Source organism: Streptacidiphilus sp. MAP12-20 (assembly GCF_041262525.1).
Taxonomy (GTDB): domain Bacteria; phylum Actinomycetota; class Actinomycetes; order Streptomycetales; family Streptomycetaceae; genus Streptacidiphilus.
Window position 1 is genome coordinate 1 of the sequence record NZ_JBGCCK010000013.1, and the last position, 55,924, is coordinate 55,924.

At 71.8% G+C, this 55,924-nt stretch carries 53 protein-coding genes and 1 riboswitch (1 of these 54 cut by a window edge); of the genes, 28 read left to right on the forward strand and 25 right to left on the reverse strand.

What is annotated here, in order from left to right; all coding sequences use genetic code 11:
• Positions 1-377: 377 nt before the first annotated feature.
• Together ABIA32_RS18830 and ABIA32_RS18835 are read right to left on the reverse strand one after the other, a co-directional pair.
• Entirely contained in the window at positions 378-2,216 is a 1,839-nt protein-coding gene (locus tag ABIA32_RS18830; RefSeq protein ID WP_370096605.1) for a SpoIIE family protein phosphatase, read from the reverse strand.
• A 220-nt stretch (positions 2,217-2,436) separates the two neighbouring features.
• Positions 2,437-3,768 carry an NAD(P)/FAD-dependent oxidoreductase gene (locus ABIA32_RS18835; RefSeq protein ID WP_370096607.1) on the reverse strand — a complete coding sequence of 444 codons (1,332 nt, stop codon included), beginning with the start codon at positions 3,766-3,768 and terminating at the stop codon, positions 2,437-2,439.
• Positions 3,769-4,054: 286 nt separating this feature from the next.
• On the opposite strand from ABIA32_RS18835, the gene ABIA32_RS18840 reads away from it, so the two are divergent.
• Together ABIA32_RS18840 and ABIA32_RS18845 are read left to right on the forward strand one after the other, a co-directional pair.
• Positions 4,055-4,783, forward strand: coding sequence for a helix-turn-helix domain-containing protein (locus ABIA32_RS18840; RefSeq protein WP_370096609.1), 729 nt, complete (start codon positions 4,055-4,057; stop codon positions 4,781-4,783).
• A gap of 253 nt (positions 4,784-5,036) precedes the next feature.
• Positions 5,037-6,884: a sigma-70 family RNA polymerase sigma factor gene (locus ABIA32_RS18845; protein ID WP_370096611.1), complete on the forward strand. Its 1,848-nt coding sequence runs from the start codon at positions 5,037-5,039 to the stop codon at positions 6,882-6,884.
• A gap of 3 nt (positions 6,885-6,887) precedes the next feature.
• Here the strand turns inward: ABIA32_RS18845 and ABIA32_RS18850 are convergent, their stop codons facing one another.
• The 3 genes from ABIA32_RS18850 to ABIA32_RS18860 form a co-directional block, all read right to left on the reverse strand.
• The gene (locus ABIA32_RS18850) at positions 6,888-7,526 is read right to left on the reverse strand and encodes a DsbA family oxidoreductase (RefSeq protein WP_370096613.1); all 639 of its coding nucleotides are present in this window, start codon (positions 7,524-7,526) and stop codon (positions 6,888-6,890) included.
• Positions 7,527-7,733: 207 nt separating this feature from the next.
• On the reverse strand, positions 7,734-8,228 hold the full coding sequence (locus tag ABIA32_RS18855; RefSeq protein WP_370096615.1) for a universal stress protein: 495 nt from the start codon (positions 8,226-8,228) through the stop codon (positions 7,734-7,736).
• A 37-nt stretch (positions 8,229-8,265) separates the two neighbouring features.
• Positions 8,266-11,148, reverse strand: coding sequence for an asparagine synthase-related protein (locus ABIA32_RS18860; protein WP_370096617.1), 2,883 nt, complete (start codon positions 11,146-11,148; stop codon positions 8,266-8,268).
• A 672-nt stretch (positions 11,149-11,820) separates the two neighbouring features.
• On the opposite strand from ABIA32_RS18860, the gene ABIA32_RS18865 reads away from it, so the two are divergent.
• From ABIA32_RS18865 to ABIA32_RS18890, 6 genes are all read left to right on the forward strand, one after another.
• Positions 11,821-13,335: an MFS transporter gene (locus ABIA32_RS18865; protein ID WP_370096619.1), complete on the forward strand. Its 1,515-nt coding sequence runs from the start codon at positions 11,821-11,823 to the stop codon at positions 13,333-13,335.
• A gap of 93 nt (positions 13,336-13,428) precedes the next feature.
• Positions 13,429-14,664, forward strand: a complete 1,236-nt coding sequence (gene lhgO, locus ABIA32_RS18870; RefSeq protein WP_370096621.1) for an L-2-hydroxyglutarate oxidase — start codon at positions 13,429-13,431, stop codon at positions 14,662-14,664.
• A gap of 301 nt (positions 14,665-14,965) precedes the next feature.
• Positions 14,966-15,727: a tRNA (guanosine(46)-N7)-methyltransferase TrmB gene (gene trmB / locus ABIA32_RS18875; protein WP_370096980.1), complete on the forward strand. Its 762-nt coding sequence runs from the start codon at positions 14,966-14,968 to the stop codon at positions 15,725-15,727.
• 100 nt (positions 15,728-15,827) lie between these two features.
• Positions 15,828-17,522, forward strand: a complete 1,695-nt coding sequence (locus ABIA32_RS18880; protein WP_370096622.1) for a PrsW family intramembrane metalloprotease — start codon at positions 15,828-15,830, stop codon at positions 17,520-17,522.
• A gap of 101 nt (positions 17,523-17,623) precedes the next feature.
• Entirely contained in the window at positions 17,624-19,213 is a 1,590-nt protein-coding gene (locus tag ABIA32_RS18885; protein ID WP_370096624.1) for a hypothetical protein, read from the forward strand.
• A 40-nt stretch (positions 19,214-19,253) separates the two neighbouring features.
• Complete coding sequence (locus ABIA32_RS18890) at positions 19,254-19,532, forward strand: hypothetical protein (RefSeq protein ID WP_370096982.1); 279 nt, start codon at positions 19,254-19,256, stop codon at positions 19,530-19,532.
• A gap of 138 nt (positions 19,533-19,670) precedes the next feature.
• On the opposite strand, the gene ABIA32_RS18895 is transcribed toward ABIA32_RS18890, so the two are convergent.
• From ABIA32_RS18895 to ABIA32_RS18915, 5 genes are all read right to left on the reverse strand, one after another.
• Positions 19,671-20,450, reverse strand: coding sequence for a M23 family metallopeptidase (locus ABIA32_RS18895; RefSeq protein ID WP_370096626.1), 780 nt, complete (start codon positions 20,448-20,450; stop codon positions 19,671-19,673).
• Positions 20,451-20,462: 12 nt separating this feature from the next.
• Positions 20,463-20,589, reverse strand: a riboswitch (cyclic di-AMP (ydaO/yuaA leader).
• 55 nt (positions 20,590-20,644) lie between these two features.
• Positions 20,645-21,742, reverse strand: coding sequence for a bile acid:sodium symporter family protein (locus tag ABIA32_RS18900; RefSeq protein ID WP_370096628.1), 1,098 nt, complete (start codon positions 21,740-21,742; stop codon positions 20,645-20,647).
• Positions 21,743-21,848: 106 nt separating this feature from the next.
• Positions 21,849-22,403 (reverse strand): thioredoxin family protein, encoded by a 555-nt coding sequence (locus tag ABIA32_RS18905; protein WP_370096630.1) that lies wholly within the window; start codon positions 22,401-22,403, stop codon positions 21,849-21,851.
• 195 nt (positions 22,404-22,598) lie between these two features.
• Entirely contained in the window at positions 22,599-23,525 is a 927-nt protein-coding gene (locus tag ABIA32_RS18910; protein WP_370096631.1) for an undecaprenyl-diphosphate phosphatase, read from the reverse strand.
• 190 nt (positions 23,526-23,715) lie between these two features.
• On the reverse strand, positions 23,716-25,029 hold the full coding sequence (locus tag ABIA32_RS18915) for an MFS transporter (RefSeq protein WP_370096984.1): 1,314 nt from the start codon (positions 25,027-25,029) through the stop codon (positions 23,716-23,718).
• Positions 25,030-25,165: 136 nt separating this feature from the next.
• On the opposite strand from ABIA32_RS18915, the gene ABIA32_RS18920 reads away from it, so the two are divergent.
• Positions 25,166-25,723 carry a MarR family winged helix-turn-helix transcriptional regulator gene (locus ABIA32_RS18920; protein ID WP_370096632.1) on the forward strand — a complete coding sequence of 186 codons (558 nt, stop codon included), beginning with the start codon at positions 25,166-25,168 and terminating at the stop codon, positions 25,721-25,723.
• Positions 25,724-25,792: 69 nt separating this feature from the next.
• Here the strand turns inward: ABIA32_RS18920 and ABIA32_RS18925 are convergent, their stop codons facing one another.
• Positions 25,793-26,680, reverse strand: coding sequence for an ABC transporter substrate-binding protein (locus ABIA32_RS18925; RefSeq protein WP_370096634.1), 888 nt, complete (start codon positions 26,678-26,680; stop codon positions 25,793-25,795).
• Between the two features lie 405 nt (positions 26,681-27,085).
• Here ABIA32_RS18925 and ABIA32_RS18930 point away from each other — a divergent pair, with 405 nt between their 5' ends.
• From ABIA32_RS18930 to ABIA32_RS18945, 4 genes are read left to right on the forward strand one after another with little or no spacing between them, the layout of a single operon-like run.
• Positions 27,086-29,680, forward strand: coding sequence for an ATP-binding protein (locus ABIA32_RS18930; protein WP_370096636.1), 2,595 nt, complete (start codon positions 27,086-27,088; stop codon positions 29,678-29,680).
• Entirely contained in the window at positions 29,677-30,117 is a 441-nt protein-coding gene (locus tag ABIA32_RS18935; RefSeq protein WP_042453731.1) for a roadblock/LC7 domain-containing protein, read from the forward strand. The genes ABIA32_RS18930 and ABIA32_RS18935 overlap by 4 nt, the downstream gene beginning before the upstream one ends.
• A 50-nt stretch (positions 30,118-30,167) precedes the next feature.
• The gene (locus ABIA32_RS18940; RefSeq protein WP_370096986.1) at positions 30,168-30,614 is read left to right on the forward strand and encodes a DUF742 domain-containing protein; all 447 of its coding nucleotides are present in this window, start codon (positions 30,168-30,170) and stop codon (positions 30,612-30,614) included.
• A gap of 43 nt (positions 30,615-30,657) precedes the next feature.
• On the forward strand, positions 30,658-31,185 hold the full coding sequence (locus ABIA32_RS18945; RefSeq protein WP_370096988.1) for an ATP/GTP-binding protein: 528 nt from the start codon (positions 30,658-30,660) through the stop codon (positions 31,183-31,185).
• Positions 31,186-31,369: 184 nt separating this feature from the next.
• Here the strand turns inward: ABIA32_RS18945 and ABIA32_RS18950 are convergent, their stop codons facing one another.
• The 3 genes from ABIA32_RS18950 to ABIA32_RS18960 are packed head-to-tail and all read right to left on the reverse strand — an operon-like array spanning position 31,370 to position 33,860.
• The gene (locus tag ABIA32_RS18950) at positions 31,370-32,038 is read right to left on the reverse strand and encodes an ABC transporter permease (RefSeq protein ID WP_370096638.1); all 669 of its coding nucleotides are present in this window, start codon (positions 32,036-32,038) and stop codon (positions 31,370-31,372) included.
• Positions 32,035-32,694: an ABC transporter permease gene (locus ABIA32_RS18955; protein WP_370096640.1), complete on the reverse strand. Its 660-nt coding sequence runs from the start codon at positions 32,692-32,694 to the stop codon at positions 32,035-32,037. Before ABIA32_RS18955 ends, ABIA32_RS18950 begins: the two co-directional genes overlap by 4 nt.
• Positions 32,691-33,860, reverse strand: coding sequence for an ABC transporter ATP-binding protein (locus tag ABIA32_RS18960; protein WP_370096642.1), 1,170 nt, complete (start codon positions 33,858-33,860; stop codon positions 32,691-32,693). The genes ABIA32_RS18955 and ABIA32_RS18960 overlap by 4 nt, the downstream gene beginning before the upstream one ends.
• Before the next feature lie 276 nt (positions 33,861-34,136).
• On the opposite strand from ABIA32_RS18960, the gene ABIA32_RS18965 reads away from it, so the two are divergent.
• Genes ABIA32_RS18965 through crcB form a run of 4 tightly spaced genes read left to right on the forward strand, consistent with a single transcriptional unit; the run spans position 34,137 to position 36,922 of the window.
• Positions 34,137-35,774 (forward strand): LCP family protein, encoded by a 1,638-nt coding sequence (locus tag ABIA32_RS18965; protein ID WP_370096644.1) that lies wholly within the window; start codon positions 34,137-34,139, stop codon positions 35,772-35,774.
• 28 nt (positions 35,775-35,802) lie between these two features.
• Positions 35,803-36,237, forward strand: a complete 435-nt coding sequence (locus ABIA32_RS18970) for a CrcB family protein (protein WP_370096646.1) — start codon at positions 35,803-35,805, stop codon at positions 36,235-36,237.
• A complete protein-coding gene (locus tag ABIA32_RS18975; protein ID WP_370096648.1) occupies positions 36,234-36,554 on the forward strand; it encodes a DUF190 domain-containing protein in 321 nt (106 codons plus the stop codon). Before ABIA32_RS18970 ends, ABIA32_RS18975 begins: the two co-directional genes overlap by 4 nt.
• A complete protein-coding gene (crcB, locus tag ABIA32_RS18980) occupies positions 36,554-36,922 on the forward strand; it encodes a fluoride efflux transporter CrcB (RefSeq protein ID WP_370096650.1) in 369 nt (122 codons plus the stop codon). Before ABIA32_RS18975 ends, crcB begins: the two co-directional genes overlap by 1 nt.
• A gap of 117 nt (positions 36,923-37,039) precedes the next feature.
• On the opposite strand, the gene ABIA32_RS18985 is transcribed toward crcB, so the two are convergent.
• The gene (locus tag ABIA32_RS18985; protein WP_370096990.1) at positions 37,040-37,636 is read right to left on the reverse strand and encodes a DedA family protein; all 597 of its coding nucleotides are present in this window, start codon (positions 37,634-37,636) and stop codon (positions 37,040-37,042) included.
• Positions 37,637-37,863: 227 nt separating this feature from the next.
• Positions 37,864-42,939, reverse strand: a complete 5,076-nt coding sequence (locus ABIA32_RS18990; RefSeq protein ID WP_370096652.1) for a DUF5979 domain-containing protein — start codon at positions 42,937-42,939, stop codon at positions 37,864-37,866.
• 228 nt (positions 42,940-43,167) lie between these two features.
• On the opposite strand from ABIA32_RS18990, the gene ABIA32_RS18995 reads away from it, so the two are divergent.
• Entirely contained in the window at positions 43,168-43,491 is a 324-nt protein-coding gene (locus tag ABIA32_RS18995) for a cupin (RefSeq protein WP_370096654.1), read from the forward strand.
• 33 nt (positions 43,492-43,524) lie between these two features.
• Here the strand turns inward: ABIA32_RS18995 and ABIA32_RS19000 are convergent, their stop codons facing one another.
• From ABIA32_RS19000 to ABIA32_RS19010, 3 genes are all read right to left on the reverse strand, one after another.
• Positions 43,525-45,534 carry a prolyl oligopeptidase family serine peptidase gene (locus tag ABIA32_RS19000; RefSeq protein WP_370096656.1) on the reverse strand — a complete coding sequence of 670 codons (2,010 nt, stop codon included), beginning with the start codon at positions 45,532-45,534 and terminating at the stop codon, positions 43,525-43,527.
• A 63-nt stretch (positions 45,535-45,597) separates the two neighbouring features.
• Positions 45,598-45,849, reverse strand: a complete 252-nt coding sequence (locus tag ABIA32_RS19005; RefSeq protein ID WP_370096658.1) for a hypothetical protein — start codon at positions 45,847-45,849, stop codon at positions 45,598-45,600.
• A gap of 2 nt (positions 45,850-45,851) precedes the next feature.
• The gene (locus tag ABIA32_RS19010) at positions 45,852-46,271 is read right to left on the reverse strand and encodes a hypothetical protein (RefSeq protein WP_370096659.1); all 420 of its coding nucleotides are present in this window, start codon (positions 46,269-46,271) and stop codon (positions 45,852-45,854) included.
• Positions 46,272-46,418: 147 nt separating this feature from the next.
• On the opposite strand from ABIA32_RS19010, the gene ABIA32_RS19015 reads away from it, so the two are divergent.
• Together ABIA32_RS19015 and ABIA32_RS19020 are read left to right on the forward strand one after the other, a co-directional pair.
• On the forward strand, positions 46,419-46,859 hold the full coding sequence (locus ABIA32_RS19015) for a MarR family winged helix-turn-helix transcriptional regulator (RefSeq protein ID WP_370096661.1): 441 nt from the start codon (positions 46,419-46,421) through the stop codon (positions 46,857-46,859).
• Positions 46,856-47,242, forward strand: a complete 387-nt coding sequence (locus tag ABIA32_RS19020) for a hypothetical protein (RefSeq protein WP_370096663.1) — start codon at positions 46,856-46,858, stop codon at positions 47,240-47,242. The genes ABIA32_RS19015 and ABIA32_RS19020 overlap by 4 nt, the downstream gene beginning before the upstream one ends.
• Before the next feature lie 16 nt (positions 47,243-47,258).
• Here ABIA32_RS19020 and ABIA32_RS19025 read toward each other — a convergent pair whose 3' ends face one another.
• Positions 47,259-47,747 carry a pyridoxamine 5'-phosphate oxidase family protein gene (locus ABIA32_RS19025; RefSeq protein ID WP_370096665.1) on the reverse strand — a complete coding sequence of 163 codons (489 nt, stop codon included), beginning with the start codon at positions 47,745-47,747 and terminating at the stop codon, positions 47,259-47,261.
• 65 nt (positions 47,748-47,812) lie between these two features.
• Positions 47,813-48,412 carry a TetR/AcrR family transcriptional regulator gene (locus ABIA32_RS19030; protein ID WP_370096667.1) on the reverse strand — a complete coding sequence of 200 codons (600 nt, stop codon included), beginning with the start codon at positions 48,410-48,412 and terminating at the stop codon, positions 47,813-47,815.
• Positions 48,413-48,555: 143 nt separating this feature from the next.
• Between ABIA32_RS19030 and ABIA32_RS19035 the strand changes: the two genes are divergently transcribed.
• From ABIA32_RS19035 to ABIA32_RS19050, 4 genes are all read left to right on the forward strand, one after another.
• Complete coding sequence (locus ABIA32_RS19035) at positions 48,556-49,878, forward strand: D-arabinono-1,4-lactone oxidase (RefSeq protein ID WP_370096669.1); 1,323 nt, start codon at positions 48,556-48,558, stop codon at positions 49,876-49,878.
• 219 nt (positions 49,879-50,097) lie between these two features.
• Positions 50,098-51,546, forward strand: coding sequence for an acyl-CoA synthetase (locus ABIA32_RS19040; RefSeq protein ID WP_370096671.1), 1,449 nt, complete (start codon positions 50,098-50,100; stop codon positions 51,544-51,546).
• A gap of 98 nt (positions 51,547-51,644) precedes the next feature.
• Positions 51,645-51,884: a hypothetical protein gene (locus tag ABIA32_RS19045; RefSeq protein ID WP_370096673.1), complete on the forward strand. Its 240-nt coding sequence runs from the start codon at positions 51,645-51,647 to the stop codon at positions 51,882-51,884.
• Positions 51,885-52,087: 203 nt separating this feature from the next.
• On the forward strand, positions 52,088-52,477 hold the full coding sequence (locus ABIA32_RS19050; protein ID WP_370096675.1) for a hypothetical protein: 390 nt from the start codon (positions 52,088-52,090) through the stop codon (positions 52,475-52,477).
• 94 nt (positions 52,478-52,571) lie between these two features.
• Here ABIA32_RS19050 and ABIA32_RS19055 read toward each other — a convergent pair whose 3' ends face one another.
• The 3 genes from ABIA32_RS19055 to ABIA32_RS19065 form a co-directional block, all read right to left on the reverse strand.
• Entirely contained in the window at positions 52,572-52,766 is a 195-nt protein-coding gene (locus tag ABIA32_RS19055) for a hypothetical protein (RefSeq protein ID WP_370096677.1), read from the reverse strand.
• 3 nt (positions 52,767-52,769) lie between these two features.
• On the reverse strand, positions 52,770-53,165 hold the full coding sequence (locus ABIA32_RS19060) for a carboxymuconolactone decarboxylase family protein (protein ID WP_370096679.1): 396 nt from the start codon (positions 53,163-53,165) through the stop codon (positions 52,770-52,772).
• A gap of 214 nt (positions 53,166-53,379) precedes the next feature.
• On the reverse strand, positions 53,380-53,598 hold the full coding sequence (locus tag ABIA32_RS19065; RefSeq protein WP_370096681.1) for a hypothetical protein: 219 nt from the start codon (positions 53,596-53,598) through the stop codon (positions 53,380-53,382).
• Positions 53,599-53,890: 292 nt separating this feature from the next.
• Here ABIA32_RS19065 and ABIA32_RS19070 point away from each other — a divergent pair, with 292 nt between their 5' ends.
• The 3 genes from ABIA32_RS19070 to ABIA32_RS19080 all read left to right on the forward strand — a co-directional run bounded on the left by ABIA32_RS19070 (position 53,891) and on the right by ABIA32_RS19080 (position 54,964).
• On the forward strand, positions 53,891-54,058 hold the full coding sequence (locus ABIA32_RS19070) for a hypothetical protein (RefSeq protein WP_370096683.1): 168 nt from the start codon (positions 53,891-53,893) through the stop codon (positions 54,056-54,058).
• 271 nt (positions 54,059-54,329) lie between these two features.
• Positions 54,330-54,533, forward strand: a complete 204-nt coding sequence (locus ABIA32_RS19075; RefSeq protein ID WP_370096685.1) for a cold-shock protein — start codon at positions 54,330-54,332, stop codon at positions 54,531-54,533.
• A 161-nt stretch (positions 54,534-54,694) separates the two neighbouring features.
• On the forward strand, positions 54,695-54,964 hold the full coding sequence (locus ABIA32_RS19080) for a hypothetical protein (protein ID WP_370096687.1): 270 nt from the start codon (positions 54,695-54,697) through the stop codon (positions 54,962-54,964).
• A 252-nt stretch (positions 54,965-55,216) separates the two neighbouring features.
• On the opposite strand, the gene ABIA32_RS19085 is transcribed toward ABIA32_RS19080, so the two are convergent.
• On the reverse strand, positions 55,217-55,603 hold the full coding sequence (locus ABIA32_RS19085) for a DUF4267 domain-containing protein (RefSeq protein WP_370096689.1): 387 nt from the start codon (positions 55,601-55,603) through the stop codon (positions 55,217-55,219).
• Between the two features lie 113 nt (positions 55,604-55,716).
• Here ABIA32_RS19085 and ABIA32_RS19090 point away from each other — a divergent pair, with 113 nt between their 5' ends.
• Positions 55,717-55,924 carry the 5' portion of a hypothetical protein gene (locus ABIA32_RS19090; protein ID WP_370096691.1) on the forward strand. It continues 53 nt past the right edge of the window, so the window shows 208 of its 261 coding nt (coding positions 1-208); the start codon lies at positions 55,717-55,719; the stop codon falls past the right edge of the window.

Sequence of the window (55,924 nt, forward strand, 5' to 3'; positions counted from 1 at the left end):
ATAGGCAGACCTGCGCACAGCGTCCTCGCTGATAAATCTGTTCTCAAAAGTAACTGGCGTTGACTTTTGGCACGCTGTTGAGTTCTCAAGGAACGGACGCTTCCTTTGCTTCCCTTTCGGGCCGCTCCGGGCGCTTCCTTCGTTTTCTACTCTATCAGAACTTCCGGCCTTCGCTTTTCGCTCCGGCCCGTTCCGACGAGTGAAACTCTAGCTGATTTCCTCGGCGACAACCAAATCCATCAACCAGTCCCACAATCCCAGAAAATGGCAGCACGAAACACTCATTCGTACGATCAGATTCAGGGGGTTTTGCCGCCTCCACCTCGCAACCGCGAGCGGGGCAACTCGGAGAACACTACGCATCCCCGAGGGGCGTGTCAACCCTCCCGGAGCGGGAACTCGCACCAGACGGCCTTGCCGCCGTCAGGGGTCCTGCGGGTGCCCCAGTTCGAGGCGATCGTCGCGACGATCGCCAGGCCGCGGCCGGACTCGTCGGCCGGCAGGGCGCGCCTGCGGCGCGGGAGGTGGTCGTCGGCGTCGGTCACCTCGACCGTGAGGCGGCGGTCGGTGCGGCGGAGACGGAGGCGCATCGGGGGGTGGCCGTGGGTGAGCGAATTGGAGACGAGTTCGCTCACCGCCAGGACGCCGTTGTCCTTCATGTCCTCGCCCAAGCGCCAGCTGCTCAGCACGCCGCTGGTGAATGCGCGGGCGCTCGACGCCGCCTCCGCGCCGCCCAGCAGGTCGAGCGACGCGGTGCGGAACAGCTCCGCCGCCTCGTTCTCGCGCTGGGGCAGTTGGAAGACGAGGGCCGCCACGTCGTCGTCGTGCTCGGGGGTGACGCCCATGGCGCGCAGCAGGCGCGAGCAGATGACGTCCGGCGTCCCCGTGGCGCCGGCCAGGGTCCTGGCCAGGGCGTCGAGGCCGAGGTCGATGTCCTGGTCGCGGCGTTCCACGAGGCCGTCCGTGTAGAGGACCCCGGTGGCGCCCGCTCCGAAGGGGAGGTTGGCGGAGGTGTGCATCCAGCCGCCGGTGCCCAGCGGCGGGCCGCCGGGTTCATCCGGACGGGTGATAGTGCCGTCCGGATGGCGGACCATGAGCGGCAGGTGGCCGGCCGACGCGTAGCTGAGGCACTGCTCGCTCGGGTCGAAGACGGCGTAGACGCAGGTCGCGATCTGGGTCGCGTCGATCTCGGAGGCCAGGCCGTCGAGGAGCTGGAGGACCTCGTGCGGCGGGAGGTCGAGGCGGGCGTAGGCGCGGACCGCCGTGCGCAGCTGGCCCATGACCGCCGCCGCGCGCATGCCGCGGCCCATGACGTCGCCGATGACGAGCGCGGTGCGGCCACCCCCGAGGGTGATCACGTCGTACCAGTCGCCGCCGACGGCGGTGTCCGCGCCGCCGGGCTGGTAGGTGGCGGCGACCCGCAGGTCGTCCGGCTGCTCAAGCTTCTGCGGCAGCAGGCTGCGCTGCAGGGTGACGGCGGCCTCGCGCTGGCGGCGCTCGCTCTCGCGGAGCCGCTCGGTGACGCGGACCTGGTCGGTCACCTCGGCGCCGAAGACGAGCACGCCGCAGACGTCGGACGCGCCGGTGCTGCGTCGCAGCGAGGCGAAGCTGCCGAGGCCGAGTGAAGAGAGTCCGAGGGCTCCCCGGGGAGTGGGAGAAGAGGAGCCGGGCGCGGCCCCGACGACGGCGGGGGTGGGTTCCGAGCTGCCGACCAGGCCGGCGGTCAGCTGGGCCAGCTGCTGGCCGAGGTCCTCCTGCTCCCGGACCGGCGCGCACACGAAGGTGTAATAGCGCGGCATCTCGTTGACGCCGCCGCCGAGCGTCGAGTGCTGGACCTTGCGGGCCTTGATCGTGCGCGGGCGGCCGGTCCGGTAGACCTGGTCCATCAGTGGCAACAGGCCGAGCTCCTCCAGCTCCGGCATCACCTGGTGCGCGGGGACGCCGGTCGGGCGGGGGCCGAAGACCTCCGTGTAGGCGCGGCTGAGGTAGCCGAGCCGGTGGCCCGGGCCGTAGCCGATGGCGACCAGCGCGGGCAGGTGGCCGAGGACGTCCTGGACGGGGAGGTGCTGGTGGCCCGCGTGCTCGTGGGCGATCCGCGCCTCGGGGAGCTCGCGGCCGACCGGGACGCTGGGCGCCGCGCATGAGTCGCTCGCCGGCGTCGCGGAGGCGCGCCGCTGTCCGCCGGGGAGCCGGGCGCTCCAGCGAGTGAGGTTCAACGGAGTCCTTCGGGCTGCGGGCAGGCTTCAAGGCTTTGCCGTCGTGGGGTCGGTCCAGTGTGGGACCGGTCCAGTGTGGCTGAAACCGCGCTCACGGGGAATCAGGTGCCGTGGGGTGTCTTGAAGATCGGCAAATCCGGCCGATACGGACACATCACCTTCACAAAGCCACCGGTCGATAACGGGGCAGACCCGCATAGCCCGTGACACATCGCCGGGATCATGGCGACTCGTCGAGAAGCTGCTCGAATCCGGCGCGCGGCTCCTCGAGCTCCCCCAGCGAGACCATCTCCCTTCCGGTCAGGCCGGCCAGTAGCCAGTCGGAGAGCACGCGTGCCTTGCGTTCCCAGGTGGGCACCCGGCGCAGGTGCACCGCGCGGTGCAGCAGCCAGGCAGGCCGTCCGTGCAGGGAGCGTCCGCGCAACTGGGCGACGCCCATGTGCAGGCCGAGGGAGGTGAGTGAGCCCCTGAGTTCGTGCCGGTACTCGGCGGTGGGCTGGTCGCGCAGGGTGGCCAGCAGGTTGTCGGCCAAAACCGTGGCCTGGTGGACCGCGTGCTGGGCATTGGGGCGGCAGGTCTCGCCGGGGCGGGCGAGGTCGGGGACGGCGGCGCAGTCGCCGGCTGCGAAGACCCGATCCGTGCCCAGGACCCTCAGATGGGTGTCGCAGCGCAGTCGGCCCTGGGCGTCGACGGCCAGGCCGGTCTGCTTGAGCACCGGGTTGGCGCGCACGCCCGCCGTCCAGACGAGGGTGCGCGCGGCGAAGCGGCTGCCGTCGGTGAGCTCGACGACGCCCTCGTCGGTCACGGCGGCGAGCCGGGTGCCGAGGCGGACGTCGATGGCGCGTTCGCGCAGGTCGGCGGTGGTGCGTTCGGCCACCTGCGGCTCGGTCTCGCGCAGGATCCGCTTCTCGGCCTCGACCAGCACCCAGCGCAGATCCTCGGGGCGGATGTTGTGGTAGTGCCCGACGGCGTGCCTGGCCATGTCCTCCAGCTCGGCCAGCGCGCCCACGCCGGCGTAGCCGCCGCCGACGAAGACGAAGGTCAGCGCGGCCTGCCGCACCTCGGGGTCGCGGGTCGAGGAGGCCGCGTCGAGCTGGGTGAGGACGTGGTTGCGGAGCTTGACGGCCTCGGCGACGCTACGGAACCCGATGCCGTGGCGCGCCAGCCCCGGCACCGGCAGGATGCGCGAGACCGAGCCGGGCGCGAGAACCAGCAGGTCGTAAGGGAGCGTCAGCTCCGTCGTGGGCGCGCCCTGGTGGATCGGGGACGGCAGCACGAGGTGCGCTCTCCGTCCGGACTGGTCGAGCGAGGCCAGTCGCCCCTGCACCACCCGCACCCCTGGCAGCGCGCGACGCAGCGGCACGACGACGTGCCGTGGGTCGATCGCGCCGGCGGCGGCCTCGGCGAGGAACGGCTGGTACGTCATGTAGGAGGTGGGGTCGACGAGCGTGACCTCGGCCTCTCCTGGCCGAAGCCGCGACCGCAGTCGCAGGGCAGCGTTGACGCCGACCTGGCCGCCGCCGATGAGCAGGATGCGCGCGGGTGGGAGCACGGCACTATTCCGCACCCGGCAGTGGCCGCTCGTCCATACTCCGTACCTGAATGAGTGGACGCGGCCGCTCATGAGTTTCAGCCGGCAACGGTCGTGGCACGAGGGACGCGAGCGTCAGGTGGGGAGCGCGACTCCACTGATCTGCGCAGATGCCCTACGCTGCGCTGCGACCGTCGTGTGCGCACGGTCGGTGCGGACGGGGCGAATCATTCCGGACTCCCCTGTTCCCGCCGACGCACTGTCAACTATGGTCGTTGGATCTGTCAAACGGGGGAGGACGAACCTCATGGTTCAGCAGGAACAGGTATTGCCGCGCGCAGTGGACGGAACGATTCCCGTCCAGCGGGGGTCGGCGGCGAACGGTTCGGCGCGTGGGGCGGGCGCGAACCGGCTGCGCGTGGACGCGCGACGGAATCTGGAGTCGGTGCTGCGCGCGGCGCGCGAGGTCTTCGGCGAGCTGGGGTACGGCGCACCGATGGAGGAGGTCGCTCGGCGCGCGGGGGTCGGCGTCGGCACGGTCTACAGGCGTTTTCCCAGCAAGGAGGTGCTGGTGCGGCGGATCGCCTCGGAGGAGGTGCTCTGGCTGACCCAGCAGGCCCGCGAGGCGCTGGCCGTGCAGAGTGACGGCCCGGGGGCGTGGGACGCGCTGGCCGCGTTCCTGGCGCGCGCGGCGACGTCCGGCGCGGGCCGACTGCTGCCGCCGGAGACGTTCCGTCAAGCGGAGGCGCTGGTGCGCGTGCCCGCGCAGCGCGGGGCGGTCGACGCGGCGGTCCCTGCTGCGACGGCGGACGCGACAGCGGAGGAGTTCGGCCCGGACGCGGATCCTGCTCACCTGCTGGACCTGCTGGCGCAGCTGGTCGGCTGCGCCCGCGCGGCGGGTGAGCTGCGCGCCGGCGTGACGGTCTCCGACGTGGTCCTGGTGCTCACGGCGTCCGTGCCGCCGCACACGTCCAGCGACGGCAGCGCGGCCGGCCGCTTGCTCCAGCTCCTGCTGGACGGCCTGCGCGCGGGCTGACAGGCGCTCTGGCAGACGCTGGGGGCGCGGGGAACTGGCGGCAAGCCACCCACGCAGGTAGAGCCTCGAACGAACAGGGCCATCCGCACAGGGTGGTTTCTCGCGCAGTTCCTCGCGCCCCTGAGGTGAGTGCAACTCACTCTGCGGCGACACAGTTTCCCCGAAGGGGTGGCGTGGAGGGGTTCCCTTTACGCCGGGGTGCGGGGTTGTGGGAACCTGACTCGGTCGAGTTCGCGGAGCGGGGGTCGGGGTCATGCCCACAGAGGAACCGGACGCAGCTGCGGCGGCGGCCGCCAAGGTGCCGCCGCAAGGCACGAGCGGCGGTTCGGCGCGCCACCGGGCGGACTCGCCGCGCGAGCACGACGACGGCGCTGCGCCCACCGTCCCCGCGCCGGCGGGTCCCGTCGACGTCGAGCCGCTGGCGACGTCCGACGCGGAGTTGACCGCTGCCGTCCGAGCGGGTGACGACGGTGCGTTCGAGGAGCTCTACCGTCGCCACGTCGTCGCCGTCCGCCGCTACGCGCGGACCTGCTGCCGCGACTCCTTCACCGCGGAGGACCTCGCCGGCGAGGTCTTCGCCCGGACGCTGCAGGCGCTGCGGGCCGGCAAGGGCCCGGACGTCGCCGTCCGTGCCTACCTCCTGACGGCGGTGCGCAACATCGCCGCCTCGTGGACCCGCAGCGACCGTCGCGAGCAGCTCATCGACGACTTCCAGCTCTTCGCGACGACCAACGCCGTCGTCGCCACGGTCGACGTCACCGACCCGGGCGCGGACACGCAGGCGATGGTCGCGGCCGACCAGTCGCTCATCGTCCGTGCCTTCCGCAACCTCGACGCCGACGACCGGCTGCTGCTCTGGCACACCGAGGTCGAGCAGGAGCCGCCGCGCGAGGTCGCGCTGCTGCTCGGCAAGACGGCCAACGCCACTGCCGTCCAGGCGCACCGGGCGCGGGAGCGCCTGGCCACGGCTTTCCTCCAGGCGCATATCTCCGACCGCCAGGAGACCGACTGCGAGCAGTACGCGAAGAAGCTCGGTGGCTTCGCGCGCGGACAGCTCGGTAAGCGGGCCTCGACGGAGGTTCGCGCCCACCTGCAGGACTGCGACCACTGCTCGGCCGCCTACCTGGAGCTGGTCGACCTCAACCACAGCCTGCGCGAGCTGCTGCCCTCCGGCCTGCTGGTCTGGCTCGGCTCTGGCTACTTCACCGTCATCGCGGCCGGTCTCGCCGGCGCGGCCACGGCGGGTGCGGCGGGCGCGGCGGTGGCTACCTCGGGCGGCGCTGCGGGAGGCAGCGCGGCCGGTGGGAGCGCGGCGGGAGGCGCGGCGTCCGAGGGCGTCGGGCTGCCGGTGAAGATCGGCATCGCGACGGCGGTCGCCGTCGCGGCGGCGGTCGGGTTGGCTTTCGCGCTCACCGGCACCGATGCCAAGCCGACGCCGGCCCCGCCGGTGGCGGCCAAGCCCGTTCCGGCGCCGGTCGCGATGCCGACCCCGAGCCCGACGCCCAGTCCGACACCGCCCCCGCCGCCGCCGAAGCCGACCCCGAAGCCGGTCCCGTCGGTGGCCAGGCCGACCCCGAAGCCGACGCCCACTCCCACGCCCACCCCGAGTCCGACACCCACGCCGACGCCGACCCCCACGCCGCCTCCGCCCCCGCCGCCGACGACGAGCTACTTCGTCGACACCCTGCCGTTCCAGGGCATCGGCGCGAGCAACGGCCCGGCGCTGGAGCCGGACGCGTTCAACTGGGTCTGGCAGCGGCCGGACGGGGTCAGCATCGGCGGGACGACGTACAAGCGCGGCATCACCGTGGTCGCCCCTTCGACCACGGTGATCGACCTGAACCGCGCCTGCCGCGTCTTCACCGGCGCGGTGGGCATCGATGACATGACGCTGGGCTGGGGCTCCGCGGGCTTCACCGTCGAGGACGGCTCGACGGGCGCGGTGCTGTGGCGCTCCGACCAACTGCACGGCGCCGACGCTGCCGAGTCGTTCAGCGTGCCGCTGGCGGGGCTGACCTCGATCAAGCTCGTCGTCCACGGCGGGCACGGCCACTTCGGCGGCCAGGTCGCCGACTGGGCCAACGCCGGGTTCACCTGCTGAGTCTCAGGACTGACCGGACTGCTGGACCTGTCGGAGGGCGGCCAGGAAGGTCTCGGTCTCCTGCGCGCCCTGGACGGCGTACTTGCTGTCGAAGACGAAGGTCGGCACGGCGCTGACGCCGATGTTCCTGGCGTGGTCGAGCTCGCGCTCGGTCTCTACGCGGCCCTCCTCCGAGGGGAGGAACGCGTCGACGCGCGCCCGGTCCATCCCGGCGGCGACCGCGACGTCGGCGAGCGCGGCGAAGTCCGCGACGTCGACTCCGTCGGAGAAGTGCGCGGCGAGCAGGCGCTCCTTGAGCTCCGCCTGGACCGCCGCGCCGTACTCGTGCTCCGCGAGCCAGAGGAGGCGGTGGCCGTGGATGGTGTTCACGTGCAGGGCGGCGTCGAAGTCGTAGACGATGCCCTCCTGCTTGCCGATCGCGGCCACCCGGTCGTCCATGGCACGGGACTGCGGGCCGTAGCGCTCTTCCAGCCAGGCGCGGTGCGGGCTCGCCTCAGCGGGCGCGTCCGGCACGAGCTGGTACGGGCGGTAGACGACCTCGACGTCGGCGGCCCCGTCGAAGGCGGCGAGCGCGCGGTCGAAGCGGCGCTTGCCGATGTAGCACCAGGGGCAGGCGATGTCGCTGTATATCTCGACCTTCATGGGGGGGCACGGCTCCTATCCGTTGTCTGCGCGCTCAGGAATGGCAACGCGCAACCCGCTGGTGAAATTCCAGAGGGCGAGCTGCACCTCCCGGGGGCGCGAGGAACTGCGCGACAAGCCACCCACGCAGGTGACTCACCGAACGAGCAGGGCCATCAGCACGGGGTGTTTCTCGCGCAGTTCCTCGCGCCCCCCAGGTAGTGCAACTCAGCGTTTGGGACCAGGAACAAGAAGCACCGGGCAGAGGGCGTGGAAGGTCAGCGCGGAAGCGACCGAGCCGAGGAGGAGGCGGGAGAAGCCGCCGTTGCCCCTCGTGCCGAGAACGAGGGTGTGCTGGCGTGCGGACGCGCTGAGGAGGAGCGCGATCGGGTCGCCCGCGACCACGTGGAGGGAAGGGGTGCCGGCTTCCGGAACGCGGGAGCTCGCCGCCGCGACGCCGCGTTGGACCACGTCGGACATACCTGCGAGTAGGCGGCCCACGCTGTCCTGGACCACGTCCTCGAGACCGGCCGTGACGCCGGCCGCGGTGGGGGTGATGGGATTGACCGCCGCCAGAACCCGCAGCGGCACCGCGTGAGCGTGGGCCTCCGCGAGCGCGCGTTCCAGCGCCCACAGCGAGCCGTCCGAGCCGTCGACGCCCACCAGCACGCCCGGCTCGGCGTCCGCTGGCGGTGGCTCGTGGGAGACGGGCAGTGCGCGCATGGCACCCATCATGGGTGCCCTGCGCGCCGACGGAACGTCAGGACACGTGCGCGGCGGTCACCGCCGGGCGCGGAGGCGCCGGGAGGCCGGTCCAGCAGGAGCCGCGACGCGCGTGCAGGCGGCGCAGCCACAGCTCCATGGCGACGACGTCGGCCAGGCCGTCCAGCGGCGCGGGCGAGCCCGAGGCCGCCGCGCGCAACGCCTCGCGGACGCGGGGTGCGTCGATCAGACCCCAGTCGCCCAGCAGCGGGGCGGTAAGGAGCCGGTCGAGTGCGTCGGCGGAGTGGCGCAGGCCCGCGCGGACGCTCTCGGCGGCGGCGTAGGGGTCGGGCGGAGCACCGTTGCCCCAGCCCTCGGGGACCTCGCTGACGCCCGCGCCCGCGAGCACCGCGCGCAGGATCCCGTGCCGAGCTCCGGGCTGGATCCTGGCGCGGTCGGGGACGAGGCGGCAGGCCCGGACGACCTGGTTGTCGAGGAACGGTGCGTGCAGCCGCTGCCCGTGCGCGTCCGGCGCGGACTCGACGACCTGGGCCAGCACCCGGAAGTCCGCCGCCCGGCGTTGCAGCGCGTGCCGGGCGCGGCGGGCGCCGGGGCGTTCGTCCGGGGCGCCGGCGCGGGCGGCGAGCTGGAGCCGCTGGGCGACGGCGGCGCGGGCGTCGTCGGTCAACCACGCGGCGGCCGGTCCCGGCGTGCACCAGGCGAGGGCGCGGGCAGACGCCTCGCCCGCGCTGCCCGGCGGGGTGTCGTCTGCGCGATTGGCGATCAGGGATGCTGCGGCGTCCTGGAGCCCGTCGACGTACCCGGTGCGGGCGAGCCTGCGGGCCGCGCGGACGACGGCGACGGGGGTGCCGACGACGGCGCTGTCCGCGCGGGCGAGCGCGGCGACGGGCCGCAGCAGTGGGCTGCGGCGGCGTTCGAGCAGGAGGTCGGCGAGGCGGGCGGGGTGGCCGTCGAGGACGTGGCGGGCGCCGTGGCCGCTGATGTGGTCGGTGCCCGCGGCGGCGAGGCGGGCGCGCAGGCGCAGGGCGGCGACGAGGGCCGGTCCGGGCTCGTCGGTGAGCGGGCCGGCCAGCGGGTCGTCGGCGAGGTCGGCATAGGGGAGGGTGTCCTGGCCGCCGGGGACGACGACGTGGTCGAGCCGGTCGGCGGCGCCCTCGGCGACGGCGCGGGCGCGGAGCAGCTCGGCCTCCGTGGCGGGGCTCAGCGGCGCGCCGGTGGCACCCTCGGCGTCGGTGTAGGTGATGGCGAGCAGCCCTGCCGGTTCGGGCACGGGCTCGCTGCCGACGCGCGCCCACGATCCGCGCACGGCGCCGGTCCGGGGGCGTGCGGGCGGGTCCGGGGCTTCGGGGCCGTGACGGAGCGTCCGGTAGCTGCGCGGGTCGCCCCAGCGCTCCTCGCTGAACGTCCCCAGCGCGGGATGCCGGGCCGGCTGGACGGTGCCGGCCTGTTCCGGGTCGGCGGGGGGTGCGGCGGCTGCGGCGGCTGCGGCCCTGGTATGCAGGCCGGTCCGCGCTCCGGCGCGCGGGATCCCGGCCGCGAGCAGCGCGAGCACAGTCGAGGCGCTGCCACCGGAAAGGTCCACACTCACCGCGGGTCGGGGCTGCGGGCCGCGGGGCTCCTCCTCGCTCCCGCCGCTCCCGCTCGACTCGCGCCGCCGGAACGTCTGCCCGATCAGTCCGCCGGGCGCACCGGGCCCACCTGCGGCGAAGCGCTGCGCCCGGCCCGCGTCGGCCTCGAACACCGCCTCCTCTTCGCCGACCCGACTGCCGCCCGCCTCCTCCGCACGGCGCGGCCTCGGCGGCAGGCCCGCTGCCGCGACGGGCCTCCCCGTAGTTCCGCCGGTTCCGGCCTCCCCCGGACCGACCGGCCGCCCGGGCCCGGGTTCGGCGCCCACGTCCCGGCCGCGTGCCGGGCCGCCGCCGAAGAGAATCGACGTTCCTTCCGCGGCCCTCGGCCCGGCGGCGCGACGCCCCTGCGGCGCCCCTCGCCCGCTCGCACCTGCTCCCGCCGTCCCGCCACCCTCGGCCGCGCCGCTCGCGTCAGCGGTAGGGCGCGGTCGCGGCGGCACGCGGAGGCTCTCCGCCGCGCCGCCACCCGGTGGCGGGGTGAGGGCGCCGAGGCCGAAGGTGGTCGGCGGGGCCGGCGTGCGGACGCGGAGGCGGACGGACTCGAGGAGGGAACGCGTCACCTCCGCCGTCGCCGAGGCCTCGCTCATCTCGAAGGCTTGGACACCGCCGGGGACGGCCTCGTACACGCCGATGTCCGGCGTGCCCGCGCGGACGCTGAGCGCCTGGCCCGGCGGAACGCAGCGGACGCCCGTGAACGCGCTCGTGTCCCCGACGCCTTCCGGGGCGTCCGGGAAGGCCAGCCGGGCCGCCAGGTGCACGCGGTCGACCGGGGAGTCGATCAGATCGGCCAGCGGGAGTGCGGCGGTCGCGTACGCCGTGCCGCCGCACCAAGGCGTGTGGTAGACGGGGTGGACGCCCGCCAGATCCCCCAGCACCGCGACCCGCGGGCCCTGCTGAAGGACCACGGCGTAGCTGCCGGGCCACAGGGTCAGATGCCGGAGCGCGCCACCGCTCGTCGCCAGCAGGGCCGTTCGCAGCGCAGCGTCCGCCGCGCCGCAGCGGCCGAGGACGACCAGGCGCGTCACCGCGCCGTCGTCAGGGGGCAGTCGGCGCGTGTCGGGGTCGTCGGCGAAGCCGTCACCGAGGTCGGGGAAGCCGGCCTGCACCACGTGACGCCAGTGTCGGCGGTTGCGGTAGAGGCTGACGCTGCGGATCTCGTCGGGACGCCAGTCACCCACCGCCCAGAGCGGATCAGGGCCGGGCCAGAGCAGCCGTCCGCCCACCGGGCGCAGCGCTTCCGCGTCGAGCGCAGCCGCGCCTCGTGCGCCGTTCCAGCCCACCAACCACCGCATCGTCGCCCCCACGCCAAAGGCAGCACGGTGCCGCACCGTCAGCTCACATGGTGCCAGCTCACGGAGCGGTCGGCTGCGGTATGAGGGCGAGCAACTTCCGGAACCTGACGCTTTCTTGTCGGGTCGAGCGCGGGTGGAGCACGGCAGATCGGGTGAAGTCGGGCACATGGTGACGACACGTGGACGAACGGGAGCAAGCGATGGCACCCGGCGACGGGCAGGCGCGGGTGTGGGACCCGGGCCATCCCCTCCTTGGTCCGGGCCCCGACCCCGGGGCCACGGACCCGGGGGCCCCGCGACATCCTCACGGTCCGGGAGGTGTCCGCACACCCCCCGGACCGGTCCGCCGCCGCGCGGGGATGTACGGCGACGGCGTCCCCCGACCCGCCGGGTCCTCGACGGCAGGCCGACCCACGCCAACATGCAAGCGCCGGGCCCCCTTCCGAGGGAGGGGGCACAGCGGGGCGCACTGCCGCACGCGCCAGGGGCATAGGACAGGCCGGACCGGCCGCATCCGCTACCGGATCGCGCCAACTGGAACAAGACCCCTTAACCCTGGGCAGGCATGGAACTACTCTGGGTGTACTGGACGTACCGCGGACCTCGGACCGCGGCGGGCAAAAGCAGGGCAGCAGGGCCGCAGGGCGAACCGCGAGGGGGGTGTAGCCGGGCATGACCATCAGTGGGCGCGGACCGAACGACAAGCTGGGCTCCGTCCTGGTCCTCGCCGGCATCAGCAACGCCGGGCTGGCCCGGCGCGTCAACGACCTGGGCGCGCAGCGTGGTCTGACCTTCCGTTACGACAAGACCTCGGTCGCCCGCTGGGTCACCAAGGGCATGGTGCCGCAGGGGCCGGTGCCGCATCTGATCGCCACCGCGATCGGCGGCAAGCTCGGACGCACCGTCCCGCTGGAGGAGATCGGGCTGGGCAGCACCGATCCGACCCCGGAGATCGGCCTGGCCTTCCCGCGCGAGGTGCCGGCCGCCGTCCGGAGCGCGACGGACCTGTGGCGGCTGGATCCCGAGCGGGGGCGCAAGCCCGGTTCGCCGGGCGCGGGTTGGTGGGACAGCCTGGCCGGCACCTTCTCGGTCTCCGCGTACGCGACCCCGGTCTCGCGCTGGCTGATCACACCGGTCGACGGCTCCGTGGCACGCGAGGCAGTCGATCCGTCCGAGCTGGCGGGGATGGCGGGGCTGTCCGGAGCCGGCGCGTCGGACACGCACGAGCCGTCCGAGCTCGCCCGCGCGCTCGACGCACAGGGCCGCCCCTACCGCGTCGGCCACGCGGACGCGGCGAAGCTGCGGCAGGCGGCCGAGGAGGCGCGCCGCTGGGACTCCCGCTACGGCGGCGGCGACTGGCGCTCCTCCATGGTCCCCGAGTGCCTGCGTCGCGACGCGGCCCCGCTGCTGCTCGCCTGCTACAGCGACGAGGTCGGCCGCGCGCTGTTCGGCGCGACCGCCGAACTCACCCGGCTGGCCGGGTGGATGGCCTTCGACACCGGCCAGCACGAGGCCGCGCAGCGCTACTACATCCAGGCACTGCGGCTCGCCCGCGCGGCGGCGGACGTGCCGCTGGGCGGGTACGTGCTGGCCTCGATGAGCCTGCAGGCCACGTACCGCGGCGCGGCGGAGGAGGGCGTCGACCTCGCGCAGGCGGCGGTCGAGCGCAACCGCGGTCTGGCGACGGCGCGCACGATGAGCTTCTTCCGGCTGGTCGAGTCCCGCGCCCATGCCCGCGCGGGCGACGCGCTGGCCTGCGCGGCGGCGCTGGCGGCGGCGGAGAGCTGGCTGGAGCGGGCGCGGTCCGGTGACCCGGATCCGGCGTGGATCGACTTCTACACCTGGGACCGGCTCGCGGCGGACGCGGCGGAGGGCTTCCGTGACCTCGGCATGCCGGGCAAGGTCCGCGAGTTCACGGAACGGGCGCTGGCCCGACCGACGGAGGAGTACGTGCGCTCGCACGGCCTGCGGCTGATCGTCTCGGCGATGGCCGAGCTGGACGAGGGCGAGCTGGAGCGCGCGGTGGCGGCGGGCAACCGGGCGCTGGACGTGGCCGGGCGGATCTCCTCGCAGCGGACGCGGGAGTACCTGGGCGAGATGCTGAAGCGGTTGGACCGCTTCAAGGGGGAACGGATCGCGGCGGAGCTGGTTGAACGCGCGCGGCTGACGTTGGCGGCGCCTGCGTAGAGTTGGTCTCAGACCACCACTGAGGTGCAACGGAACGAGCGCGCGGCGTGATACGCGAGTGCGTGGCTGGGCGCGCGGTTCGTCGCGCCCCTGATGGTGCGACTTCCCCTCGTGGAAAGGGCACATGTGCGGGGCTTTGACTGTGACGTCGTGATCGTCGGTGGCGGGATCGTAGGGCTGAGCACGGCTTATGCCATCTCCCGCGCGGCGCCGGGTACCGACGTGATCGTGTTGGACAAAGAGCTCCAGCTCTGCGCGCATCAGACGGGGCGCAACAGTGGAGTGATCCACAGTGGGCTCTACTACCGGCCCGGCTCGCTGAAGGCGAGGTTCGCGCTGGCGGGGGCCGCCGAGATGGTCGAGTTCTGCAAGGAGCACGGGCTCCCCCACGAGGTCACCGGCAAGCTCGTCGTCGCCGTCGACCGCGCCGAACTGCCGCGGCTTCACGCGCTCGCGCAGCGCGGCCGGGAGCACGGGCTGCCGACGCGGGAGTTGGGCGCGGCGCAGATCGCGGAGTACGAGCCGCACGTGCGGGGCGTAGCCGCGCTGCACGTGGGGACGACCGGGCTCGCCGACTACCCCGCCGTGGCCGCCGCCTTCGCCGCGCTCTCCGGAGCACGGGTGCGGACCGGCAACGCGGTGACCGCGATCGACCGGCGCGCGGACGGGGTCACCGTCACCACGACGCTGGGCGAGGTTCGCGCGCGCGTGCTGGTGAACTGCGCGGGGCTGCAGAGCGACCGGATCGCGCGGATGGCCGGGGACGAGCCGGGGCTGCGGATCGTGCCGTTCCGCGGCGAGTATGTCGAGCTGACGCCCGAGGCGGCATCCCTGGTCCGCGGGCTGGTCTACCCGGTGCCGGACCCGGCGTTCCCCTTCCTCGGCGTGCACCTGACGCGGGACCTGTACGGGGGTGTCCACGTCGGCCCGAACGCGGTGCCCGCGCTGGCCCGCGAGGGCTACGACTGGCGCACGGTGAGCCCGCGCGACCTCGCCGAGACCGCGAGCTGGCGCGGCACCTGGTCGCTGGCCGCCCGCCACTGGCGCGCGGAGGCCGTCGAACTGCACCGCTCCCTCAGCACCCGCGCGTTCGTCCGCGACCTGCAACGCCTGCTCCCCGAGATCACCGCCCAGGACCTCCTCCCGGCCCCGGCCGGCGTCCGCGCGCAGGCGGTCGACCGCCGGGGCTCGCTGGTCGACGACTTCGCCTTCGCCCAGGGCCCCCGCACGGTTCACGTCCTCAACGCCCCCTCCCCCGCCGCGACGGCCTCCCTCCCGATCGGCCGCGAAATCGCCTCCCGCGCGCTGGCGGCGCTCGCCGGTGCATGAGCGGACCCCGCTGTTCATCCAGACGCTGCTCGTCTTCTCGCTCGCCGCCACCCCACGCGGCGTGCTCACCGTCGACGACCTGCCGACCTCGGGCGTCGACTCCGCTTTCGTGGGCCTCGTCGACCAGCGCACCGGCGCTGCAGCCGGCGCGAGCACTCCCCGCAGCTACCACGAGGTCCCTTCGGCCAGGACCACACCTGGGCCGCGCTGGTGGGCGACCGGTGCGTTCTGGACAACGGCAAGGACGCCGCCGACACTCTCCCGCCGCCGGCTGTGCGGGTTCCGTAGACTGGTCGGCATTGTGACCAGCCAGACCACCTCCCTCGTGACCCCTGCCGTCGACGCCGATGCCGCCCCGCGGCCCGGCAGTCCCGTCTCGCCCGAGCTCCACAGCGAGCGGCGGATCCGCAGCTACCACCCGCGCAAGGGCCGGATGAGCACCGCCCAGCACCACGCGCTGGCGCGCTCCTGGGACGAGTGGGGCGTCCGCATCGACGGCAAGCGGCCGATCGACCTGGACGCGTGGTTCGGGCGGACCGACGCGGAGGTCGTGCTGGAGATCGGCTTCGGGATGGGCGACGCCACCGCGACGATGGCCGCCGCCGAGCCGGAGCGCTGTGTGCTCGCGGCCGACGTGCACACCCCCGGCCACGGCAACCTGCTGCGCAGGATCGAGTCGGACGGCCTCGACAACGTCAGGCTCGCGGAGGGCGACGCCGTCGTGCTGCTCCGCGACCAGCTGGCCCCGGAGAGCCTGGCCGGGCTGCGCATCTTCTTCCCCGACCCGTGGCCCAAGGCCCGGCACCACAAGCGCCGGCTGATCCAGCCGGAGTTCGTCGAGCTGGCCGCGTCCCGGCTGCGCGCGGGCGCGACGGTCCACTGCGCGACCGACTGGGAGCCCTACGCGGAGCAGATGCTGGAAGTGCTGACCGCCTCCCCCGAGCTGACCAACCTACATGCCGACTACGCGCCTCGGCCCGACTGGCGTCCGGTGACCAAGTTCGAGCGCCAGGGCCTGGACAAGGGCCACGTGGTACACGATCTGCTGTTCCGCCGCCGCTGACAGCAGCGGTGGGAGCAGGGGCGCAAGCAGGGGCGAACAGGGGGTGCGAGCAGGGCAGAAGGCCTTACCGGCTGGTCGGCCGCCCCGCTAAGGTCATGGGGTGAGCAGCGCGCAGCAGGAGCCCTCGGCCGTCGACGCGGCCGGTCCGATACCCGAGTCCGAGCCCTCGTCCGCGCCGACCTACGCGCCGGTTGAACCGCTGCCCGAGGGCCTGCCCGCCGCGCCGCAGGCGGGCGGGGTGGACGCGCTGCCGTTCAAGCCGCCCACCAGCTTCAAGTACAAGGTGCGGCGCAACCTGCTGGAACGCCGCTGGCTGTGGATCGTCGCCGTGGTCCTCGCGCTCACCGGATGCGGGATCGCGATCCTGTTCATGGTCCGGAGCCAGACGGGAACCCCCGGTTTCCTCGTCGGCGTCGGCCTGGCCGTGCTCCCGGTGCCACTGATCCTCTGCGGCTACTCCTGGCTGGACCGGGTCGAACCCAAGCGGTGGCAACTGCTGCTCTTCTGCTTCGCCTGGGGCGCCTGCGCCGCGACGCTGATCGCGATCGAGGCCAACACCTGGGCCACGGACTTTCTGATCGGTCGCCAGATAGGCGGCGGGGAGACACTGGGCGCGAGCCTGGTGGCACCGCTGGTCGAGGAGTCGGTCAAGGCGGTCCCACTCCTGCTGATCTTCTTCCTCCGACGGCGCGACTTCACCGGCATCGTCGACGGCGCGGTCTACGCCGGCTTCACCGCGACCGGATTCGCCTTCACCGAGAACATCCTCTACATAGGCCGCTCGGTGACGGATTCGAGCGGCGACGGCGGCACCGGCATCGCCACGACCGTGGTGACCTTCGTGATGCGCGAGGTCATGTCGCCGTTCGCGCACCCGCTCTTCACCTCGATGACGGCCGTGGGCTTCGGCATCGCGGCCATCAGCCGCAAGCGCTGGCAGCGGATCGGCGCTCCGATGGCGGGCTGGATCTTCGCGATGCTGATGCACGGGACGTGGAACAGTTCGCCGGTGCTCGGCGCGGCGGGCTTCCTCGGCGTCTACTTCCTCTTCATGGTCCCGGTGTTCGCGCTCATGGTCTGGCTGATGGTCTGGGCGCGCGGCAACGAGCTCACCGTCGTCGGCAAGCAGCTGGCGGTCTACGTCACGGCCGGCTGGATCAGCCGTCCGGTGCCCGTGGTGCTCTCGTCCATGCGGACGCGCAAGCAGGCGCGGGCACTCTCGAAGTTCCAGCAGGGGACGCTCGGCGACAAGGCGATGCGCGAGTACCAGGGCTTCGCGACCTCGCTGGCGCTGCTGCGCGAGCGGGTCGCACGTGGGCTGACGGTGCCGGACTTCGCAGTGCGGGAGCAGGAGCTGCTGCACCACCTCTGGGAGCGGAAGGACGTGGTGGCGCCGGTCTTCGCGCGCGTGGGCGAGCAGGAGTGGTTCCGCAGGAACCCGCCGATCGCCCCGGCCTGGGGCCGCCCGCCGGGCGCCGGGTACCCGCCGCCGTACGCGTACCCGCAGCGGCCCGTGGCGTACCCGCAGGCCAGGTATCCCCAGGCGGGGTATCCACAGGGGGCGTACCCGCAGACCGGGTACCCGCAGCAGCAGCCGGCACCGTACGGATTCCCGCAGCAGCAGCCGTACCCGTACCGGCAGGCCGGATACCCGCAACAGCCACCGGCACAGGTGCCGCCACAGGCCCAACCCGTGCAGCCGTACCAGTACCCGGCCACCCGCCCGGCCGCCCACGACGCCCAGAACCCCCAGAACGAGCAGGACGCACCGGAAGCGCCCCGTTCCGAGCAGTGACTTCGGCCGTACCGGAACCAACCACCGGTCCCGCCGCGTTGTCCTTCATATCCGCGCACCGCCGTGCGGCGACGCCGATACAGCGTCAGGAGGCAGCGCCAGTGACCGATGGCATCTATCGGATGGCCGTGACCAGCGGGCACGGTCACCAGGAGACTGTTGCCCTCGCCGAGCAGCAGCTCAGGCAGTGGCTGAAGGCGTTGCACTACGACGAGCCAGGAACCGGGAACGGCCGCCGCAGAGTCGGGCCGCAGGCCGTGCTGGACCAGGTCGCGCGCGGCAAGGCCGTGCAGGGGCGGCTGGCGCGCTGGCGGCTGCGTGAGTTCACCGTGCAGGGCATCTGGCAGACCTCGCTGACCGTCGCCTCCGCCAGGGACGGCCGCACCTGGGTGCAGTTGGACGCCGAGCAGCTGCCGGTGCGCGGCGAGGAGCCCGCGAAGGCCCCCGTCCCCGCGCTCGCGCGCGGGCTGCTGGACGTGCTGGACGCGGTCGAGGGCGAGCAGCCGGGCGCCGCCCGCGTGCACGGGCTGCCGAGCGTCATCGAGCGCCAGGACGTGGACGAGATCCTGGACGAGCTCTGCGACCCGGACCGCCGCCTGCCCATCGTGGTGGCGAGCACCCCCCTCCATACCGACTTCGACGACTGGCTCAACGACACCGTCGATCCGCTGCTGCGCAGCTGCAGCGGCCTCGCCGTCCTCTACGCGCTCGCGCCCGGCGCGGAGCGCAGCTTCAACGCGGCACTGGAACACCACCGGGTCTACGGTGGCGCGGTCCGCACCTACCTCCCCGGGCTCGACCCGGCGTGGGCGCCGGAGGCGGCCCGGCACCGGGTGATGTCGCGCTCCACGATCGAGGAGAACCTGCGGCGGGCCTCCGGTCTGCTGGCCTGGCTGCCGCGTCGGCTGGCTGTGCAGACGCCGTTGCCGGACCAACTGGTCGGGCTTCCGCTGCTCCGGCCCGAGGGCCTGCCGGAGGCGGACGCGATCCTGCCGGGCGGCCTGCTGGTCGACCACGAGGAGGAAGAGGCGCACGAGCAGCGTGCCCGCGCCGAGGAACTGCAGGAGGTCCGCCGCTGGCTCCGCGCCGCGGAGGAGCGCGAGTCGCAGCTGGCGGCGGAGTACGACGAGCAGTACAGCGAGCTGCGTGCGGTCCGGACGGAGCTGCGCTCACTCCACGGCCGGCCGGCGCGTCCGCAGGACGCGGAGCCAGGGACGTTCGCGGAGCTGCTGGACCGGCTGGGCGAGTTCCCGCTGCTGGAGTTCACCGGCGACGCCCGGCTGACCAAGGAGCTGGACGAACAGACCGACCACCCCACCTGGGTCCGGATGACCTGGGATGCGCTGCTGGCCCTGTCGGACTACGCGGAGGCGGCGAAGGCGGGCGCGTCGGGCGGCGACTTCCGCAGCTGGTGCGAGAACACGCCCCCTGACTGCCACCCGTTCCCACCGCGCAAGGTCATCCGCGGCGAGTCGCGGACGGTGAGCACCAACGCGAAGTGGAAGCGGGAACGCCTGCTTCCGGTGCCGACGGAGGTGGACCCCTCGGGCCGCGTCTTCATGGGCGCGCACCTGCGGATAGGCGGGGGCGGGACGGCGCCACGGCTTCACTATCACGACGATTGTTCGGGCACGGGCCGGGTTTATATCGGATATATCGGCCTGCATCTTCACAACACGCGCACAAATTGATTGACGGAGGTTCAGTTCAACGGCTCAGGTCCCCTCTTCGCTGGTTGCCGCGTCGGGATTGATCGGCGGGTTCGCCATCGCGCGAGCGACGAAGCGCAGGGAGCTGGGCGGCGTGGCGCTTGCCCTGGCGGGTGGGCTTGCGGCGCGTCAGTGGCGCGGCACGGCTGGGCCGAAGGCGGCGGCTGCGTTGAGCGGGCTCTACGTGGCCGCGTTCGCGGGCTCGCACCCTCTGGCGAAGAGGATCCGCGCCTGGCCCTCGGTCCTGACGGTGGCCACGGGAGTGGCGCTTGCCTCCTGGACTGTCGCCGACCGCAAGTAGTTGCACCATCAGGGGCGCGGGGAACTGCGCGAGCAACCACCCTGTGCGGATGGCCCTGCGCGTTGGGGACCATCCGCACGCCGGTGGCTTGTCGCGCAGTTCCTCGCGCCCCTAGCGTCCTGCCACTATCGCAATTGCCTAAAGCTCCAGGCCGTGGGCGGTGAGCCAGTCGGTGGGGTCGACCGGGTCGCCACCGGACGGGCGGACCTCGAGGTGGAGGTGGGGGCCGGTGGAGTTGCCGGTGGAGCCCACGCGGCCGATGGGCTGGCCGCCGGTCACGGAACCCGCGCCCACCGCGATCGCGGAGAGATGGCAGTACCAGATCTCCGTGCCGTCCGGCAGCGTCTCGATGACGCGGTAGCCGTAGGAGCCCGCCCAGCCCGCCGAGGTGACGACGCCCGCGCCCACGGCGCGGACCGGCGTGCCCGCCGGAGCCGCGAAGTCGAGGCCGGTGTGCAGGTGGGACCAGTAGGAGCCGGACTGGCCGTAGCCCGCGGTCGTGCTCGCGCCGGCGACCGGCAGGACCAGGCTCTCCGCCGCGCGGACCCGCTCGACCGCCGCGGCCTTCGCCGCTGCCGCCGTCGCGGCCTCGCGGCGGGCCGTCGACTCGGCGTCGGCGCGCTGGTGCGTCGCCTGCGCGCGGATGCGGTCGGCCAGGGCCGTGCCCGCGTCGGCGACCGGGGCGAACGACGAGGCCTGCTCGTCGACCAGGAGGGAGCCGGAGGGACCGCTGTGTTCGGGGCGGTCGGCCGCGACCGCCGGGCCCGCGAGGCCGATCACGCTGGTCGCACCGACGGCCATCGCCGCCAGGCCCAGCGCCGCGCCGCGCTGCCGGGGCAGGGCGGTCATCGGGTGCTGGCCCCCCAGTGTCTGAACTGCAGCCGGCTGGGCGACGGTCTCGACCGGGTATGACGCCATGACTGGCGTGCTCCTTTCCGTCCCTTCGCCGACCGGGTTAGCTGACGGGTTCGGAGAGGGAGGTCTCCTACGGCCGCGAGGCCGATGCACCCCAGGTACGTGGGTCCCCGGTTCCGTGAGGATTAGGCGATCCGCGCGACGTCGTCCGTCGGTCGAACGACAGAAGCCGCGCGTACTGTTATGGAAAGTTAATACTAAAGCCGTCTGAATCCAAGTGGTTCCTTAGGGGCAGTTGATGCGGCAGCGGCCAGGGCTGAAGCTTCGTCATCGAACGGCACCTTCCTGACCAGCACACCCACCGAGGACGCCAGCACCTTCTGGAGCAGGCTGTAGGCCAGGATCGGCAGCAGAACGGCAGGGTTGCCCGGCAGTCGCGTGGCCGCGACGACCGCGCCGGCGCTGCTGTTGTTCATCCCGGACGCGTAGGTCAGCGCGATCGCGTCCTCGCGGGCGACGCCGAGCCGACCGGCCATCACCCACCCGCTGAGGAACGAACCACCACACATCGCCGCCGCCGCAGCGACCACCAGCACCAGGAAGTCCGGATCGGGCCGCTCGACGACCTGTCGCAGCGCGCCGCAGGCGTTGGTGTAGCTGAGCAGGACCACCACCACCAGGTTGACCACCTTGACCAGTGGCAGCGCCGACTGAAGCCGGGCACCGAGCAGCCGCCCCGTCAGCAGGCCCGCCGCGCAGGGCAGCACGACGGCCAGCACCGCGAAGACGCTGCAGGCGTGCTCCGCGACCGCGTGCAGATCCGCCGCGTACGGGCCGGAGGCCAGGAACCCGCCCAGATGCAGCCCGAGCGGGATCGTGAGCGGAGAGAGCAGCGTGCTGCCGACGACCAGGCCCAGCGTCAGCGTCGCATTGCCCTCGCTGCCCTGGGCGAAGACCGTGGCCCCGGCGGCGACGGGCATGGCGCCGACCAGCGCGAGGCCGACGAGCAGGCTCTGCGCCTCGTGGACGTTGTGCCAGCCCTCGGCGGCGAGGGCGCCGACGCCGAGCAGCAGCGTCGGCAGCAGGGCGTTGGAGGCGATCCCGACCAGCAGGGCGCGGGGGTGCCGCAGCAGCGCCGGCAGGGCGTCGGCCTTGGCGGTCAGGCCGGCGTTGAACACCATCAGGGCGAGCAGGCCCGCCTGGAGCGGGAAGGCCGCCCCGGCGAGGTGCGCGAGCGTCACCGCGCGCAGGGCCTGGCCCGGCTCGGGCCAGCCTGCGGCGAGGACGTAGGCAAGCAGCATGATCCAGAGCAGCCGCCGTTGAACGGCGGCGGCCAGGGTCGCGAGAAGATTCATCGGACACCGCCTTGGTCGCCTCGTGTGCAGATGGCGGCATCACATCAGGTGCGTGTGCGGAATACCTCGCTGAACTGGGAAGATTCATGACTTCGAGTGGAATCGGTCATGATCGGGAAGCGGGATAGAGCCAGTCGACAAGTCGGCTTGTAATCGCATCGGCGGAGAGTGCGCGCGCGTTCGCGAAGCTGCCGTCCTGCGTGGTCGCCCGAACGCGGCCGTCGGGCTCCAGCACGACGAGTGCGGGGATCCCGCTGCGCTTCAGATCGATCCAGCGGGCGGCGAGGGCGCTGTTGCGGTCGTAGTGGCCGACGTCGACGGTGACCAGGTGGTAGTTCCTGGCGAGCACGAGCCAGGCCCCTGGCGTCACGGACCGCTGCGCGAGCACCTGGCAGTCGGTACACCAGTCCGCGCCGAACTCGACCAGCACGGGACGTCCGTCCTTGCGGGACGCGGCCTGCGCGGCGGCGACGGCGGCGGGCGCGTCGGCGCGCGGGTCGTATCCGGTGGGCACGGGCGCGGGCGTGACGCTGGGCAGCGCGACGAAGGGCCGCGCGTAGTGCGGAGCGAGCCCACCGGCCCGCCCGTTCACCTGCACGCAGGCTGCCAGCAGGCAGATCGGCAGCAGCCCCAGGAGCAACGCACGCAGCAGTGATCGCACGTAACCCAGTGCAACACCCGCAACGGAGGGGAGCCCGTTTCGACGCGCCGCCTGTTGCAACTCGCCAGGAGCGCGAGGAACTGCGCGACAAGCCACCCACGCAGGTGAGTCCCCGAACGATCAGTGCCATCCGCACAGGGTGGTTGCTCTCGCGCGCAGTTGATCAAGCAGAGCCCCGCGCCCCTGATAGTGCAACTACCCCAAGCTCAGATAGGCCAGGCTCCCGAGGCCCGCGACGAAGCAGTAGATCGCGAAGGGGGTCAGCGTCCTCGTCTCGAAGTACTTCGTCAGGAACCGCACCGCGATGTAGCCCGCCACGAACGCCGCCACCCCGCCGGCCAGGATCTGGCCGTGAATGCCGTGGCCCTGCGCGCCCGCCAGGGACGGCAGCTTCAGGATCGCCGCGCCGCCGATCGCCGGGGTGGCCAGGAGGAAGGCGAAGCGGGCCGAGTCCTCGTGGCGGAGGCCCTTGAAGATGCCCGCGCTCATCGTCACGCCGGAACGGCTGATGCCGGGCAGCAGGGCGAGGATCTGCGCCGCACCGATCACCAGCGCGCTGCCCCAGCCCAGCTTCACGATGCGGCGGTCCGACAGCACGTCGGGGTGCAGGTGCTCGTCACCCGGCATCGTCGCCGCGTCGTTCGCGCGGCGGCGGCCCGTGCCGCCGCGCTTGAGGCGCTCGGCGACGAAGAGGACGACGCCGTTGAGCGTCAGGAAGATCGCCGCCGGCACCGGCTTGCCCAGGTGCTCGCGGAAGAGCTTGTCCAGCGCGATGCCCGCGACGCCCACCGGGATCGTCGCGACGATCAGCAGCCAGGCCAGCTTCTGGTTCGCAGTCTCGATCCGCCGCTCGCGCACGGAGCTGAACAGCCCCTGCAGCACGCGGGCCCAGTCCCGCCAGAAGTAGACGACCAGCGCGGCGGCAGTCGCCAGGTGCAGGGCGATGAGCACGCTCAGGTAGGGGGACTCCGCAGCGGCGACGTTGAGGTCGTCCTTGTAGGGGGCGCCCAGCAGGGCCGGGAGCAGGATGCTGTGGCCCAGGCTGGAGACCGGGAACAGCTCGGTGACGCCCTGGATCAGGCCGACGCCGATCGCTTCGGGATAGGTGAGCACGGACGACATCGACGACCTTGGGCTGCTGGGAGGGACGAGGACGAGCCCGAAAGTACTACAAGCGTGTAGACGCCCATAGGCGATGTGACGGCTGTTCATACACCGGTCGCACGAAGTTCACCGACCATCTCCCGCCCGTCTTCCGAAGCCGCGGGCAGCGCCGAAAGGGGCGCCGAAGCGCCCCTTCGGGTCAGGGAGTTCACGCCGCTGCGGTCAGCTCCGTCACGCGCGGGGCCGAGCCGGCCACGACCGTCGACCGGGTCGGGACGGCGTTGTCCGCCGCCGTCGGGAGGACGCCGCGCAGGCGCCACGCCGCCGCCGTCACGGCCACGCAGCAGAGGCCGAGCGCGAGCAGGTAGACCGTCGAGAGGCCCGCGCCGACCAGCAGCACGCCCACCGCCGGGCCGAGCGCGATGGCGACCTGCTTCACCAGCGCGAACGCGGCGTTGTAGGTGCCGAGCAGCCGGGCCGGGGCCAGGTCGGCGACGATCGGGCCCAGGGTCGGCGCGAGCAGCGCCTCACCCGCGCCGAAGAGGACGTAGGTCATCATCATCGAGCCCACGGCCATGCCCGAGCCGCCGTGGAAGAGGCCCGCGACACCCGCGAAGATCCACGCGGCCAGCCAGACCAGGCCGGTCGCCGCGATCGCGGTGGTCCGGCGGCGACGCGAGGTCATTCGGACGACGAACATCTGCAGCACGACGATGGCGAAGGTGTTCGCCCCGAGGCCGAGGCCCAGCGCGGACGGGGAGATCCCGACGGTGCTCGTCGCGTAGGCGGCGACGCCGCTCTCGAACTGTCCGTAGCAGGCGAAGAAGATCAGCCCGGCCAGCACGCAGAGCTTGACCATCGCGCGGTCGCCCAGCAGCGTGCGGAAGTCCGAACGCCCCTTCGCAGCCGCCGCGTGCGAAGCCTCGGCCACCACGGCGACCTGCGCGGGCAGCTTCACCGAGCCGGTCACCGCCGCCAGCACCAGGAACATCACGGCCTCGATGCCGAACAGCAGTGTCAGGCTGCCCGGACGCGAGACGTCGACGATCTGGCCGCCGATCATCGCGCCGATGCCCATGCCCAGGTTGACCAGCGTGAACTGCAGCGCGAAGGCATGCGCCCTGGTCGCCCTGGTGGAGCAGCGCACCACCATCGTCGCCAGCGCCGGCTGGCAGGTGGTCACGCCGGCCCCGAAGAGGAAGGCGGCCAGCAGGATCGTCCACTCCGTCGTCGCCAGCCCGAAGGAGAGCGCGCCCAGCGCCGTCAGCACAGCGCCCGCGACCAGCACCGGGCGCGGTCCGTAGCGGTCGATGCCCCGGCCGCCGACCGGCAGCACGGCGAGCGCCGCGGCGGCGAACAGCGTGAAGACCAGCCAGGCGGTCATCGAGCCGAGCCCGCGCACCTGCTCCACGTACACGAACATGTACGGCAGCGTGAACCCGCTGCCGAAGGCGCTCAGCGCGTTGCCCACCTGGACGCGGCGCAGCGCCCCCCGCATCGTCAGCTCCCCAGTCGTCGTCATCTCGCGCACCGCCCTTCTCTCCTTCTCCAGCCCTCTGCGGCTGTCTGCTCTTCGTATCGAACGAAAGAGTACACTATTAAAGTCTTCGGTGGGAAACTTTTAATCCCGCAAGCCTTGAGCATGAGACACTGGGCCCATGACCGACCCGTCCCAGGAGCCGCCGCAAGAACTCGCGATCAGCGAGCAGGTCGCGGTGTACCAGCGCGAGTTCCCGAACGTGGATCCGCAGGTCGAGACGATCGTCTCGACGCTCAGCCGCCTGTCGCGGCGGATGTCCGTCGCCTACGGGCGACACCTCAACGACCTCGGCATCTCCTCCCCCGACTGGGAGGTGCTCAAGGCCCTGATCGTCGCGGGCGAGCCCTACCGGCTGGGCCCCGGCGAGCTGGCCAAGCGGATCGGGCTGACCCCGGCGGCGATGACACACCGGGTCGACCGGATGGCCGCGGCCGGGCTGGTGACCCGCAGCCGGGACGAGAGCAACCGGGTGCGCGTGAACATCGAGCTCACCGAGCTCGGCAGGGAGAAGTGGCTGGAGTCCATGCGGATGGCGGCCGTCTTCGAGGAGAGCCTGCTGCAGGACGCCGCCCCCGAGGAGCGGACGGAACTGGCCGCCGCGCTGGACCGCATGCTGCGCCGGGTGGAGGAGGACCAGCCGGACGCGCAGGGACGCACCGACGGCCTCGACGAGTAGCCCGACAAGCGGCAAGGGGCGTGGGGAGTCTTCCGACTCCCCACGCCCCTTTTTCGCCTTTTTCGCCGCTCAGGAAGACAGGCCGTTGGCCTTCAGCCAGGCGTCCGCCACCGCCAGCGGGTCGGCGCCGCTCGCGCCGACCTGGGCGTCCAGGTCCATCAGCGCCGCGGTGGTGAGCTTCGCCGAGACCGCGTTCAGCGCGTCCCCCGCGCCGCTGGGCAGCGTCTTGGCGGCCAGCGGCAGCACGTTCTGGAAGCCGAAGAGGCCCTTGTCGTCGACCAGGGTCACCCAGCCGTTCTTCTTGATCGACGAGTCCGTGGTGAAGATGTCCGCGACCTGGACGTCACCGTTCTTCAGCGCCGCCTCGGAGAGCGCGCCGCCGGCGTCCAGGGCCTTGAAGCCCTTGAAGGTCAGGTTGTACTTGCTCTTCAGGCCGACGATGCCCTGCTCACGGGTCTGGAACTCCGGCGCGCCACCGATGGTCAGGCTGCTCGCGATCTTCGACAGCGAGCTGATCGTCGAGGTGGCGGTCAGGCTGTACTTCTTCGCCGTCGGCGCGTCGACGGTCAGCGAGTCCTTGTCCTCCGCCGCCGACGGCGTCAGCAGCTGAAGGTTCGGGGCGAGCTTGGCGGAGGTCTGGGCGTCGGTGTCGGCGACGCTGGCCGCGGCCGCCTTCGGGTCCAGGTAGGAGAGCAGCGAGCCGTTGTACTCCGGCATCAGGGTGATCTGGCCGCTCTTCATCAGGCCGTAGGAGATCTCGCGGCTGCCGATGTTGGCGTGGTACTTCACGGTGAAGCCCTTGGCCTTCAGCGCCTCGCCGTAGATGTCGGCCAGGATCGTGCTCTCGGCGAAGTTGTTGCTGCCGATGGTGATGGTGCCACCCGCCACGGGAGTGGTCGGGGCCACCAGCGGGTTGCTGTTGTTGGAGCTGGACGAACCGCACGCGGAGAGGCTCACAGCAGCTGCGGAGGCGACAAGCACGGCCGCTATACGGGTGCGACTGGAGGAGGAGGTGAAAGAGGAGGTCACTGTTCCATTCCGGCATCTTGGAAGCGTTCGCTGACGCGACGATCGGTTTCGCTGTTCTGTCTCACGGATGATCAAAACCATTGGTGAAGAGGCGAGTCAACGCCCTTCTGGTCACGATCCACCCCCGCGACCGACCGATAGTGGTCCTCCGGTGGCCGAAACAGGAAGCCCAACCCGGGCTTTGTAGCGCAAAGTTCACAGGCGACTCTGACAAACCGGCCGGGGAACCGGTAGTCTCGCCGCGGTCACGGGTTCGGGGGGCGGGCTCAGGTTCGACCTGATCGAAAGAGCAATCGTCAACACGTAGGCTCGCAGGGGCAGTAGGAGTTCCTCTTGTCCTCCCTGGACACCTTGGCCGACCGGCTCGGACGCCGTCTGGCCCGACTGCCGTTCCGGCGCAAACTCAATGTGCTGATCGCGGTCCCGCTCGCCATGATCTCGGTGCTCTTCGCCGTCTACGTGAACGGCCAGGTCAGCCAGGCGCAGTCCGCCGCGCACGAGGCCGCCCTGCTCGGCGCGAGCGGGAGCGTCGCGGAGCTCGTCGACGACCTGCAACAGGAGCAGGGCCAGGCGATCCTCTACTTCGAGAGCTATTCGGAGTCGCCGCGCGACAAGGACCGGATCCTCACCGACTACCTGGCCGCCCAGCGGGCGACCGACCATCAGGCCGACAAGGTCCGCTCGACCTTCGGGTCGAGCCTTCCGGTGGACATCGCCGCCGTCCTGGACGGGATGAGCGCCGCGCTCGACACCCCGCGCACCGCCGTCGCGGACGGAAAGCTGCCGACCGACAACATCGACACGGCCTACAACCCGCTGACCGAGGCGCTGCTCAACGGACTCCACCTGACCGCGCCGCAGCAGGACCAGACCACCGCACGGCTGGCCGACGAGCTGGAGGCGCTGCTCTGGGTGAACGCGGCGCACGCCCAGTTCGAGACGGCGCTGCTCTCCGCCCAGACCGGCAACGTGGACGCGCTCTCGCAGTTCAGCGCGACCGAGGGCGCTTTCCGGCTCTACCAGTTCCAGCTCGCGCGCTTCCAGCAGATCGCGAACAACGCGCCGCGCGCGAAGCTGGTCGGCAACATCGACTTCAACGTCCACGAGACGGCCCTCGACGCCGCGCACGCCGAACTCCTGCTGCAGGCCAGCGGCATGGGCGACACCAGGAAGCTGAGCAAGGCGGAGGGGTGGCAGCGGGCGCAGAACCTGCAGCCCGACGTCGTGGCCGAGTCGCAGCAGCGACTGGCGATCACCCGCCAGCTGATCCCGGAGATCGCCGCCGAGGCGCACGCCGCCTCGGTGCAGGCCTGGTGGCAGGCCTCGCTGCTGCTGGGACTGGCAGCGCTGATCTTCTTCGGCTGGGTCGCGCTGCTGGCGCTGATCCGCCGCTCGATCCTCGGCCCGCTCCAGCGCGTGACCGAGGCGGCCCGCCGGGTCTCCGAGCTCTCCGCGCAGGAGCTGGCCCGGGTCGCGGACGAGGACTCGGCCGAGGGCGCGGACAGCACTCCGAACCTGGAGGACCTGCCGATCCTGGCGGAGGACGAGATCGGCGAGCTCGCCAAGGCGTTCAACCAGGTCCAGCAGACCGCGGGCGCGCTGCTGGAACGGCAGGTGCAGAGCCGGCGGAACATCGCCGAGATGTTCGGCAACGTCGGCCGCCGCGTCGCCAACCTGACCGGCCGCCAGCTGACGCTGATCGACTCCGTCGAGCGCGGCGAGACCGACCCCGAGCTGTTGGACCAGCTCTACCGGATCGACCACATCGCGGTGCGCCTGCAACGCAACGCGGACTCGCTGATGCTGCTGGCCGGCATCAGGGACACCGAACTGGACGGCCGTCCGGCCGAGCTGACACATGTCGTGCGCGCGGCGCTCGGGCAGATCGAGGGCTTCGAGCGGGTCCGCCTCGCGGCGGAGGCCGACGCGACGGTCTCGCCGGACGTCGTCGGCGACCTGGTGCTGATGCTTGCGGAGCTGCTGGAGAACGCGGTCTCCTTCTCGCCCGCGCACAGCGAGGTCGCGGTGACGATTCGCGAGCAGGGCGGGCAGGCGGTCCTGGAGATCGTCGACCACGGTCTGGGCATGAGCTCGGAGCGGCTGGCCGAGGAGAACGCGCGACTGGTCCGCCGCGAGCGGCTGGACCTGGCGCCGACCCGGGTGCTCGGCCTCTTCGTCGTCGGCGCGCTCGCCCGCCGCTGGGGCGTCCAGGTCACCCTGGCCCGCACCCCCGGCGGCGGCGTGACCAGCAGGGTGGCGGTCCCGACGGACCTGGTCACCCCGACCACGCCCCGGGCCGGCCGCACCTGGTCCCCGACGGGTTCGCTCGCCGACACGGAAGCGCCCGCGTCGGTGTTGCCCACGTCGGTGCTGCCCGCCTCGGCGTCCGCGCCCGCGGCTGCGGTGGTGGCGGCCGCAGCGGCCGCCGTCGCGCTGCCGACGCGCGAGGCGGGCGTCGACCGCGGCGGCTGGCGCGAGCCGGACCTGGAACCCAGCGCCGACCTGTTCGCCCCGCGCCGCGAGCCCGAAGCCCGGCACGCCCGCCCGGCCGAGCCTGCCACCCCGGCCCTCCCCCGCAGCCGCGCTCCGCGTGAACTCCCGTCCGCCACACAAGGTTCGGCGACCTCTTCGGCGGGCCTCCCGCTGCGCAAGCCGGCGGCGGCGGCGCCGGCCGAGCCCTCCCCGTCGCGGGGGGACGACCGCGACGAGGAGACGCGCGGACCGCTGCGACGACGGGTGCGCGGGGCGACCCTGCGCGAAGACCAGGGCATCGGCGACCGGATCGCTGCCAGACCGGCCGACCCGGAGGAAGTCCGGTCCGAGCTGGAGGAGTTCGAGGACGCCGTGAACCGCGCCGAGCGCGACAGCACACACAGCCCCACCGGCACCACCGGTAACCCCAAGAAGACGGAAGGAGTGGGACAGTGACCACCGAGCCCACCGTGCAGGACCTGCAGAGCGCCGCGGCGGACTTCACCTGGCTGCTGGGCCGCTTCGCCACCGATACCGCCGGCGTGGTCGACGCCATCGCGGTCTCCTCCGACGGCCTCCTGATCGCCGTCTCCCGGCTGCGCGACCACGCCGACTCCGAGCGGCTGGCGGCGATCGTCTCCGGCATCACCAGCCTGGCGGCGGGGGCCTCGGGCAACTACGGCCTGGGCGGCCTGAACAAGGTCATCATCGACCTGGAGGGCGGCCACCTGCTGGTCTCCTCGATCGGCAACGGCTGCGTGCTCGGGGTGGTGGCCTCCAAGGAGGCCAAGCTCGGCAACATCGCCTACGAGATGACGCTCTTCGCCAACCGGGCCGGCGCCGCGCTGAGTCCCCAGCTGATCATGGAGTTGAAGAACGGCGTCGGGGCGTGAGCGTCGCCGGACGCGGTGACGCGGTGGTCCGCCCGTTGCGGCCCTACGTCATGGCGGACGACGACGAACCGGCGAAGCCGGTGAAGCCCGGCGCGATCGGCCAGGCCCCCGAGCCGCAGCGACGCAGCCTGGCCGTGCGGCCCTTCCTGGTCACCGCGGGACGCGTCAGCGACGACGCGAAGCTCCCGCTGGAGACGCAGGTCGTGGCCACCAACGACGGCCTCACCGCGCTGCCGACGCTCACCTTCGAACAGCACGACATCGTCGCGGCCTGCCGCGCACCGCTGTCGCTCGCGGAGCTCGCTGCGCGACTCCACCTGCACCTGAACGTGGTGCGCGTGGTCGCAGGCGATCTGCGCTCCGCGCGCCAACTGACCGTCCACGCACCCCAGGCCGGCACCGCCCACGATCTCTCCGTCCTGCGCCGGGTGATCGAGGGGCTGCGCGCCGTCCCCGACTCACGAGGCCTCACGCGTGACAACAACCGCCCTGCCTAACTCCTCCACGTCCGGCTCGGGCCGCCCGCCGCTGCCGGTCAAAATGGTGATCGCGGGCGGCTTCGGCGTGGGTAAGACCACGACCGTGGCATCGATATCGGAGATCGAACCGCTGACGACGGAGGCCTCCATCACGGAGGTCGCGGCCGGCGTCGACGACCTGACGCACACTCCGCACAAGACCACCACGACGGTGGCGATGGACTTCGGCTGCATCACGCTGGACCCGACGCTGAAGTTGTATCTGTTCGGCACGCCGGGGCAGGACCGCTTCGGATTCATGTGGGACGACCTGGTGGCGGGCGCGCTGGGTGGGCTGGTGATCGTGGACACCCGCCGACTGGACGACTGCTTCGCGGCGGTGGACTACTTCGAGAACAAGGGCCTGCCCTTCGCGGTGGGCATCAACGTCTTCGACGGCAACCTCGACCACGACCTGGACGAGGTCCGCTGGGCGCTGGACATCCCCGACGCGGTCCCCCTCGTCCTCTTCGACGCGCGCGAACGCGGCAGCGTGCGGGACGCGTTGCTTGTGGTTCTGGAGCTCGCCCTGGAACGCGCGGAACGCTAGGCAGACGGTCCAGTTACAACTGATGCGCGCCTCCGGCGCGTGGGCGCGACAGGTCACGACAGAGGGCCAGTTGCACCACCAGGGGCGCGGGGAACTGCGCGACAAGCCACGGGCATGCGGATGGTCCTCAACGCACAGGGCCATCCGCACAGGGTGGTTACTCGCGCAGTTCCCCGCGCCCCTGTTAGCGCGAGCGCCGTACTCCAGGTGAGACAAGTGCCTTGCCCAGGATCCAGAAGACGCCCAGCGTCGCCAGCGCCAGGCCGGCCACCAGGACCGCGCCGCCGACGACCTTGTCGTAGCGGACCTGCGAGAGACCGTCGACGATGTAGCGGCCCAGGCCGCCGAAGGAGACGTACGCCGCGATCGTCGCCGTAGAGACGATCTGCACCGCGGCCGAGCGGATGCCGCTCAGGATCAGCGGGAGCGCCACCGGCAGTTCCACCTGCCAGAGCACGCGCGCCCACGGGAGTCCCATGCCGCGCGCAGCGTCGACCAGCGCGGGGTCCACGCCACGCATCGCCTCGTACGTCGTCACCAGGATCGGCGGGACCGCCAGGGCCACCAGCGGAACCATCACCGGGGTGAGGCCGAGGCCCATCATGATGGTCAGCAGCACCAGCAGGCCGAAGGACGGCAGCGCCCGTGCAGCCGTGGCCAGCGCGGCGAGCGCGTTGCCGCCGCGGCCGGTGTGGCCGGTGAGCAGGCCCACCGGGAGGGCGATCAGCATCGCGATCGCGAGCGCCAGCAGCGAGTACTCCACGTGCTCGGCCAGCCGGGCCGGTACGCCGTCGGCGCCGGACCAGCGGGTCGGGTCGTCGAAGAAGGTCTGGGCGAAGCCGATCAGGTTCACGTGGTGGTCGCCTTCCTCGCCCAGGGCGTCAGCAGCCGTCGGGCCAGCACCAGCAGGGCGTCCAGCAGTACGCCGAGGACGGCGATGGTGAGCACCGCGTCCCAGGCGAGCAGCGGGCGGTGGTAGTTCATGGCGTCGGAGAGCAGGTTGCCCAGCGCGCCCTGGTTGCCGATCAGCATGCCGATGCTGACCAGGCTGATGCTGGAGACCGTGGCCACCCGCAGGCCCGCGATGATCGCCGGGACGGCGATCGGCAGTTCCACCTGGAGATAGCGGCGCAGCGTGCCGAAGCCCATCGCAGTCGCGGCGGCCCGGGTCTCCTCGGCGACCGAGCGCATCCCGTCCACGATCGCCGGGACCAGCACCACCAGGGTGTAGATGGTCAGCGGGATCTCGACCGTGATCGGGGTCTCGCCGGTGACGTCGATCAGGAAGACGAAGAAGGCCAGCGAGGGAATCGCGTAGAAGACTGTCGCCATGCCCAGCACCGGCGGGTAGAGCCAGCGGAAGCGCGCGCAGAGCAGTCCGAGCGGCAGCGCCAGCAGCAGGCCCCAGAAGACGGGGAGCAGGGTGAGGTGGAGCTGCCAGCCCACCAGACCCCACCAGCTGTTCTGCAGGTCGCTCGGGACCTGGAAGAACCGGTCGAAGAAGCTCACGCCAGGACGCCCCGCTCGAGCCCGTCGCCGGTCCCGCCGGTCCCGCCGGTCCCGCCGGCAACGCTGCCGCGCTCGGCGTGCGCGCTCCGGATCGCGGAGGCGATGGTCTCCTGCGCGGCCACGCCGATCGCGCGGCCCTCGGCGTCGACGGCGACGGCCCAGCCGGTCGGCGAGAGGACCGCCGAGTCCAGCGCGGCGCGCAGCGAGTCGCGGCCGAGGGTGAAGGCGTGGCCGTGGGGCAGCAGCTCGTGGCGGACGCCGTCCGCGCGGTCCGCCGCGTGGGCCCAGCCGAGCGGGCGGCCCTCCTTGTCGGCGATCAGCACGTAAGGGGTCTGCGGAATGCTGTGGGCCCGGATCTGCTCGGCCGTGCTGTCCTCGGCGACGATCGGCTCGGCGGTGAGCTCAAGACCGGCCGAGGTGAAGAAGGACAGGTGCCGGATGCCCCGGTCCGCGCCGAGGAAGTCCTCGACGAACGCGTCCGCCGGCGCGGAGAGCAGCTCGGGTGGCGGCGCGAACTGGGCCAGGTGACCGCCCTTGCGCAGCACCGCGACATGGTCACCGAGTTTGATGGCCTCGTCGATGTCGTGGGTGACGAAGACGATCGTCTTGCCGAGATCCGCCTGGATCCGCAGGAGTTCGTCCTGCAGGCCCTTGCGCACGATCGGGTCGACGGCGGAGAAGGGCTCGTCCATCAGCAGCACCGGCGGGTCCGCGGCCAGGGCGCGGGCGACGCCGACGCGCTGCTGCTGGCCGCCGGACAGCTGGTACGGGTAGCGCTTGGCGAGGGCGGGGTCGAGGCCGACCCGCTCCATCAGCTCCGTCGCCCGCTTCCGCGAGCGGGCGCGGTCCCAGCCGATCAGGCGGGGGACGGTGGCGATGTTCTCGATGATGGTCCGGTGCGGGAAGAGGCCCGCGTTCTGGATCACATAGCCCATGGAGCGGCGCAGCGCGTTGACCGGGCGTTCGCGTATGTCCTGGCCGTCCAGCAGGATCCGGCCACCGCTCGGCTCGATCATGCGGTTGATCATCCGCAGCGTGGTCGTCTTGCCACACCCGGACGGTCCCACCAGCACCGTGATCGATCGGTCGGGTATCTCCAGCGTCAGCCGGTCGACCGCGGTGGTCCCATCGGGATACCGCTTGGTGACGGCGTCGATCACAATCACGAGTGCGTTGCGCCCTTCGGGCCTCAGTACCGGCTTGATAACGACCCCTCATCTTCCTGTGGGGGCGCCGCGAGCGTCAATGCGCGCATGTTCGGGCTTCGTTACAAACAGCGCACTTGTGACCCCCGCCGTTCCGTTCGCATCCGCTCCTGTGGCAGAGTCGGCCCCTAATACCCCGGAAGACAGGGACCGACACCGGTCTCTCAGGGACCCCACACCGAGGCTTGCTACATTGCGCAGCCGAGTGCCGGGACCGCCGCTGCAGAGGATGGGACAGTGACCGAGAATCGTGCCGCAGGCCAGGGCCGACGTCGGGGCTCGACCGCGTCCTCCGCGAAAGACGCCGTTCCCGGCGGGCGGGCGGCCGCCCGCAGGAGCCGGAAGAAGAACCACAAGGGCCTGAAGGTCGCGGGCATCATCGGCCTCTCACTGACCGTGGTCATCGGCGGTGGCGCCTGGTACGCGTGGTCCACGCTGAACGGCAACATCTCCTCGTCCGACCTCTACTCCGGCAAGGGCAGCGCCGGCGCGGAGAAGGTCGACGCCTTCGGGCGCAGCCCGATCAACATCCTGCTGATCGGTTCGGACGAGCGGAAGACCGCTGCCGACTGCAACCTCGGCGGCGACTGCGGCAGCCCCGGCGCGCGCGCCGACGTCGAGATGGTGCTGCACGTCTCCGCGGACCGCTCCAACGCGACGGTGATGAGCGTCCCGCGCGACCTGGAGACGACGATCCCGCAGTGCAAGACCACTGCGGACGCGGCCACCCAGCCGGAACACACGGACATGATCAACAGCGCCCTGAACTGGGGTCCCGGCTGCAGCGTGGCGGCAGTCCAGCAGCTCACCGGCATCCATATCGACCACTTCATGAAGGTCACCTTCAACGGCGTCGTGAACATGTCGGACGCGATCGGCGGCGTGTCGGTCTGCGTCAACAAGAACGTCTACGACCCCTACTCGCACCTCAAGCTCTCGGCCGGCACGCACACCCTCAAGGGCGTCTCCGCCCTCGAGTTCGTCCGCACCCGGCACGGCTTCGGCGACGGCAGCGACCTGGGCCGCACCTACGCGCAGCACCTCTTCATGTCGCAGATCCTGAAGAAGGTGAAGAGCTCCGGCACGCTGACCGACCCCGCCGCGCTGTGGAGCCTGGCCAACGCCGCGACCAAGGCGCTCACCGTGGACACCGGGCTCGGCAGCATCGACAAGCTGCTGGGACTGGCCTCGGAGCTGAACAAGTTCTCGATCAGCAACATCACCTTCGTGACGATGCAGACCCAGCCCTCGCCGACCAACAACTCGCGCGTGGTCATAGCCCCCGGCGCCCAGTCGCTCTTCGACTCGATCGCCAATGACCAGTCGCTGAGCGTGATCACCAGCAAGGCGAAGGGCGGCAGCGCCACCTCGGCCTCGGCCGCCCCGACAGCGGCCCCGGTGAACCCGGCCGACATCGCCGTCAAGGTCGAGAACGGCACCGGCATCTCCGGCCGGGCGGGCTCCGTCTCGCAGGCCCTGATCAGCGCCGGCTACAGCCAGCGCACCACCGCGCTGAGCGGCTCCTCCGCCGCGACGACGAGCCTCAGCTACCCGGCGGGCAAGGCCGCCGAGGCGCAGGCGGTCGCCAAGACCCTGGGCCTGAAGGCCTCCGCGCTGAAGCAGGGCACCAGCAGCAGCATGGTGCTGCTGATAGGGGCGGACTGGCCGTCGGGCACCTCCTTCCCCGGCGGCGGCTCGGCGCCCGCGCCGGTGAACACCAAGGCCGCGCTGGCGAACTCGCACAACCAGACTGGCGACCAGGGCGGCTGCGCGGATGTCAGCACCTTCGACACGGTGTCCCTCCCCGGCTACGGCGGGATGACCCCGACCCGCGCCTACGCGCTGAGCCCCAGCGTCCCGAACTCCGCGCCCTGACGTCCGACCGGGCGGTTAGCATGCTGCCGTGACAGCAGGTGAACGCGGTGAGCGTGGGCGTTGGCGTCGGGACCTCGACGTCCTGGCCCTGATCGCGCTCGGCGGCGGGATCGGCAGCGTCGCCCGCTACGGACTGTCACGTGCGTGGCCGACGCCCGCGGGGGGCTTCCCGTGGGCCACGTTCACCACGAACGTGGTGGGCTGCGCGGTGCTGGGCGGGCTGATGTACCTGGTCCTGGAGATCTGGCCGCCGTCCCGCTATCGCCGCCCCTTCCTGGGCGTCGGCATCTGCGGTGGCTTCACGACCTTCTCCACGGCCATGCTGGAATCACGTGGGCTGCTGGCCTCCGGCGACTACGCGACGGCAGGGGCGTACCTGCTGGGCAGCGTGGTGGTCGGGACGGCGGCGGTCTGGGCGGGGGCGGCGGCGGTCCGGCTGGCGACGGAAGGACGGAAGCCATGAACACTCCCGCGCTGCGGCTGACGGTCTACCTGCGCGAGAGCGCGCAGTGGGAACGGCGTCCCGTCTACACCGAGATCGTCCACCGCGCGCACGCGGCGGGGCTGGCCGGCGCAGGCGTCTTCCGCGGCATCGAGGGCTTCGGCCGGAGCGGGCGCGTTCACACGACGCGGTTGCTGGACCTGGCCGAGGACCTGCCGATGGCGGTGGTGGTCATCGACGAGGAGCGGAAGATCCGGGCGTTCGTCCCGCAGGTGCGGGAGATCGTGGGCGAGGGGAACGGGCTCATCACGCTGGACCCGGTGGAGGTCGTGAACTGATGGCGGTCCTGCTGGTGTTCCTCGGCGGCATGCTGGGCGCTCCGCTGAGGTATCTGACGGACCGGGCGGTACAGGCACGGCACGACAGCGTCTTCCCGTGGGGGACGCTCACCGTGAACGTGGTGGGCTCGTTCGTCCTGGGCGGCGTGGCCGCGGGCGCGGCGCGGCATGGCTGGTCGCCGGACGTGGGCCTGTTCGTGGGGACGGGGGTGTGCGGGGGGCTGACGACGTTCTCGACGTTCGGCTACGAGACGCTGCGCTTGCTGGGCGCTCGGTCGCTGACGGAGGCCACGCTTAACGTCCTGGGCTCTCTGGCGGCGGGCCTCGCGGCAGCGGCGGCGGGCTTCGCCTTGATCACCATGCTGTAGTTGCAACCACCTCCAGGGGCGCGGCGAACTGCGCGAGTAACCACCCTGTGCGGATGGCCCTGCTCGTTCGGCCTGCCAGCTGCGTGGGTGGCTTGTCGCGCAGTTCCCCGCGCCCCTTCAGTGGCGACGTCGCTGCAAAAGGACCGGGAGGAAGGACACCACGACCACCAGGGCGACCAGCGGCAGCAGGTAGTTGTCCACGCCCGGGACCGCCGCACCCAGCCAGAAGCCCAGCAGGATCAAGCTCTGGGACCAGACGACGCCGCCCACCACCTGCCAGAGCGTGAAGGTCTTCGTCGGGACCTCCAGGACGCCGGCCACCGGGCCGAGAACCGTGCGGACCATCGGAACGAACTTGCCGATCACGATCGCCTTGCGCTGCCCGTAGCGGTTCAGCAGTTCCTCGCCGCGGGCCACCACCGTCTTCAACCGCGCGCTGCGCGACCGCGCCAGCATCGCGCGGCCGCCACGGCGGCCGATGTAGTAGCCGCACTGCGCGCCCAGGCAGGTGCCGACCGCCGCGCAGAGCATGACCTGCCACAGGGACAGACTCGTCCCCCCGTGCGCCGCGCCCGTCGCGCAGAGGACTCCGGCAGGGAACAGCAGGGTGTCCCCGGGCAGGAAGAAGCCCACGATCAGCAGGCCGGACTCGGCGAAGGTCACGACCAGCACGGCGAGCGCGCCGAACGCGGACAGCAGCGAGGACCCGTTCATCGGGTTCACCGCTGCGAGCAGGTTGTTCAACACTTCTGCACCGTAGCCCGACAAAGCGGGCGATACATCAGCCCACGGTCCCGGTCTGCGGCTGCTCCACCTCGTTCCGACTAGGGGTCGACTCATCCTCGGGAAGGACATTCCCCGCCGGCAGGCATGGATGCGGCCCCGGGGGTGCCTCTTCCCCCGGGGCCGCTGTCGTCCCGATCCGCCTGGTGTCCGGCCGATCAGGAGCTGCGTCGGCGCACGGCGCTCCGCAACGCCAGTCCGACGCCGATCATGAGCAGCCCGCCGAGCGCGAACGGCTGCCAGGGCGTGCCGCCACCCGTGTGGGCGAGGTCGCCGGTACCGCTTCCGTCACCGCCGGTTCCGCCGTTGGAGTTATCCACAGGATCGGGCGTAGCCGTCGGTGGCTTGTGGATAACTCCTCCCGACCCGGCCGGGAAGTGGTTGTCCACGGGCACCGTCACCACACCGTTCGGCGGGACCGTGAACGGGCCCTTCGGCATCGTCGTCCGGTCGGAGCCGCCGTTGGCCGTCTGCCGCACCTCGCATCCTGCGCCCGCCGGGATTCCGGTCAGCGTCTCCGTCAACTTCGGTTTGGCCAGTGAGATCTGACGTTTCACCACATCGCGCTTCGTGTCGAAGGAGCAGGAAATCTCGTACTGGAACGGGCCTTTCGCCTTGGCCGCGCCCGGCCCACTGATCGTCTGCTCGACGGTCAGTCCGCCCGCCGGGAAGTCGTTGGCGACCACCAGCGTGGCGATTTCCCCAGGCAGGGAGTTCACCACCGCGACCTGTGGATCACTGGAGTGCTCAGTCGTGACCTTCGAGCTCGTCGCGCCGCCCTTGTCGGTCTCGACGGCCGTGCAGCGCGCGCCGATCGGGAGGTTGCTGATGACCTTGCTTCCTGCCCCGTCGAAGACCAGATCGCGTGGGAAGCCAGGCTCGGAGACCTCGTTCAACTTGCAGTCGACGGCCACGGTGAAGGGACCCTGGCCGACCAGGCTCGCCGCCGCGCCGGTCACCTTCTTGGTGATGATCAGCGGGTAGGGCGGGTACGCGTTCTTGATCAGCACCGTCGCCGCGCCCTTGCCTTCCAGTTCGGGTTCGATCACGACGGAGGCCGCGTGGGCCTTGTCCGGGTGGTCGCTGACCGCGCCCGCCGGGTCCGACTCCCAGACCAGGCAGGTCGCGCCCGCCGGGATCCCGGAGAGCCGCATCGGCTTGTCCGCCGTCACCTGCGCGCTGCCGCTGCGGACCGTCGCGCCACCGACCGTGCATTCGTACTCGAAGGTGAACGGCCCCGGTGCGACGCCGCCCGGCGGTGGGTTCTCGACCAGCTTCTCCGCCTGCAGGCCGCCGAACAGCAGGCCGATCCCGCTCTTGGGCGGCTCGGTCACCGGCAGCGTGGTCTCACCCTTCGCGCCGCCGCTGACGGTCTCGCGGTGGGCGAAGGAGTTCCACGCCAGCGACAGGCCCGAGGTGTTGACGTCGGCCAGGTCGTTCGGGCTGGTCAGCGGCAGGTCGATGACCACGCCGTCACCGGGGGCGAGCGGCGTCGGAAAGTCGAGCTGCATCTCCAGACCGAGCGCCTTGGCGTCGAAGCCGGACTCCCAACTCACCGCGTCGCACCTGCGGTTCGGCGTCGGCACCTTGTCACTGCAGGGTGAGGCGTCGCGCGAGTAGCGGACGCCCAACGTGCCGGGACCGGAGAGCAGGGTCGGCGCGCCGCTCAGCGTCGGCGAACGGTCCCACTCGGTGCCGCGCTGCTCCCTGCCGAGCAGCACGCCGGTGTCACCGGGGTGCGGCAGGACGTCGAGCAGCTGCGCCTGAGTGGCGGGCTGGGTACCGGTGTTGGTGAGCTTGATGACGAAGTGGTGCGGCTCGCCCGGCAGGTTGAGCGCCACGCAGGGGTAGCGGGTGTAGTCGCGTCCGGCGACGTTCAGCTGCGGGCAGCGCGGGTCGCCCAGCGGCACGCGCTGCTGGGCGACGCTGTCCCACCAGCCCAGACTCGGCGTGCCCGAGACCCACTTGAAGGCGTCGAAGGCCGCGCCCGCGACGGTGGTCACCTGCGCGTACGAGGTGCAGAACCGGCCGGGGCCGTACTGGGCGTCGTCGACGACCTGCCCGTTGCGGGGCGTGTGCAGGTCGCAGCTGACGTCCGAGCGCGTCTGGGAGCTCGCGCCTGCGGTGTTGCGGATCGTGGCGCCCGCGACGGTGCCGCCGGCCAAGTGGGCCTGGAAGGTGATCCGGACCGTCGAGCCGGGCAGCATCTGCCACTTGGGGAAGCGCCAGAGCAGCTTGGTGACGGTGCCGTCCGCCGCCCGCTCGGGAGCGAAGACCGCGTCCGAGGCAGCGGGGACGGGCGTCCCCGCCGGGACCTCGAAGGTGATGTCGAAGGGCAGACCGCCCGAGCCGCGGAAGCTCTCGTCGAAGCGCAGGCCCGCCGGAACCGGGTCGGCCACGACCAGGTCGGGGATCACGCCGGTGCCGCTGTTCTGCACGGTCAGCGTGAACGGCACGGGCTCGCCCGGGCCGACCTTCGAGTCGGGGCTCTTGTCGATCCGCAGCTGCGCGCTGCCGTCGTTGACGTTCAGCGTGGCCTGGGCGTCGGGGATCGGGGCGAGCTGGCCGGGGTTCTGCAGCCGGGTCTCGTAGCCGCCGGTCGCGGTGTCCGGGGTGCTCGCCGGGATCTCCTGCGCCGGCTTGGAGCGCAGCGTCGCGCGCGGCGTCACGCTGAAGCAGGCGGTGGCGCCCGGGCAGGCGCCGGTGGCCGGGAAGTTCTCGCCGGGCAGCAGGGCGTAGCCGCCGGTGCTGCTGATGAACGTGAAGCGGATGCCCCGCACGTCGGCCGCACTGACACCGGCCGGCAGGCCGGGCGTGCTGCTCGCGGTGACGGTGCCCTGCACGAAGACACCGCCCGCACAGTCGGTGGTGCAGACGTCGACGCGGACCCGGTCCGCGCCGGGCGGGAAGTTGACCTTGTCGATGCCCTTGAAGTCGACCGAGTCGAAGAAGCCCTGGTCGACGTCGGTGACGACGAGCTGCTTCAGGTCGAGGTTGCCGGTGTTGGCCGCCTTCAGCTGCACCTGCGCGTTCTGCGGCGGAACGCCGTTCAGCGTGCGGGCGACCGTGCCGGGGGAGATCGTCTTGCCGAGCGAGGCCCCGGCCCGCTGCGGGCCGACCGTCGTCACCGGCGCGCAGGCGTCCCGGTACGGGATGGCGACGCCGGCGCTGATCCTGGCGCAGTTGCGGAAGCTGCCGCTCTCCGCGGCGTTGTCGCGCAGCTGCACGGTGAGCGCCAGGTTGATCCTGGCCGAGGCCGGGACCGCGCCGGAGACGACCGCCCGGACACCCGTCGCCCGGGTCAGCAGTGCGGTGTCGGACGCGTTGTAGGCGACCCAGGCGGAGGTGGTGGGGTCGTAGACCTCCAGGTTCGGGGTGATGCCCTTGGGCTGGCTGCCGACGACCGCGAAGTTGACGACGCGGACCTGCTTGAAGAGGTTGTCCGCGGCGGTCGGGTCCACCGGGTCGGTCATGGTCAGCCCGCTGAGCTCGGTGTTGCCGCCGTTGCTCATGGTCAGGTTGAAGTCGACCGGCTGGCCCTTGGCGATCTCGTTCTGGCTGGAGCTCTTGCTGCCGCTGACCGACTGCGTGGCCTGCCGCAGCGCCAGGTTGGCGCAGGCGGTCGCGGCGGCGCTGCCGCTGCCGTCGGCCGGGTTGGTGGCCGCGCCGTCGGCGCAGTCGGAGAGGCCGGTGGCGACGTCGGCCAGCGTCTCGGTGCCGTTCAGCGCGCCGTGGACGCCGAGGTCGGCGGAGGCGTTGACCGCGATCGCACCGGTGTAGGTGATCGAGACGCGGGCGGGCGCGCCGCCTGCCGGGCAGTCGACGCTGCGGTCCTTGCCGCTGTCGGCGGGCGTCAGCGGGACGCTCGGCAGCGTGCTCCCGTCCCGGCAGGTGATCTCCAGCTTCGCAGCGGTCGCGCCGCTCGGGAAGGTGGGCCGGACCGTCTTCACGTCCAGCGCGGAGAAGCGGGAGGCCGCGGTGGTGGACGGCTCGCTGATCGTCAGCGTCTGCACCGGGAACGGCGAGGTGTTCTTCCCGGTGACCACGGCGGACACGGGTGCCTTCTGGCCCAGCAGTGCGGTGCCGTTGGCCTTGTAACTGCCGGTGACGTCGGAGAAGTACTGCTTGCTCAGGTCGATGGTGGCCTGGTTCGGCAGGATGTCGAAGGGCGCGCACGCGGTGGCGCCGTTGGTGATCCCGGCGGCGTCCTCGGCGCTGGGCGCCGCGCAGTTGTCGATGCGCTGGCGGACCGTCGGTCGCAGCGGGGAACCGTCACTCCGCAGGGTGTCCCGCAGCTTCATCGGCAGGGCGACCTGCCCGGCGGTGGCGCTGGGCGGCAGCTTCGTGCCGGCCGCGTTAGTGAACACAACTCGCACGGCAGTGACCTGACCTGGCGTCACTCCAGCGGGCAGCGCCAGCCCGGGACCGGCCGTGACCGGCCCGGCCTGTTGCTCGCCCGGGTTGCACGGAGTGGCCACCGGCTTGGTGCAGACGAGCAGCTGGGCCCGGTCGGCACCGGCGGGGAAGCCGGTGACCTGCGGCTGGCCGGTGAGGTCGAAGGTGCGCCAGGTGTCGAGCGTCGCGTCGTCGATCCGCAGGCTGTCCACAGCCTGTGCACCGGCGGACCCGTTGCGCACGCCCAGGGTGATCGTCGTCTGCGTCCCCGACCCGGCCACGCCGGAGGCGGGCGCCCAGCTCTTGGTCCCGACCGGCTTGACCGAGCGCGGCACGCTGACCTTCACGTCCGCGCTGTCCGAGGCGGGCGGCGCGTTGTCGGCGGTGGCCTTGGCGGTGTTGGTGACGATCTGCCCGTCGGGGTAGCTCGTGTCCACCGGCACGCGCACCGCGACGTCGAACGTACGGCTGACGCCGCCCGGCAGGCCAGTCTTTCCGCCGCCGATCGACTCCTTGAAGGTGACGGCCAGGTGCTTGCTCGTGGCGTCGAAGACCACCGTGCGGGTGGGCGTCGAGTTCGGCGTCGCGGTGACCTCCAGGCCGCGCGGAAGATCGTCGTCCAGGACGACGTTCTCGCAGGCGGTGGTCAGCGAGGAGCAGGAGACAGTGAGGCGGTAGCTGAAGACCCCACCAGGCGTGAGCGGCGAAGGAACGTCGACCGCTTCCTTCTTGACCGTCAGCTCCGCGCCTGATGCCGCGCGTTGGGCCTTGTGCTGCGGGGATGGCGGGCTGCCCGCGGCCGAGGCGGGCACGGGCAGCAGCACAGCCGAAGCGAGCAAGGCAGAAAGAATGCGCGTGACTGCGCGCCGCATGTGTCGTCCCTCCGAGATCCCCGTGAATCGCCGTCCCCGTGGCGAACGAAGATCACGATGCCCTAGACAAAAAGGACAAACTTGCACAACACGCGCAATCTTTACAAGATCTTTAATTATGGGCGATTGATCCCTCTATCCCTTCAGAGCTGCTCACGGAGTGCAGGAGGCGGGCCGCCGCCACACACTGAACCCATGGACGAACTCACGCTCGTCGCCGAGTCCCAGCTCACGCAGGCCCGGCAGTCGCCGCACGGGCGGGCCACTCGGCTGCTGCTGCACCACAACATGCTGCGGCAGTCACTGATCGCGCTCACCCAGGGATCCGTTCTGGGCGAGCACGAGTCGCCGCACGCCGCCACCCTGCTGGTGCTGGCCGGGCAGGTGCAGCTCAGCACCGAGTCCGGTGGGATGGTGGAGCTCGCCGCCGGCGAGCTCGCGGGGCTGCCACACGAGCGGCACGACCTTATGGCGCTCAGCGACGCCGTCGTCCTGCTGACCACCGTCACCGGCGTCTGACCGCCCTCGCTCAGCCGAGCGCGCGGCGCAGGCTCAGCACAGCGCGCGGCGCAAAAAGGCGAGCTGGTGCAGCAGCATGTTCTCGGCCGCGGCCTCGTCGGTGATCCGGTGCCCTGAGCTGCTCAGCAGCAGCGTCTCGTGCGGGCGACCGGCCGCGAGCAGGGCGCTGGAGAGGCGCAGCGTGTTCGCAGCGAAGACGTTGTCGTCGCTCAGGCCGTGCATCAGCAGCAGCGGGCGGCGCAGCTTCGGCGCGTCGCGCAGCAGGTCGCAGGCCGCGTAGGCGTCGGGGTTCGCCTCCGGGTGGCCGAGGAAGCGCTCGCGCCAGTGCGCGTCGTAGAGCCGCTGGTCGGTGAGCCCGGCGCCGGCCACCGCCGCGTGGAAGACGTCCGGCCTGCGCAGCACCGCGGCCTCGGCGAGCGAGCCGCTGTAGGACCAGCCGCGCATGGCGACCCGGTCCAGGTCCATCCCGTACTCCGGATGCTCCGCCGCGACCGCGTGCAGCGCGTCGACCTGGTCGTCCAGCGGCGGGCCGAAGACGTCACCGTGCACCTCCCGCTCCCAGCGCGGCCCTCGGCCCGGCGTGCCGCGGCCGTCGACGACCAGCACGACGAAGCCCTGCTCCGCGAACCACTGGGACAGGTGCGTGGCCCAGCCCTGATCGGCCGTCACCCGCTGCATCGCCGGTCCGGCGTAGGGGTCGAGCAGCACCGGCAGTCGCTCGCCCGGGGCGTGCCAGGACGGCAGGTGCACGGCGGCGCAGAGACGGCGCTCGCCGACGCGGAGCAGCGTCCTGTGCAGCGGGAGCGCGGGCTGTTCGGCGCGGCTGGGCACGTCCTGCGGCCGGACCAGCGTTCCGCCGCGCAGCACGCCGCTGTGGACGCCGGGCCGGTGCGTCAGCTGCTCGACGAGCCCGGCTTCGCCGCCGTGGCTCCAGCGCCACAGGTGGGTGGAGAAGGGGTCCGCCTCCGTGGTGGCGGCGAAGAGAACCGTGTCGCCGTCGACGCTCAGCAGCGCGCGCAGGTTCAGCCCGGGCGGCGTGACCGGCTCGCCGTCGACGGCGAGATGGCGGGTGTCCCCGAGATCCAGGTGCGTGACCAGCGCGCCGGCGGCGGTGCGCTGAGGCAGGCCGGGGACGAGTTGGACCCAGGCCGCGTCGTGCTGCTCGCGCAGCAGCGTGGTCGCACCGCTCGCCGGGTCGACGGCGAGGACACGGACGGTCCGCTGATCGCGGCTCTGGACGGCGGCGTAGGGGCCGTGCGCGTCCCAGCCGGCCGCCGTCAGGTACTCGAAGGCCTCCCGGTCCCACGCGACGTCGACCCGTCCGGCATCGGAGGTCGCGGAGACCAGGTGGAGGCTGACCTCGGCGTTGGCGGTGCCGACGGCCGGGTAGCGGACCGCTCGGGGGCGGACGGCGGGGTTCGCCGGGTCGGCGACGTACCAGACCGCGACCCTGGCCTGGTCGACCCTGGTCACCAGCAGCCGTTCGCCGTCCGGCGACCACCAGTACCCCGAGTAGCGGCCCATCGACTCCGTCGCGACGTGCTCGGCGACACCGTAGGACACCTCCGGACCGTCCTCCGGTCCGGGCGCGGCGACCGCGCGGTCACCCGTCCCGTCCACGCCGACGACACGCAGCGCGCCGCCGCTCAGGTAGGCGACCCGCCGCCCGGTCGGGTCCGGTACCGGCTCGGCGACCGGTCCGGCGGTGGGCAGTCGCCGTACCGTGCCCTGCCCTTGCCCGGCGTCGGCCACCCACAGCTCGCCCGCCAGGGCGAATGCCGCGAGGCGTCCGCTCGCGTCGGTCGCGAAGCCGCCGATCCCGCTGCCTGAGGCGCCCAGGGCGGCGGGATCCGCGATCAAGCGCTCGGTGCCGTCGGCCAGGTCCCTGGCCCACAGGCAGGTCTCCGGATCGGTGCCGCTCCGGCTGCGCAGGAAGAGCACAGCCTTGCCGTCGGCCGTGACGGTGAGCTGGTCGGGCGCGCCGAGGCTGAACCGGCGCGTGCGGGCAAGCTGACGCGGAAGGGAGGGGGTGAGGGGAGTCATTCACGCACACTGACACACCCTCACCCGTCCCGGCGCGGGGATTCCCGGACTCCCCCGACGGGCCTACTTCTGCGTCGGATCGCTCGCCGCGTCCGAGTCCGCCGCGTTCGCGGCCGACTGCGCGGCGTCGACCTTCGCCTGCTCCTGCTGCACCGACGCCGACGAACCGGCGGCCGGCGTCGACGACGCGGCCGGAGCCGCGCCGCCCGCGCCACCACCCGTGGCACCACTGCCGCCGCAGGCGGTCACGCCCAGCAGGGCGGTGGCGGCGAGTACTCCGGCGGCCAGCCGCCGCGTCATGCGGTTGACGCGCATGTTCAGCCGGCTCCCTTGCCGTTGTCGTTCGCCGCGCACCAGGTCTTCACGCCCTGGAGGTCCGTCTGCCGCTGGGTGATCGTGCCGACCATCGCCTTGCGGGTGTTCAGCCGGTCCTGCAGGTAGGTGGCGATGGCCTTGTGCCCGAGCTTGTTGGCGTTGTCGACTCGCAGCTGCAGGCGCGCGATCGATCCGGGCACGGTGACGCTGCCGTTCAGCCGGTCGAGCGCCCGCTCCAGGCGCCGCTCCAGCTTCGGCACGCGCAGGCAGAGCGCGTGGGCGCCGTCCCCCTTGGGAGCGTGCGCGGCGGCGCTCGCGGTACCGCCGTTCGCGGCGTACGCGGGGCTTGCGGCGAGCAGGCTGCCGGCGACCGCGATCCCGGCGACCGCGAGGCGGACCCGCTTCGGCTTGATTCGGGACATGAGGTTCTCCATCCGTACTCCGTGCTGCGTGGGCGGATGAGCGGCCTGACGGCCCATCCGCTCGGGGAGCGTAGGAAGGCACTTTGTGGAATCTCTGTGGCCGGCACTTGCAGTCAATAGTGCGAAACCGTACTATCCATAATCGTGATGTCCGAGAACGAAGAAACCGCCGCCCCGGCCTCCGCCCTGCTCTCCCTCCAGCGCGCGACCCACGCGACACTGCACCTGCTGGCCACGGAACTGGTCGACCTCGACCTGACCCCCTCCGAGATCAACGCGCTCGCCAACCTCGCCGACGGCGAAGGCCGCACCGTCTCCCAGCTGGGCGCGGCGGCAGGCGTCCGCCCGACGACCCTCACCGGCGTCCTGGACCGCCTCGAGCGCCGCGGCCATATCACCCGGGCGATGCGGGCAGGCGACCGCCGCTCGGTCCTGATCGAGCTCACACCCTCAGGGCGGGCCACCGCCGACACCATCGCGCAGACGGTGGCCGGGCTGGAGCGCCGCGCGTTGACCGGCCTGCCACCGGAGGCCGTCGCCGGTTTCCATGCCGTGCTGCGCGCGCTGACGGAGGCGTCCTCGCGATGACCTTCGCCGACCTCCTCGCCGAAGTCCTCGCCGCGCCGGGCGCGGACCGCTTCGGCCACCGCCAGCACATCCACCTGACCTGGCTGGCGGTCAGCCGGCTGGGGCCCGCGGCGGCACTGGAACTCGTCGACACCGGCATCCGGCAGGCCGCGCAGGCGGCAGGAGCCCCCGGGAAATACCACGCGACGATGACCCGCGCCTGGCTCGAGCTGGTCGCCCACCACGCAGCCGCCCAGCCCACCGCGGACTTCGAGGGCTTCCTCCTCGCGGCGCCGGAGCTGCTCGACAAGGACCTGCTGAGCCGCTTCTACTCCGCCGAGCTGCTGGCCGGCCCGACCGCACGAGCCTCCTGGGTCGCACCGGACCTCGCCCCGCTGCCCTGACCCGCTTCAGCTCGTGTCACGCCGGGTCGGCCGGGTAGCTCATCGGCTCCGCGACCGGGCCGGGGAAGCGCCAGCGGGTCATGGACTCGGCGAAGGCGCCCTCGAACCAGCCGCAGACCGTCCTCGGCGTCACGGCGAAGACGGGCGAGCTGCCGATCTCGATCACAGCGGGCTCGCCCGTGCGCGGCAGCACGTATTTGGTGGCGTAGGCCGCGTCCACCTCGGCCGGGCGCTCCCCGGACGGGACGGCCGCTGCGGAGCCCTGCAGGGCGACGAGCTCGGTGGCGCTCTCCAGATGCACGCTCACCCGGGGGTCCAGCGCGAGGTTTCTGGCCTTCACCGTCCCCGCGCCCGTGCTGAACCAGAGCCGCTCGCCCACCCAGACGCCCCAGACCGGCATCGCGTGCGGGCCCCCGGTCGTGGACGCGGTGCAGATCCAGTAGTTGCGGGCCGACGCGAGCCGCGTCCGCATCTCCGGCCAAGTGATCACGATGCGCTCGCTCATGGCCCCAGTCTGCTCCGGCACGACAGTTTTGCCGGGCGCGGCCCGCCGGTGAGGCAGGCCATCGGTCAGACCCCGGGGGCCGTCACGCTGCTCAGGTAGGCCGCGTACTCGTCCAGCGCCGCCGAGGCCTGGACGTCGTCGCGATCGATGAGCCAGTTCAGGGTCAGACCGTCCATCAGGCCGAGGCCGTAGCGGGCGAGCACCGGGACCGGGACCGTCCACCGGATGCCCGCGACCTGAGCGATGGCCTCCAGATGGTCGCTGTAGAGCGTGAGGTAGTGCTGGTACTGGCGGCGCGCGACCTCGGCCAGACCTGGCTGGCGCAGGGCGTACTGGGTGAGCTCATAGGTGACCATCTGCTCGTCCGGGCGGGCCCGGACCTGGTCCCAGTAGGCGTGCAGCGTGCCGCGGATGATCCCCCGTGGGGACCGGTCGTCCGGCGTGGCCGTCGTCGTGGGCGGCAGGGCGCGCTGCATGATGCCTTCGATCACGGCGTGCAGCAGCTCTTCCTTCGAGCGGAAGCAGTAGTGGAAGACCCCGAGCGGCACGCCCGCCTCGGCGACGATCGCCCGGGTGGTCGCCTTGCCCACGCCGTCGCGGATCATCACCCGGATCGCCGCGTCGACCAGCTGCTCGCGGCGCATGTCGGCTGACAGGCGGGTCATCGCGGCTCCGTTCGGACGAGTGATTCCGGGCCTCAAGGTACCTGGTCAAGCATCCAAGTCAATCCTCCTGGACTCTTGACTTGGACACTTGACCAGGTTCAACCTTCCGGAAAGCTGTCGAACCCGACGAGAGGGCTCCGGACATGACCGGCGTATGGCGCAACTGGGCAGGGAACGAGGAGGCCTCCCCGGTGCGCGTGCTGCTTCCGGCGGACGCGCAGGAGGTCACCGCCGCCGTGCGCGACGCGGTCCGCGACGGGCTGCGGGTCAAGGCCATCGGAGCGGGTCACTCCTTCAGCCCCACTGCTGTCGCCCCCGACGTGCAGCTGCGGATGGACGCGATGGATGCGCTGCGCTCGGTGGACCGGGAGACCGGGCTGGTCACCGTCGACGCGGGCATGCCGCTGTGGAAGCTGAATCCGCTGCTCGCCGAGCACGGCCTCGCCCTGGAGAACATGGGCGACATCGACCGGCAGACCGTCTCCGGCGCGATCTCCACCGGCACACACGGCAGCGGCATCGGCTTCGGCGGCATCGCGACGCAGGTCCGCGCGCTCGAACTCGTCCTCGCCGATGGCTCGTTGGTCCGCTGCTCCGCCGACGAGCAGCCGGAGCTCTTCGCCGCGGCCCGCGTCGGCCTGGGCGCGCTCGGCATCCTCACCTCCGTCACGCTGCAGTGCGTGCGGGCCTTCGCCCTGCACGCACGGGACGTCGCGATGCCGATCGCCGAGGTGCTCGGCCGGGTGCGTGAACTCGCGGACGACAACGACCACTTCGAGTTCTTCTGGTTCCCGCACAGCGAAACCGCGCTGACCCGACGCTTCCGCCGCCTCCCGGTCGGGACGGCCACGCTGCAGCCGATCGGCGCCCTCAGCCGCCGCCTGGACGAGACCGTGAGCGGCCTGGGCTTCGAGGCGCTCAACCGGGTCGGCACGCGCTTCCCCGCCCTCGTCCCGCCGATCACTCGCTTCGCGGCGCGGGCCATGTCCGCGCGCGAGTGGACCGACCTCTCCTTCCGCGTCTTCGCCTCCCCGCGTGATGTCCGCTTCCACGAAGGGGAGTTCGCCATCCCGCGCGAGCACGCCGTGGACGCGCTCCGGGAGATCAGGCGCTGGATCGACGCCCAGGACGAGCGGGTCTCCTTCCCGCTGGAGGTCCGCTTCACCGGCGCCGACGACATCTGGCTCTCCACCGCCCAGGGGCGCGAGAGCTGCTACATCGCCTTCCACCAGTACCACCGGATGCCCTACCGGCGGTACTTCGACGCCTGCGAGAGCATCCTCGGCTCCTTCGGCGGCCGACCGCACTGGGGCAAGATGCACGGCCTCGACGCCGAGCAACTGCGCCCGCGCTACCCGCACTTCGACGACTTCGTCGCGATCCGCGACACAGTCGACCCGGCGGGTGTCTTCGCCAACCCCTACCTCGACCGCGTCCTCGGCCGCGCGCCCGAAGCGGGGAGCTGACCAGCGGGCACCCGGCCTCCGGCGATGCGGTGGCTGGTGACGCGGTGGCTGGTGACGGGGTGGCTGGTGACGCGCCCGCCCGCGCCGGCCCGAGTCCGCTGTCGCCGCGGCCGAGCGCGACAACCGGGTCCGCTCCGTAGCGGCTGCGCCGTGACCGGCGGCGCCGCAGCTGAGAGTCTGTGGGTGACCACCACGGTCCAGAGCTGAGGAGCAGTCCGGATGGCCCCCCTCTTTCCCGCGCTCACCACGGCCGGCGGCCGGCCCGCCCTGCGCTTCGGCGAGCGGTCGCTCGACTACTCCGCGCTGAACGCCGCCGCGACGGCGACCGCCGTACGGCTCGCCGGGGCGACCAGGGTCGCGCTCTGGGCCACGCCCACCCTGGACACCGCCGTCGGCGCCGTCGCCGCGCTGCTGGCCGGCGTGCCCGTGGTGCCGGTCAACCCCGGCAGCGGCGCGCGCGAGCTCGCGCACATCGTCACCGACAGCGCGCCCGACCTCGTCCTGGCCGCCGCGGACGCGGCGCTGCCCGAGCCGCTGGCCGCGCTCCCCCGCGTATCGGCGGACCTCGCTCCGACGGGCCTACCGCTTCCCGCCCTCTGTGAGGAGCCCGAGGAAGAGTCGGCTGCGCTGGTCGTCTACACCTCCGGGACCACCGGCCCACCGAAGGGCGTCGTGCTGTCCCGGCGCGCGGTCCGGGCCACCCTCGACGCGCTCGCGCAGGCCTGGGCCTGGACCGAGGACGACGTCCTGGTCCACGCGCTGCCGCTGTTCCACGTGCACGGACTCGTCCTCGGCATCCTCGGCCCGCTGCACGTCGGCGGCAGCGTCCGCCACCTCGGCCGGTTCGACGTCGGCGCTGTACAGGCCGAGCTCGCAGGCGGCGCGACGATGCTCTTCGGTGTGCCGACGATGTACCACCGGATCGCCGAAGCCGTCTCGGCCGAGCCGGAGTTGGCGAAGGCGCTGGCGCAGGCGCGGCTGCTGGTCTCGGGCTCCGCAGCGCTGTCCCGCCGGGACCACGAGGCGATCACCGCGGCGACCGGCCGCACGGTCGTCGAGCGCTACGGGATGACCGAGACGCTGATGAACACCAGCGTCCGGCCCGGCCTCCCGCACCGCCCCGGCAGCGTCGGCACGCCACTGCGCGGGGTGGAGCTGCGCCTGGTCGACGAGGAGGGGCGGCCGCTCATCGCGCCCGACCCCGAGACGGTCGGCGAGATCCAGGTCCGCGGCCCGAGCCGGTTCACGGAGTACCTGGGCCGCCCCGAGGCCACGGCGGCCGCCTTCGACCAGGGCGGCTGGTTCCGCACGGGGGACATGGCGACCCTGGACGCCGACGGCTCGGTACGGATCGTCGGGCGCAAGTCGACAGACCTCATCAAGAGCGGCGGCTACAAGATCGGCGCGGGCGAGATCGAGAACGTCCTGCTCGAACACCCGGCTGTCGCCGACGCCGCCGTCACCGGCGAACCAGACCCGGACCTCGGCGAGCGGATCGTCGCCTGGATCGTCCCCGCCGACCCGGCCGCGCCGCCGAGCCTGGCGGAGCTCGCGGACCACGTCGCCGGGCATCTGGCCCCCCACAAGCGACCGCGTGCCCTGCGCCTGCTGGCCGCGCTGCCGCGCAACGACATGGGGAAGGTGACCAAGCGGGCCCTGCAGGACTGAGGCCGACGAAGATCACGTCGATGGTCGGATTTTCGTTCGAATAGCAGCGGAGGGCGTGTCCGCGTGCACGGCCGCGCACATGCCCGGAAGCTGAATACATGAACGACAGCACACCCAACCCGCACGGCCACGGGCACCACGCCCACGTCGTCGTGCACCACCTCGTCGACGCCACCCCGCCGTTCCGCCGCGTGGACATCCTCGGCACGGAGGTGGGCAAGGCGCACAGCCTCCGCGACGTGGTGGAGTTCTGCCGCCGCGCCGGCCTGGACGAGCTGGACCTCGAATCGCAGGACATGATCGAGTGGATCGGAGGCGGCTCGGACGTCTGGGCGTGACACCGTCTCGCGCCCCTGCGCGAACGGCGGCGGGAGCCCGGCCGCTCGGGACGACCGGAACTCCCACCACCCCCGCCGCGTACCCGACTGTCAGCGCAGAGCCCGCGACCGGTCCGCACAGCCTCCCCCCATCCCGCCCACCCGCCTAAGGCCACGACGGCCAACCGCCGGCCGACGCGCACACCACAGTGGCAGGAACGCAGGTGGATCAGGTGAAGGACAGTCGCGCAGTGGCGGGGGTGGTCGATGCCCTGCCGGGGTATGGCGCGTACATGACTGAGGTACTGATCGAAGAGAACTTCGTACACATCGACGGCACCGACATGAACGTGATCCTCACCATGCTGGACGGGCTGAACCTCGAGGCCGAGCCCACCGCGCCCCGCCACGTCAGCGAGGCCCGCTCCTGGGTGATCGCCCTGCACTGGCTGGGGTCCGGCCCGATAACCCACGAGGTGGCCGTGGCACTGCCGGGCGTGCTGGTGGAGATCCGGGACTACTTCGTCGCGCGAGGGAAACTGCCGCCGACTCGGATCGCCGTGTACGGACCCGATGAGCAGCTTCTGCGCAGCATCGAGGCCGCTGCCGCCTAGGCCGTCCGCAAAGCCGACACCATCGGCAGCCGGGGCCACTGCACGTGACTGTGAGCCCCGGCTCGTCGGGAGCCTCTCTGCGGCCTTCCCCTGCTCAGTGCGCGGCCGCCAACTTCTGCACCTGCTGGTCGTAGCCCGACAGCAGTTGGCGCAGCTGGTCGAGGGACTCCGAGGGCACGTCCTCAGGTGCTGTCTCAGCGACATAGCGGGCCGCGGCAATCAGCGCGGCCAGCTCGTAGGTGTGGAACGTGCCGCGCACCACCGTGGGGCTCACCCGCTGCAGCTCCATGGGTCAACCCTTGGACTTCACGTAGTCGACGATCTGTGAGAGCTCGGCGGCGAACTGGTCGTAGTCCTCCTGCATGCCGTTGATGTAGGCGCTCCAGCCCAGGCTGGCCTTTGCGTAGTGCACCGCTTCCTGGATCTCCTCGTCGGTGGCACCGAACAGCTTTGCGGCCTCGGCGTGGAAGAGGCTGCAGTAGCGGCACTTCGTCTCGGCGTGCAGCCCGACGCCGATCAGCTCCTTGTACTTGTTCGGTATGAGCGTCTCGCCGAGCTCGATCCGCTTGAAGATCTCCCACTCGGGGCCGATCAGTTCCGTCGGAATGCTCTGGAAGAAGTGCGGGACGAGTCCCAGCGTCTCCTTGATTTCCGCTTCTACTTCGGCGCGATTCACCTGGGCAGCCATCCGGACCTCCTCGGAGGTTCCGAGCGCCCGAGCGGGCCTGCCTGCGCTTACCGTGGGCTGAGAGATACCTGCTCCTGCCAGCGCACGCACCGAACGGTCCTCGTGGATACGTGCACTGTGACGCTCAAGCCTCACCACCAGACTACGCACGCATGAGCGCTCCGGCCACGGGCCGCCCTGATCAACGGGCGGCGTTGCGTCGGCCCGGTGCGGCTCAGGCCTTGTAGAGCTCGAGGTCGTCGTTCGCGAACATCTGCACTTGACCGCAGCCCCAGCAGATCAGCGCGGTGACCGACTCGTTGGCCCATCCCAGGCCCAGGAACTCCATGCCGGAGCTGTTCAGCTTCACCTCACGGCTGCGAAAGATGCCACCTCGGCAAAAGCCGCATGTGATCCACTTGTCCCCGATTGCCGCGCGTACTGGCTTGGACATGCCTTGTTCCTTCCCGAGCCGAGAGCGGCGATCAGCATGCCACGGCTTTGGCCCGTCAGAGCCCGTGCGTTTCATCCGGGGTCGTCTCCGGATCTCCGCCGCCACCGGCGACGCCACAGCACCTGATCACACGAAGGCCCCGCACCCGAGGATCCGGGTGGGGCCGGCAGCTGATCAATTGCTGTGACTCGGCATCGGAAACATCGTTGCGTCTGCCATCGGTTGGCCGTTCAGGCAAGGCGTCCACGCCACCACGTCGACCGACGACGCGATGCGGGGCTGCAGAGCCTCGATGACGAACTCACCGCGGCGCGCGATGGCGACGTGGGTACTGGGCATTTTCGGGCTGACCACCCGCGGCTCGAATGACAGGCCGCGGGACTCGATCGCCTCCGCCCGCCAACCCGACGGCTCGTACCGGCACCAGAACCTCTTCCGCTACCTGATCTCCAGGGCCTGACGCAGGCACAGCACCAGCCGGCGTCACAGCCTGGAGGGACGCTCGTCGCCACTTCTCTGCCGCGCGGCCGCCGTTGCGGGCGTTCTCGAACATCCTGATCGCACCAGAAGGCGCGGACGGCCTGTAGTCATACGATCACTGCGCATGTACGGTACTGCTCGAACGCGCGGTTCGAAGTCCAGCTTGACCAGCAGTCCGAGGACCAGGGCGATCACCACACCCAAGGGGTACGCGCCATTGCGTACCCGTGATCCCGGAACGGGGAACAAGCATGGCTACGGGGACCGTGAAGTGGTTCAACGCTGAGAAGGGCTTCGGCTTCATCGCCCAGGACGGCGGCGGCGCGGACGTGTTCGTCCACTACTCGGCGATCAACTCGCAGGGATATCGCGAACTGGTCGAAGGTGAGCCGGTGAGCTTCGACGTCGAGCAGGGCCCGAAGGGGCCGCAGGCCGCGAACGTCCAGCGCGGCTGACCTAACAGCAAGAGAGCCCGCCACGGTCGCCGTGGCGGGCTCTGTGCAGCGCGATCCGTACGTTCCAATGCTCGGCCCCGTCCATCCCCGCGCTCCGCTCAGCGGCACGCGCCCACAGTCGCCAGGATGCGCTTGTGCGCGGACCGGTTGATCGTGGAGTCATGGGCGTCATCGTGTTGATCGAGCCGGCAGAGCGGGCACCCAAGTACGACTCCAAGAGCTGGGTGATCAGCGGCCTTCGAGCGGTCCACGCCGCCAAGGCCGATCCCGAGGTCCCGGATAGTCCCGCCGACCGGACGCTCTGCGGTCTGGCCACGGTGGGGATGGAGAAGCACAGCTACCGACCGCAGGATCCAGGCGCGAGCTGGTACCCGCCGAACCTGACCCCGTGGGAGTGCAAGGCCTGCTCTCAGGCGCTGCGCCAAGGCTGAGGCCGGACGGCCCGTCCGCCTGCGCCGCCCCCCAAAGAAGTCGCCTGTCTCCGAAGGGTCTTGGTCGGCCCGGACGGTCAGAGTGCCTTCGGCGTCGCTGCGCGAGGACTGCGCCCCACCCTGGGCACGATCCGAAACGCCCGCTGGCGCTGTTCATGTGTCATGACGTCACGAGTGCGTGCGTGCGACGAGAGCACCGCGGGGCTCCCGTCGCAGCGGACCGCCCATCGCGGGGGCCGTCGGTGACCGTGGTCAGGACAGCAGCAGCACGGCACCGGCGGCGGCCATGACCGCGGCGGTGGCGCCGTGGACGGCGAGGTACGCCTTGGCGGGTCCGCCGCTGCGCTTGCTGATGAGCGCGTCGCCGAGCGGCATCACCGCGCCGACGAGCATCATCCAGCCGGTCAGGTGTGTGGTGCCGCCCAACAGCACGACCAGCAGGAGGAGTCCGGCGCCGATGTCGCGATCCGCCTTGACCCTGAGCCAGGCGCGGAAGCTCGTGTCCCCGGGGCGGGTGTCGGGGATCCCGAAGTCCACCGCGGCCTGCGGGGTCCAGAGGCAGCGGGCGCCGATGAGCGTGATTCCGACGGCGACGACCCAGGCGAGGACGGTGGCGAGAGTGGTGACGGCGGTAGGCATGACAGTTGCTCCCCTTCTCTAGCGGCGCCGACCCCGTGTCGATCGCCGCTCGATCTGCTAGCAATGCTAGACGTAGCACCGCCCGAATGTCTAGCGATGCTAGGGGCGCTTGCATGTCCATCACCGGGAACCGCCGCGAGCGGGAACGCGCCCAGCGCCACCGCCCGATCCTCGCCGTGGCGCGCGAGTTGGCCGAGGCCGAGGGATGGGAGGCCGCCATCACCACCCGCCGCCTGGCCACGTGCGTGGAGGTCAAGGACGCCATCGTCACGGCCGTCGCAGAAGAGGGCTTCGCCGAACTGGCCAAGCTGCTGCGCGCCA

Bases quoted from the DNA above. Each gene is read 5' to 3' on its own strand.
- ABIA32_RS18840 (WP_370096609.1), top strand. From the start codon at position 4,055: ATGGTTCAGCAGGAACAGGTATTGCCGCGCGCAGTGGACGGAACGATT.
- ABIA32_RS18845 (WP_370096611.1), top strand. From the start codon at position 5,037: ATGCCCACAGAGGAACCGGACGCAGCTGCGGCGGCGGCCGCCAAGGTG.
- ABIA32_RS18850 (WP_370096613.1), bottom strand. From the start codon at position 7,526: ATGAAGGTCGAGATATACAGCGACATCGCCTGCCCCTGGTGCTACATC.
- ABIA32_RS18855 (WP_370096615.1), bottom strand. From the start codon at position 8,228: ATGCGCGCACTGCCCGTCTCCCACGAGCCACCGCCAGCGGACGCCGAG.
- ABIA32_RS18860 (WP_370096617.1), bottom strand. From the start codon at position 11,148: ATGCGGTGGTTGGTGGGCTGGAACGGCGCACGAGGCGCGGCTGCGCTC.
- ABIA32_RS18865 (WP_370096619.1), top strand. From the start codon at position 11,821: ATGACCATCAGTGGGCGCGGACCGAACGACAAGCTGGGCTCCGTCCTG.
- lhgO (WP_370096621.1), top strand. From the start codon at position 13,429: ATGGTGCGACTTCCCCTCGTGGAAAGGGCACATGTGCGGGGCTTTGAC.
- ABIA32_RS18895 (WP_370096626.1), bottom strand. From the start codon at position 20,450: ATGGCGTCATACCCGGTCGAGACCGTCGCCCAGCCGGCTGCAGTTCAG.
- ABIA32_RS18900 (WP_370096628.1), bottom strand. From the start codon at position 21,742: ATGAATCTTCTCGCGACCCTGGCCGCCGCCGTTCAACGGCGGCTGCTC.
- ABIA32_RS18910 (WP_370096631.1), bottom strand. From the start codon at position 23,525: ATGTCGTCCGTGCTCACCTATCCCGAAGCGATCGGCGTCGGCCTGATC.
- ABIA32_RS18915 (WP_370096984.1), bottom strand. From the start codon at position 25,029: ATGACGACGACTGGGGAGCTGACGATGCGGGGGGCGCTGCGCCGCGTC.
- ABIA32_RS18920 (WP_370096632.1), top strand. From the start codon at position 25,166: ATGACCGACCCGTCCCAGGAGCCGCCGCAAGAACTCGCGATCAGCGAG.
- ABIA32_RS18940 (WP_370096986.1), top strand. From the start codon at position 30,168: ATGGCGGACGACGACGAACCGGCGAAGCCGGTGAAGCCCGGCGCGATC.
- ABIA32_RS18945 (WP_370096988.1), top strand. From the start codon at position 30,658: ATGGTGATCGCGGGCGGCTTCGGCGTGGGTAAGACCACGACCGTGGCA.
- ABIA32_RS18975 (WP_370096648.1), top strand. From the start codon at position 36,234: ATGAACACTCCCGCGCTGCGGCTGACGGTCTACCTGCGCGAGAGCGCG.
- crcB (WP_370096650.1), top strand. From the start codon at position 36,554: ATGGCGGTCCTGCTGGTGTTCCTCGGCGGCATGCTGGGCGCTCCGCTG.
- ABIA32_RS18985 (WP_370096990.1), bottom strand. From the start codon at position 37,636: ATGAACGGGTCCTCGCTGCTGTCCGCGTTCGGCGCGCTCGCCGTGCTG.
- ABIA32_RS18995 (WP_370096654.1), top strand. From the start codon at position 43,168: ATGGACGAACTCACGCTCGTCGCCGAGTCCCAGCTCACGCAGGCCCGG.
- ABIA32_RS19000 (WP_370096656.1), bottom strand. From the start codon at position 45,534: ATGACTCCCCTCACCCCCTCCCTTCCGCGTCAGCTTGCCCGCACGCGC.
- ABIA32_RS19005 (WP_370096658.1), bottom strand. From the start codon at position 45,849: ATGCGCGTCAACCGCATGACGCGGCGGCTGGCCGCCGGAGTACTCGCC.
- ABIA32_RS19010 (WP_370096659.1), bottom strand. From the start codon at position 46,271: ATGTCCCGAATCAAGCCGAAGCGGGTCCGCCTCGCGGTCGCCGGGATC.
- ABIA32_RS19015 (WP_370096661.1), top strand. From the start codon at position 46,419: ATGTCCGAGAACGAAGAAACCGCCGCCCCGGCCTCCGCCCTGCTCTCC.
- ABIA32_RS19020 (WP_370096663.1), top strand. From the start codon at position 46,856: ATGACCTTCGCCGACCTCCTCGCCGAAGTCCTCGCCGCGCCGGGCGCG.
- ABIA32_RS19025 (WP_370096665.1), bottom strand. From the start codon at position 47,747: ATGAGCGAGCGCATCGTGATCACTTGGCCGGAGATGCGGACGCGGCTC.
- ABIA32_RS19030 (WP_370096667.1), bottom strand. From the start codon at position 48,412: ATGACCCGCCTGTCAGCCGACATGCGCCGCGAGCAGCTGGTCGACGCG.
- ABIA32_RS19035 (WP_370096669.1), top strand. From the start codon at position 48,556: ATGACCGGCGTATGGCGCAACTGGGCAGGGAACGAGGAGGCCTCCCCG.
- ABIA32_RS19040 (WP_370096671.1), top strand. From the start codon at position 50,098: ATGGCCCCCCTCTTTCCCGCGCTCACCACGGCCGGCGGCCGGCCCGCC.
- ABIA32_RS19045 (WP_370096673.1), top strand. From the start codon at position 51,645: ATGAACGACAGCACACCCAACCCGCACGGCCACGGGCACCACGCCCAC.
- ABIA32_RS19055 (WP_370096677.1), bottom strand. From the start codon at position 52,766: ATGGAGCTGCAGCGGGTGAGCCCCACGGTGGTGCGCGGCACGTTCCAC.
- ABIA32_RS19060 (WP_370096679.1), bottom strand. From the start codon at position 53,165: ATGGCTGCCCAGGTGAATCGCGCCGAAGTAGAAGCGGAAATCAAGGAG.
- ABIA32_RS19065 (WP_370096681.1), bottom strand. From the start codon at position 53,598: ATGTCCAAGCCAGTACGCGCGGCAATCGGGGACAAGTGGATCACATGC.
- ABIA32_RS19070 (WP_370096683.1), top strand. From the start codon at position 53,891: ATGACGAACTCACCGCGGCGCGCGATGGCGACGTGGGTACTGGGCATT.
- ABIA32_RS19075 (WP_370096685.1), top strand. From the start codon at position 54,330: ATGGCTACGGGGACCGTGAAGTGGTTCAACGCTGAGAAGGGCTTCGGC.
- ABIA32_RS19080 (WP_370096687.1), top strand. From the start codon at position 54,695: ATGGGCGTCATCGTGTTGATCGAGCCGGCAGAGCGGGCACCCAAGTAC.
- ABIA32_RS19085 (WP_370096689.1), bottom strand. From the start codon at position 55,603: ATGCCTACCGCCGTCACCACTCTCGCCACCGTCCTCGCCTGGGTCGTC.